This window comes from uncultured Sphingosinicella sp. (assembly GCF_963974575.1).
In the GTDB taxonomy this organism is placed as follows: Bacteria; Pseudomonadota; Alphaproteobacteria; order Sphingomonadales; family Sphingomonadaceae; genus Sphingosinicella.
Genome location: NZ_CAXBBQ010000002.1, coordinates 167,889 through 223,639, shown reverse-complemented (window position 1 = coordinate 223,639; position 55,751 = coordinate 167,889). Strand labels below are relative to the sequence as shown.

The 55,751-nt window shown below is 66.2% G+C and carries 54 protein-coding genes (2 of these 54 cut by a window edge); 24 read left to right on the top strand and 30 right to left on the bottom strand.

The window, feature by feature from the left end; all coding sequences use genetic code 11:
* From AAC014_RS04170 to AAC014_RS04140, 7 genes are all read right to left on the bottom strand, one after another.
* On the bottom strand, window positions 1-271 hold the beginning of the coding sequence (locus tag AAC014_RS04170; protein ID WP_339704429.1) for a 2-isopropylmalate synthase. The gene continues 1,286 nt to the left of window position 1, outside the view; 271 of the gene's 1,557 nt are visible here — the first part of the coding sequence; its start codon is at window positions 269-271; its stop codon lies off the left edge, out of view.
* Between the two features lie 233 nt (window positions 272-504).
* A complete protein-coding gene (locus tag AAC014_RS04165) occupies window positions 505-783 on the bottom strand; it encodes a hypothetical protein (protein WP_339704426.1) in 279 nt (92 codons plus the stop codon).
* 201 nt (window positions 784-984) lie between these two features.
* Window positions 985-1,653, bottom strand: a complete 669-nt coding sequence (locus AAC014_RS04160; protein WP_339704423.1) for a PEP-CTERM sorting domain-containing protein — start codon at window positions 1,651-1,653, stop codon at window positions 985-987.
* 148 nt (window positions 1,654-1,801) lie between these two features.
* Window positions 1,802-2,407 carry a YceI family protein gene (locus AAC014_RS04155; RefSeq protein ID WP_339704420.1) on the bottom strand — a complete coding sequence of 202 codons (606 nt, stop codon included), beginning with the start codon at window positions 2,405-2,407 and terminating at the stop codon, window positions 1,802-1,804.
* 88 nt (window positions 2,408-2,495) lie between these two features.
* Complete coding sequence (ilvC, locus tag AAC014_RS04150; protein WP_293780935.1) at window positions 2,496-3,515, bottom strand: ketol-acid reductoisomerase; 1,020 nt, start codon at window positions 3,513-3,515, stop codon at window positions 2,496-2,498.
* A gap of 49 nt (window positions 3,516-3,564) precedes the next feature.
* Window positions 3,565-4,077, bottom strand: coding sequence for an acetolactate synthase small subunit (gene ilvN / locus AAC014_RS04145; RefSeq protein ID WP_339704412.1), 513 nt, complete (start codon window positions 4,075-4,077; stop codon window positions 3,565-3,567).
* Window positions 4,077-5,828, bottom strand: a complete 1,752-nt coding sequence (locus tag AAC014_RS04140; protein ID WP_339704409.1) for an acetolactate synthase 3 large subunit — start codon at window positions 5,826-5,828, stop codon at window positions 4,077-4,079. The genes ilvN and AAC014_RS04140 overlap by 1 nt, the downstream gene beginning before the upstream one ends.
* A gap of 123 nt (window positions 5,829-5,951) precedes the next feature.
* On the opposite strand from AAC014_RS04140, the gene AAC014_RS04135 reads away from it, so the two are divergent.
* Window positions 5,952-8,021 (top strand): CHASE3 domain-containing protein, encoded by a 2,070-nt coding sequence (locus AAC014_RS04135; protein WP_339704406.1) that lies wholly within the window; start codon window positions 5,952-5,954, stop codon window positions 8,019-8,021.
* Here AAC014_RS04135 and miaA read toward each other — a convergent pair.
* The gene (gene miaA, locus AAC014_RS04130) at window positions 7,981-8,856 is read right to left on the bottom strand and encodes a tRNA (adenosine(37)-N6)-dimethylallyltransferase MiaA (protein ID WP_339704403.1); all 876 of its coding nucleotides are present in this window, start codon (window positions 8,854-8,856) and stop codon (window positions 7,981-7,983) included. The genes AAC014_RS04135 and miaA overlap by 41 nt on opposite strands.
* On the opposite strand from miaA, the gene serB reads away from it, so the two are divergent.
* Window positions 8,855-9,736, top strand: a complete 882-nt coding sequence (serB, locus tag AAC014_RS04125) for a phosphoserine phosphatase SerB (protein WP_339704397.1) — start codon at window positions 8,855-8,857, stop codon at window positions 9,734-9,736. The two genes, miaA and serB, sit on opposite strands and share 2 nt — an antisense overlap.
* Here the strand turns inward: serB and AAC014_RS04120 are convergent.
* The 3 genes from AAC014_RS04120 to AAC014_RS04110 form a co-directional block, all read right to left on the bottom strand.
* Window positions 9,733-10,656 carry a hypothetical protein gene (locus AAC014_RS04120; RefSeq protein WP_339704394.1) on the bottom strand — a complete coding sequence of 308 codons (924 nt, stop codon included), beginning with the start codon at window positions 10,654-10,656 and terminating at the stop codon, window positions 9,733-9,735. The two genes, serB and AAC014_RS04120, sit on opposite strands and share 4 nt — an antisense overlap.
* Window positions 10,657-10,666: 10 nt before the next feature.
* On the bottom strand, window positions 10,667-11,002 hold the full coding sequence (locus AAC014_RS04115) for a PilZ domain-containing protein (protein ID WP_339704391.1): 336 nt from the start codon (window positions 11,000-11,002) through the stop codon (window positions 10,667-10,669).
* An 86-nt stretch (window positions 11,003-11,088) separates the two neighbouring features.
* Window positions 11,089-12,084: an SPOR domain-containing protein gene (locus AAC014_RS04110; protein WP_339704388.1), complete on the bottom strand. Its 996-nt coding sequence runs from the start codon at window positions 12,082-12,084 to the stop codon at window positions 11,089-11,091.
* A 200-nt stretch (window positions 12,085-12,284) separates the two neighbouring features.
* Here AAC014_RS04110 and AAC014_RS04105 point away from each other — a divergent pair, with 200 nt between their 5' ends.
* Genes AAC014_RS04105 through AAC014_RS04095 form a run of 3 tightly spaced genes read left to right on the top strand, consistent with a single transcriptional unit; the run spans window position 12,285 to window position 15,000 of the window.
* Window positions 12,285-12,998, top strand: a complete 714-nt coding sequence (locus AAC014_RS04105) for a ParA family protein (protein WP_339704385.1) — start codon at window positions 12,285-12,287, stop codon at window positions 12,996-12,998.
* Between the two features lie 39 nt (window positions 12,999-13,037).
* Window positions 13,038-13,640: a hypothetical protein gene (locus AAC014_RS04100; protein ID WP_339704382.1), complete on the top strand. Its 603-nt coding sequence runs from the start codon at window positions 13,038-13,040 to the stop codon at window positions 13,638-13,640.
* A 31-nt stretch (window positions 13,641-13,671) separates the two neighbouring features.
* Window positions 13,672-15,000, top strand: a complete 1,329-nt coding sequence (locus AAC014_RS04095; protein WP_339704379.1) for a tetratricopeptide repeat protein — start codon at window positions 13,672-13,674, stop codon at window positions 14,998-15,000.
* Here the strand turns inward: AAC014_RS04095 and AAC014_RS04090 are convergent, their stop codons facing one another.
* Together AAC014_RS04090 and AAC014_RS04085 are read right to left on the bottom strand one after the other, a co-directional pair.
* Window positions 15,001-16,233 (bottom strand): dihydroorotase, encoded by a 1,233-nt coding sequence (locus AAC014_RS04090; protein ID WP_339704376.1) that lies wholly within the window; start codon window positions 16,231-16,233, stop codon window positions 15,001-15,003.
* Window positions 16,230-17,234 carry an aspartate carbamoyltransferase catalytic subunit gene (locus AAC014_RS04085; RefSeq protein ID WP_339704373.1) on the bottom strand — a complete coding sequence of 335 codons (1,005 nt, stop codon included), beginning with the start codon at window positions 17,232-17,234 and terminating at the stop codon, window positions 16,230-16,232. Before AAC014_RS04085 ends, AAC014_RS04090 begins: the two co-directional genes overlap by 4 nt.
* Before the next feature lie 125 nt (window positions 17,235-17,359).
* Here AAC014_RS04085 and AAC014_RS04080 point away from each other — a divergent pair, with 125 nt between their 5' ends.
* Entirely contained in the window at window positions 17,360-18,688 is a 1,329-nt protein-coding gene (locus AAC014_RS04080; RefSeq protein ID WP_339704370.1) for an MFS transporter, read from the top strand.
* On the opposite strand, the gene ruvX is transcribed toward AAC014_RS04080, so the two are convergent.
* Both ruvX and AAC014_RS04070 read right to left on the bottom strand, forming a co-directional pair.
* The gene (gene ruvX, locus AAC014_RS04075) at window positions 18,685-19,152 is read right to left on the bottom strand and encodes a Holliday junction resolvase RuvX (protein WP_339704367.1); all 468 of its coding nucleotides are present in this window, start codon (window positions 19,150-19,152) and stop codon (window positions 18,685-18,687) included. The two genes, AAC014_RS04080 and ruvX, sit on opposite strands and share 4 nt — an antisense overlap.
* Window positions 19,149-20,414 (bottom strand): DUF3089 domain-containing protein, encoded by a 1,266-nt coding sequence (locus AAC014_RS04070; protein WP_339704364.1) that lies wholly within the window; start codon window positions 20,412-20,414, stop codon window positions 19,149-19,151. Before AAC014_RS04070 ends, ruvX begins: the two co-directional genes overlap by 4 nt.
* A gap of 68 nt (window positions 20,415-20,482) precedes the next feature.
* Here AAC014_RS04070 and AAC014_RS04065 point away from each other — a divergent pair, with 68 nt between their 5' ends.
* The 6 genes from AAC014_RS04065 (at window position 20,483) to gatB (ending at window position 27,565) form a co-directional block, all read left to right on the top strand.
* Window positions 20,483-22,177, top strand: coding sequence for a D-aminoacylase (locus AAC014_RS04065; protein WP_339704361.1), 1,695 nt, complete (start codon window positions 20,483-20,485; stop codon window positions 22,175-22,177).
* 19 nt (window positions 22,178-22,196) lie between these two features.
* On the top strand, window positions 22,197-23,987 hold the full coding sequence (locus tag AAC014_RS04060; protein WP_339704358.1) for a DUF4153 domain-containing protein: 1,791 nt from the start codon (window positions 22,197-22,199) through the stop codon (window positions 23,985-23,987).
* A gap of 90 nt (window positions 23,988-24,077) precedes the next feature.
* On the top strand, window positions 24,078-24,365 hold the full coding sequence (gatC, locus tag AAC014_RS04055) for an Asp-tRNA(Asn)/Glu-tRNA(Gln) amidotransferase subunit GatC (protein WP_339704355.1): 288 nt from the start codon (window positions 24,078-24,080) through the stop codon (window positions 24,363-24,365).
* Window positions 24,365-25,840, top strand: a complete 1,476-nt coding sequence (gene gatA, locus AAC014_RS04050) for an Asp-tRNA(Asn)/Glu-tRNA(Gln) amidotransferase subunit GatA (protein WP_339704352.1) — start codon at window positions 24,365-24,367, stop codon at window positions 25,838-25,840. Before gatC ends, gatA begins: the two co-directional genes overlap by 1 nt.
* A 1-nt stretch (window position 25,841) precedes the next feature.
* Window positions 25,842-26,081 (top strand): hypothetical protein, encoded by a 240-nt coding sequence (locus AAC014_RS04045; RefSeq protein WP_126494731.1) that lies wholly within the window; start codon window positions 25,842-25,844, stop codon window positions 26,079-26,081.
* Window positions 26,078-27,565 carry an Asp-tRNA(Asn)/Glu-tRNA(Gln) amidotransferase subunit GatB gene (gatB, locus tag AAC014_RS04040; protein WP_339704348.1) on the top strand — a complete coding sequence of 496 codons (1,488 nt, stop codon included), beginning with the start codon at window positions 26,078-26,080 and terminating at the stop codon, window positions 27,563-27,565. Before AAC014_RS04045 ends, gatB begins: the two co-directional genes overlap by 4 nt.
* Window positions 27,566-27,612: 47 nt before the next feature.
* Here the strand turns inward: gatB and AAC014_RS04035 are convergent, their stop codons facing one another.
* The 8 genes from AAC014_RS04035 to mutY all read right to left on the bottom strand — a co-directional run bounded on the left by AAC014_RS04035 (window position 27,613) and on the right by mutY (window position 35,811).
* Window positions 27,613-28,323: a hypothetical protein gene (locus AAC014_RS04035; RefSeq protein ID WP_339704345.1), complete on the bottom strand. Its 711-nt coding sequence runs from the start codon at window positions 28,321-28,323 to the stop codon at window positions 27,613-27,615.
* The gene (locus AAC014_RS04030) at window positions 28,304-28,984 is read right to left on the bottom strand and encodes a hypothetical protein (RefSeq protein WP_339704342.1); all 681 of its coding nucleotides are present in this window, start codon (window positions 28,982-28,984) and stop codon (window positions 28,304-28,306) included. The genes AAC014_RS04035 and AAC014_RS04030 overlap by 20 nt, the downstream gene beginning before the upstream one ends.
* A gap of 84 nt (window positions 28,985-29,068) precedes the next feature.
* Entirely contained in the window at window positions 29,069-29,560 is a 492-nt protein-coding gene (locus AAC014_RS04025) for a YbjN domain-containing protein (RefSeq protein WP_293779099.1), read from the bottom strand.
* A 121-nt stretch (window positions 29,561-29,681) separates the two neighbouring features.
* Window positions 29,682-29,996, bottom strand: coding sequence for an accessory factor UbiK family protein (locus AAC014_RS04020; protein ID WP_339704340.1), 315 nt, complete (start codon window positions 29,994-29,996; stop codon window positions 29,682-29,684).
* Window positions 29,997-30,023: 27 nt separating this feature from the next.
* A complete protein-coding gene (locus tag AAC014_RS04015) occupies window positions 30,024-30,524 on the bottom strand; it encodes a TspO/MBR family protein (protein WP_339704337.1) in 501 nt (166 codons plus the stop codon).
* 5 nt (window positions 30,525-30,529) lie between these two features.
* Window positions 30,530-33,637, bottom strand: a complete 3,108-nt coding sequence (locus AAC014_RS04010; RefSeq protein ID WP_339704335.1) for an efflux RND transporter permease subunit — start codon at window positions 33,635-33,637, stop codon at window positions 30,530-30,532.
* Entirely contained in the window at window positions 33,634-34,722 is a 1,089-nt protein-coding gene (locus tag AAC014_RS04005) for an efflux RND transporter periplasmic adaptor subunit (protein WP_339704332.1), read from the bottom strand. The genes AAC014_RS04010 and AAC014_RS04005 overlap by 4 nt, the downstream gene beginning before the upstream one ends.
* Window positions 34,723-34,758: 36 nt before the next feature.
* Window positions 34,759-35,811 (bottom strand): A/G-specific adenine glycosylase, encoded by a 1,053-nt coding sequence (gene mutY, locus AAC014_RS04000; RefSeq protein WP_339704329.1) that lies wholly within the window; start codon window positions 35,809-35,811, stop codon window positions 34,759-34,761.
* Between the two features lie 65 nt (window positions 35,812-35,876).
* On the opposite strand from mutY, the gene AAC014_RS03995 reads away from it, so the two are divergent.
* From AAC014_RS03995 to AAC014_RS03960, 8 genes are all read left to right on the top strand, one after another.
* Window positions 35,877-36,332 carry a DciA family protein gene (locus AAC014_RS03995; protein WP_339704326.1) on the top strand — a complete coding sequence of 152 codons (456 nt, stop codon included), beginning with the start codon at window positions 35,877-35,879 and terminating at the stop codon, window positions 36,330-36,332.
* 136 nt (window positions 36,333-36,468) lie between these two features.
* Window positions 36,469-37,197, top strand: a complete 729-nt coding sequence (locus tag AAC014_RS03990; RefSeq protein ID WP_339704323.1) for a DsbA family protein — start codon at window positions 36,469-36,471, stop codon at window positions 37,195-37,197.
* 35 nt (window positions 37,198-37,232) lie between these two features.
* Window positions 37,233-40,688, top strand: a complete 3,456-nt coding sequence (locus AAC014_RS03985) for an AAA family ATPase (protein ID WP_339704320.1) — start codon at window positions 37,233-37,235, stop codon at window positions 40,686-40,688.
* 179 nt (window positions 40,689-40,867) lie between these two features.
* Entirely contained in the window at window positions 40,868-41,167 is a 300-nt protein-coding gene (locus tag AAC014_RS03980; protein WP_293779045.1) for an AtpZ/AtpI family protein, read from the top strand.
* Window positions 41,168-41,189: 22 nt separating this feature from the next.
* Window positions 41,190-41,918, top strand: a complete 729-nt coding sequence (locus AAC014_RS03975) for a F0F1 ATP synthase subunit A (RefSeq protein ID WP_339704313.1) — start codon at window positions 41,190-41,192, stop codon at window positions 41,916-41,918.
* Window positions 41,919-41,963: 45 nt separating this feature from the next.
* Window positions 41,964-42,188, top strand: a complete 225-nt coding sequence (locus AAC014_RS03970; protein ID WP_121048099.1) for a F0F1 ATP synthase subunit C — start codon at window positions 41,964-41,966, stop codon at window positions 42,186-42,188.
* 84 nt (window positions 42,189-42,272) lie between these two features.
* Window positions 42,273-42,755, top strand: a complete 483-nt coding sequence (locus tag AAC014_RS03965; protein WP_339704310.1) for an ATPase — start codon at window positions 42,273-42,275, stop codon at window positions 42,753-42,755.
* A gap of 9 nt (window positions 42,756-42,764) precedes the next feature.
* On the top strand, window positions 42,765-43,370 hold the full coding sequence (locus AAC014_RS03960; RefSeq protein ID WP_339704308.1) for a hypothetical protein: 606 nt from the start codon (window positions 42,765-42,767) through the stop codon (window positions 43,368-43,370).
* A gap of 63 nt (window positions 43,371-43,433) precedes the next feature.
* On the opposite strand, the gene AAC014_RS03955 is transcribed toward AAC014_RS03960, so the two are convergent.
* The gene (locus AAC014_RS03955) at window positions 43,434-44,069 is read right to left on the bottom strand and encodes a glutathione S-transferase family protein (protein WP_339704306.1); all 636 of its coding nucleotides are present in this window, start codon (window positions 44,067-44,069) and stop codon (window positions 43,434-43,436) included.
* 202 nt (window positions 44,070-44,271) lie between these two features.
* Here AAC014_RS03955 and AAC014_RS03950 point away from each other — a divergent pair, with 202 nt between their 5' ends.
* A complete protein-coding gene (locus AAC014_RS03950) occupies window positions 44,272-44,832 on the top strand; it encodes an N-acetyltransferase (protein WP_339704304.1) in 561 nt (186 codons plus the stop codon).
* Here AAC014_RS03950 and AAC014_RS03945 read toward each other — a convergent pair.
* The 4 genes from AAC014_RS03945 to AAC014_RS03930 are packed head-to-tail and all read right to left on the bottom strand — an operon-like array spanning window position 44,762 to window position 51,133.
* Window positions 44,762-46,795 carry a hypothetical protein gene (locus tag AAC014_RS03945; RefSeq protein ID WP_339704302.1) on the bottom strand — a complete coding sequence of 678 codons (2,034 nt, stop codon included), beginning with the start codon at window positions 46,793-46,795 and terminating at the stop codon, window positions 44,762-44,764. The genes AAC014_RS03950 and AAC014_RS03945 overlap by 71 nt on opposite strands.
* Complete coding sequence (locus AAC014_RS03940; RefSeq protein WP_339704300.1) at window positions 46,792-49,320, bottom strand: DUF4159 domain-containing protein; 2,529 nt, start codon at window positions 49,318-49,320, stop codon at window positions 46,792-46,794. The genes AAC014_RS03945 and AAC014_RS03940 overlap by 4 nt, the downstream gene beginning before the upstream one ends.
* Entirely contained in the window at window positions 49,320-50,144 is an 825-nt protein-coding gene (locus tag AAC014_RS03935; protein WP_339704298.1) for a DUF58 domain-containing protein, read from the bottom strand. The genes AAC014_RS03940 and AAC014_RS03935 overlap by 1 nt, the downstream gene beginning before the upstream one ends.
* Window positions 50,141-51,133, bottom strand: a complete 993-nt coding sequence (locus AAC014_RS03930; RefSeq protein WP_339704296.1) for a MoxR family ATPase — start codon at window positions 51,131-51,133, stop codon at window positions 50,141-50,143. Before AAC014_RS03930 ends, AAC014_RS03935 begins: the two co-directional genes overlap by 4 nt.
* A gap of 65 nt (window positions 51,134-51,198) precedes the next feature.
* On the opposite strand from AAC014_RS03930, the gene AAC014_RS03925 reads away from it, so the two are divergent.
* Genes AAC014_RS03925 through AAC014_RS03915 form a run of 3 tightly spaced genes read left to right on the top strand, consistent with a single transcriptional unit; the run spans window position 51,199 to window position 53,539 of the window.
* Window positions 51,199-51,753, top strand: a complete 555-nt coding sequence (locus AAC014_RS03925; RefSeq protein WP_339704294.1) for a DUF1285 domain-containing protein — start codon at window positions 51,199-51,201, stop codon at window positions 51,751-51,753.
* Window positions 51,750-52,352 carry a CoA pyrophosphatase gene (locus AAC014_RS03920; RefSeq protein ID WP_339704292.1) on the top strand — a complete coding sequence of 201 codons (603 nt, stop codon included), beginning with the start codon at window positions 51,750-51,752 and terminating at the stop codon, window positions 52,350-52,352. The genes AAC014_RS03925 and AAC014_RS03920 overlap by 4 nt, the downstream gene beginning before the upstream one ends.
* Window positions 52,349-53,539, top strand: a complete 1,191-nt coding sequence (locus AAC014_RS03915) for a CCA tRNA nucleotidyltransferase (protein ID WP_339704290.1) — start codon at window positions 52,349-52,351, stop codon at window positions 53,537-53,539. The genes AAC014_RS03920 and AAC014_RS03915 overlap by 4 nt, the downstream gene beginning before the upstream one ends.
* On the opposite strand, the gene AAC014_RS03910 is transcribed toward AAC014_RS03915, so the two are convergent.
* Both AAC014_RS03910 and parC read right to left on the bottom strand, forming a co-directional pair.
* Entirely contained in the window at window positions 53,480-55,306 is a 1,827-nt protein-coding gene (locus tag AAC014_RS03910) for an EAL domain-containing protein (RefSeq protein ID WP_339704288.1), read from the bottom strand. The genes AAC014_RS03915 and AAC014_RS03910 overlap by 60 nt on opposite strands.
* Window positions 55,307-55,459: 153 nt before the next feature.
* A protein-coding gene (gene parC, locus AAC014_RS03905; RefSeq protein WP_339704286.1) for a DNA topoisomerase IV subunit A crosses the window boundary here: on the bottom strand, window positions 55,460-55,751 show its end. It continues 1,994 nt past the right edge of the window; 292 of the gene's 2,286 nt are visible here — the last part of the coding sequence; its start codon lies beyond the right edge, outside the window — the gene reads right to left on this strand; the stop codon is at window positions 55,460-55,462.

Sequence of the window (55,751 nt, the reverse complement as noted above, 5' to 3'; positions counted from 1 at the left end):
TGAGCGCGGCCCACGCACGGTCGATATCGCCGGTCGCGGCACGCGCGAGGCTGGCCACCGTGGCTCTCTTCGCCTGACGCGCGACAGCCTGCACGGCCTCGAAATCGCCTTCGGAAGCGATGGCGAAACCGGCCTCGATGATATCGACGCCAAGCGCTTCCAATTGTTCGGCAACGCGCAGCTTTTCGGCGAGGTTCATCGAACAGCCCGGAGACTGCTCGCCGTCACGCAGCGTGGTATCGAATATCTTCACATAGTTCTGACTGGACATGGCACACCTTCAAAATCTCGGGAAAACGGGTGCGAACCTTCGCGGTTCGGTTCGATCGAGACCCTTAGGCGGCGGCGCGTCCAGAGCGCCAGACAGCGTAACCCGCGCGCCTAAGGGCGCGTAAGTCGAAGGAGCGCGAGCAGGGCGCGCTGAGAAAGGGCGAGGCTGTTGTGCCGCATCATGGGCGGCAGTCTATGTGGCAAGCGGCCGGGTTTGTCCAGCCCCGAACGGCGTCAGATGACGTTCGCGGGCAGCGGCACCTTGTGGTTCGCACTGGCGGACGCGGGCTTGAGTTCACTCACCACGCATTCGAGTTCGATATCAATGGGCCCCTCGATTTGCGCCATCGCATCCGCATCGAGAATGGCGCCGTCGATGTCCACCGCCCAGCAGCGGCCGTCGAGATCGGAGAGAAGCGCCGCGACCTCCGATCCGTTTTCCACGGGTTCGGCAGCGAGGGGCGCGGCCGCCAGAAGGGTTGCCAAGGCTGCGATGCCATACCGAACGATCATTGCCGGTGTCCTCTCCATCATTTCACAGAAGATCAAATGCAAAAGTGGTGCCAGCGTTCCCACAGCCTACGCGATCAGAGGTTTCGATGGTTAAGGCGTGGAACGCCGATATCGAATTGTAAAAGCCAGCGACAATCGCTTGTGGAGAAAAAGAAAAAGGGCGGCCCGAAGACCGCCCTTTCCACCCGGTACGGAAGCTGTTCAGGCCTTGCGGCGACGCGCGGCAGCAAGGCCGATCGCGCCGAGACCGAAGAGGGCGAGCGCGCCCGGTTCCGGCACATCGGTGATCGGCTTGTAAGCCAGCGCAACGTTATCGAACTCGAACGAATAGCCCGAGCTGGAGGCGACCACCTTGTTGAAGGCCGTGTCCGAATTGATGTTCACATAATAGGTGCCGGTAGCGCCCTGATCGCCGTTTGCGGCCGCTGCGACGTCCGACCCCGAGTAGGTGAACAGCAGCGTATCGCCCGCATAGAAGGCGAGTGAGTTGTAGGCATCGACCGATCCCCACAGGATACCGAAATACTGGTGGTTATCACCAAGGTCGAGCGTGACGCTGCCGATGCCGGTCGTCAGATACTGGGTGACGTCCTGACCATCCGCCTGTGCGTTGCCGAACAGCGTGCCGTTGCCGCCCGAAACGTAGGGCGCCGCATATTTGCCGCCGACGTTCGGAAGCGCAGCCGTGCCCGCGGCCGTGCCGGCGAACGAGACGGTGATGCCGCTCGCGGTGGTTCCGCCGGGGCCGATCGCGTCGAAGCTCTCATAGACGTTGGCGCCGACGGGAACGCCGCCTACCGATGACGAAATCACAGCAGCCGACGCGCTGGTGGAAGCGAGCATGGCGGCAAAAGCGAAAGCATACTTCATGACATTATCCTCTGATCAAACCGTGTTCGGTCCATCAGATGCAGGGACGATGCCAGAATTGGTGAGTTCAGCTTTTGCAGGATAGACGATAGTTAACAGCGCGTTAGCTATAATCGTTATGTAAGTTTGCCCGACACGCCGCCCACGTTCAGGGGCGGCGTTCGAAAGCGGCGGTGATGTGCAGGCTGACCTCGTCGCCGAGCACGGGGAGCGCATAGGTGATGCCGTAGTCGCTGCGCTTGATGGTGGCGCTCGCCTCAAAGCCCACGGTTTCGATCTTGCTCATCGGATTGGGGCCGGCACCGGTGAAGCGCGCGTCGAGCACCACAGGCTTGGTGATGCCCTTGATCGTGAGGTCGCCGGTGATCTTCGCCTTGAGGCCATCGACGACGACCCCCGTCGATTTGAACGTGGCGGTCGGGAACTTCGCGGTGTCGAAAAAGTCGGCGCTCTTGAGGTGCGCGTTCAGTTTTTCGCTCGTCGTCGTCACCTTGTCGACGGGGATGGTCAGCGAAACGCTCGCGGACGCCGGTTTCGCGGGGTCCAGTGTCAACGTGCCGGTCGTGCCCCCGAAGATGCCGTAATAGACATTGAAGCCGAGGTGGTTGATGCCCCACGCGATCTGCGTGTGATCGGTATCGACGGTGTAGGTGCCGGCGGCGACCTTCGCGGCGGCCTCCGTGCCCGGCTGGCCCTGTGCGAGCGCTGGGGCGGCAAGGCCGAGAAGGGCAAGGGCGACGAACTGGGCTTTCATGGCGAGGGCTCCTGAAACGGGAAACGGCGCCCGCAGCCTGTGCCGCGCGCGCCGTTCCTGTCAACCGAAGCTCTTATGACGGAGCGTGTTAGTTCACCGCTTTGTCGACGAGCTTGTTCTTGCCGATCCACGGCATCATCGCGCGCAGGCGACCGCCGACCTCTTCGATCTGGTGCGCGTTCTGGTTCTTGCGGGCAGCCTTGAGTTCCGGGTTGCCGGCGCGATTGTCGAGGATGAAATCCTTGACGAAGCGGCCCTGCTGGATGTCGGCGAGCACGCGCTTCATTTCCGCCTTGGTCTCTTCGGTGACGATGCGCGGGCCGGTCTTGTAGTCGCCGTATTCGGCGGTGTTCGAGATCGAATAGCGCATGTTGGCGATGCCGCCCTCGTACATGAGGTCGACGATCAGCTTCACTTCGTGGAGGCACTCGAAATACGCCATTTCGGGCGCGTAGCCGGCTTCCACCAGCGTTTCGAAGCCCGCCATGATGAGGCTGGAAAGGCCGCCGCAGAGCACGGCCTGTTCGCCGAAGAGGTCGGTTTCGCACTCTTCCTTGAAGGTCGTCTCGATGATGCCCGAGCGGCCGCCGCCGACGGCGGACGCATAGGAGAGGGCGACATCGTGCGCGTTGCCGGTCGCGTCCTGCGCGATGGCGATCAGGCAGGGCACGCCGCCGCCGCGCTGATATTCGCTGCGCACTGTGTGGCCGGGGCCCTTCGGCGCGATCATGAACACGTCGATGTCGGCGCGCGGCTCGATGAGGCCGAAGTGGACGTTGAGGCCGTGCGCGAAGGCGAGCGCGGCGCCTTCCTTCATGTTCGGCGCGAGGTCGTTCGCATAGATCGCGGCCTGATGCTCATCGGGTGCCAGCACCATGATGACATCGGCCCACTTGGCGGCATCGGCATTCGAGAACACCTTGAAGCCGGCGGCTTCGGCCTTCTTCGCGGTGGCCGAGCCTTCGCGGAGCGCCACGCCGACTTCGGCGACGCCGCTGTCGCGCAGGTTCTGCGCATGGGCGTGGCCCTGGCTGCCATAGCCGACGATCGCGACCTTCTTGCCCTTGATGAGGCCCAAATCGGCATCGGCATCATAATAAACGCGCATGATTTCAGGACTTTCTCTGTTCGAATTGGGAGGAGATACGAAGAAAAATTCAGCTTGGGTCCTTGCCGCGCGAGATGGCGACGACGCCGCCGCGCGCGACCTCGACAAGGCCGACCTCGCGCATCAGCGCGATGAACGTGTTGACCTTCTCGGTGGACCCGGTGATTTCGAAGATGAAGCTCTCGATCGTCGCGTCGACGACGCGTGCGCGATAAATGTCGGCAAGGCGCATCGCCTCGAGGCGCTTGTCGCCGCCGCCCGTGACCTTGAGCAGCGCCATTTCGCGTTCGACGTGCGGCCCAAGCTCGGTGAGGTCGCTCACCTTGTGGACGGTCACGAGCCGATCGAGCTGCGCTTCGATCTGATCGATTACCTCCTGGGAGCCGGAGGTGACGATCGTGATGCGGCTGACATCGTGCAGTTCCGTGATGTCCGCCACGGTCAGGCTCTCGATGTTGTAGCCGCGCGCGGAGAACAGGCCGACGATCTTCGCAAGAACGCCGGACTCGTTATCGACGGTGATGGCGAGCGTATGCCGCCGGATGGGGCCGAGATCGCGCATCAAACGAGCGCCTGCGCGTCTTCGTCGAGTTCACCCTTCACGTCGGACGAATTCAGAAGCATTTCCGTATGGGCGGCACCGGACGGGATCATCGGGAAACAGTTCTCCAGCTTTGCAACGCGGCAATCGACGAACACGGGGCCGTCATACGCCAGCATCTCGGCGATACCGGCGTCGAGACCGTCGACATCGTCGATGCGGATGCCCTTCCAGCCGTACGCCTCCGCGAGCTTCACGAAATCCGGAAGCGCCTCGCTATAGCTTTCGGAATAGCGGCTCTCGTAAGTGAGCTGCTGCCACTGGCGGACCATGCCCATATACTCGTTGTTGAGTACGAACACCTTCACCGGCAGACGGTATTGAATCGCCGTGGACATCTCCTGAATGTTCATCAGGATCGAGGCCTCGCCCGCGATGTCGATGACGAGCGCCCTGGGGTTGCCCATCTGCGCACCGATTGCGGCGGGTAGCCCGTAGCCCATCGTGCCGAGCCCGCCCGACGTCAGCCACTTGCGCGGCGATTCGAAGTGGAAGTGCTGCGCGGCCCACATCTGGTGCTGGCCGACCTCTGTGGTGATGATCGGTGCCTTCGCCTTCGTCGCCTCGTAAAGGCGCTCAATCGCGTATTGCGGCAGGATTTCCTTGCCTGTCTGCCGGAAGCCGAGGCTGTCCTTCGTCCGCCACGCGTCGATCTTCGCGAACCACGCCTTCTGGTCGACGGCCTTGTGGGCGCGCGCCTTCCAGATCTTCAGCATGTCTTCAAGGACATGGCCGACATCGCCGACGATGCCGAGGTCCGCTTTCACGTTCTTGTTGATCGAGGAGCGGTCGATATCGATGTGGATCTTCTTCGAATTCGGCGAGAAGGCGTCGAGGCGCCCGGTGACGCGGTCGTCGAAGCGAGCGCCGATGCACAGCATCAGGTCGCATTCGTTCATCGCCATGTTGGCTTCGTATGTGCCGTGCATACCAAGCATACCGAGCCACTGCGGCGAGGCGGCGGGGAAGGCGCCGAGGCCCATCAGCGTCGAGGTGACGGGTGCACCCGTGACACGGGCCAGTTCACGCAGCAGCTGCGCGGCGCCGTTGCCGGAATTGATGACACCGCCGCCCGTGTAGAGGATCGGACGCTCGGCCTTCGCCAGCATTTCGACGGCGGCTTCGATGTCCTTCAGTTCACCCTTCAGCTGCAGCTTGTAGCCGTTATGCAGCGCCGAGCGCTTGCGGTAGCCCGCGCGCGCGACCTGAACGTCCTTCGGGATATCGATGACGACGGGGCCGGGGCGGCCCGAGGTGGCGATGTGGAACGCCTCGTGGACGATGTCCGCAAGCCGCTCCGGGTCTTTCACCAGGTAGTTGTGCTTGGAGCAGTGGCGCGTGATGCCGACCGTGTCGCACTCCTGAAAGGCATCCGACCCGATGAGGTGCGTGGCGACCTGTCCGGTGAGCACAACGACCGGGATGGAATCGAGCAGCGCGTCCGTGATGCCCGTGACGGCATTGGTCGCGCCGGGGCCGGAGGTGACGAGCACGACGCCGGGCTTGCCGGTCGAGCGTGCATAGCCCTCGGCCGCATGGACCGCGGCCTGCTCGTGGCGGACGAGGACGTGCTTGATCACCGTCTGTTGGAACAGTGCATCATAGATCGGCAGCACGGCGCCGCCCGGATAGCCGAAAACGGTATCGACGCCGAGCTCGGTCAGCGCTTGGATGAGATTTTCCGCTCCGGTTTTCTGTTCGTTCACAGCCATGGTTTCCTTGATTCGGCCCGCGCATGTACGAGATTAAAACGTTCAGGGCAACCCCACCTCTTGTAATATTCGTACAATTTGAATTTTATTAACGCATGATAGATGCAAAAACGAGATTGTGCTTTGAGGGTCTCGCGTTCGATCGCCAAGTTCGGCAAGATGGTCCAGATGGAAGACGCTAACGTTTCCACCGGGTTCGAGGATAGCCGTGCCGGGACCAGGACCTGGCATTTCGTTGTCGGAGTCTTTGCGCTGCTTGCCGCGCTCATCGGCATCGGTGCGATTTCGTTCGCCGCGTTCCAGCGCGCGGTCGACATCGAACGCACGCGCACCGAAGCCGTGGCCCGCACCAGCGAGGGTTTCGAGAGCCTTGTCGCGGCAGAGCGGGTGATCAACGCGCTGCAGGAGGCGGAACGCAGCCAGCGCGGTTTTGTGCTCACAGAGAACCCGGTGTTCCTTGAACCCTACGAAGCCGCGATCGCGCGCAGTTCGTCGGTTCTCGACGAGCTGCAGCGACGGATCGGTGAGGGCGACGAGCGGCAGACGGCGCGCTTCGTCGTCTTGCGCCGCCTCATCACGCTCAAGCTGGAGGAGATGGCGCGCTCGGTCGAAATGACCCGACGGGGCCGCATGGAGGCGGCGCGGATCGATGTCGCCTCGGGGTATGGCCGTCGCCTGATGGACGAAATTCAGGCGATGATGAACGAGATTGTCGAGGAGCAGCGGGCTGTCCTCGACCGGCGGCAACAGGAGGTCGTGAAGCGCGACCAGCTTGGCGCGCAGTCGCTCTACCGGCTCGCGGCGCTCGGCGTCGCGCTGCTGGTGGCGGCGCTCATCTCCATGATCGCGCTCGCCTACATGGTCTATCGCACCAAGCTGGCGTTGGAGCGCGAGGAGGCGGGCGAGATCCGGCGCAACGTGCTGGAGGCGGCGGTCGCGGCGCGCACGCACGAACTGACCCAGGCGAACGTTGCGCTGCGCGCCGAGATCGCCTCGCGCGAGGCGGCGGAAAACCGTTTGCGGCAGGCGCAGCGGATGGAGGCCGTCGGCCAGCTCACCGGCGGTATCGCGCATGACTTCAACAATATGCTCGCGGTCATCATCAGCAGCCTCGACCTCCTGAAACGGCGGATCAGCGCGGATGATGCACGCGTCGTGAAGCTGATCGACAATGCGCGCGAAGGTGCGAACCGCGCTGCGTCGCTTACCGCGCGGCTGCTCGCGTTCTCGCGGCGCCAATCGCTCAACCCGCAGACGGTCGACGTGAACACGCTGATGACGGGCGTTGTCGAACTGATCGGCCGCACGCTCGGCGAGCGGATCAGCGTCGAAACCAAATTCGGAGACAATATTCCCCCGGTATTCGTCGATCCCGGCGAACTCGAGAACGTGATCATCAACCTCGCCGCCAATGCGCGTGATGCGATGCCCGATGGCGGCGCACTCATGATCGAAACGAAGCGCTACGTGCCGGATGGCGAACCACTTTCCGAGGGCGAGGCGGCGAGCGCCTATGCGCTGATCAGCGTTACCGATACGGGGCAGGGTATGCCGCCGGAGGTCGCCGAGCGCGTATTCGAACCCTTCTTCACGACAAAGGCGGTCGGCAAGGGCACCGGCCTCGGGCTCAGCCAGGTCCATGGCTTCGTGCATCAGTCCGGCGGTCATATCTCGCTCGAATCCACACCGGGTGAAGGCACACGCGTCGATATTTATCTGCCGGTGCAGATCATCGGGCGGGTTGTTGCGTCTGCCCCGCGCGCTGAAGGGCCGCTTGCGCGCGGCAGCGCGGACGAAACCATCCTCGTGGTGGAGGACGAGGACCAGCTCCGCATGGTGACGGTCGAGAATCTGCGCGAGCTCGGTTACACGGTGCGCCATGCCGAGAACGGCAAGGAAGCGCTTGAAATCCTTGACGAGCATCCCGGCATCCGGTTGCTGTTCACCGATATCGTGATGCCCGGAATGTATGGCGACGAGCTTGCGCGCGAGGCGCTCTCGCGCTGGCCCGACCTCGGCCTGCTCTACACCAGCGGTTTCGCCCGCACGGGCGTTGACGGCGAGCCACTCGATCCGCCGGCCGAGACCGTGCGCAAGCCTTATACGATGGAGGGCCTCGCCCAGAAGGTGCGCGAAAGCCTCGATCAGGCGTCTAGGGCCGAAGCCGCGGCCAGTCGGGCGTCTGGTTCCTGAACCACGTGCGCTGGCGCTTGGCGTAACGCCGCGTATCGAGCTTTGCGCGCAGGATCGCGGCTTCCAGCGCACACTCACCCCTGAGATGCGCGATGAGCGGCGGGACGCCGATCGCCTTCATTACCGGGAGCGCCGGGTCGAGGTGCCTGGCGAGTAGCCGGGCCGCCTCGTCGAGGCCGCCGTCTGCCAGCATCGTATCGAAGCGCGCGTCGCAGCGACGGCCGAGTTCATCCCGGTCGATCTCGACGACAGCGGGCTCAAGCGCCACCGTGCTAAGCAGCCCGCCCGAAAGTTGCGCTTGATGATCGCCGAGCGAAACGCCCGTGCTGCGCATCACCTCCAGCGCCCGCGCCATGCGCTGTGTGTCGTTGGGATGGAGGCGCGCGGCCATCGCCGGATCTTCGCGTGCAAGCGCCTGCGCGAGTGCGGTGGTATCGAGCGCACGGACCACGGCGCGGACGTCTGGGTCGATCTCGGGCACCGGCGCGATGCCGTGGAGCAGCGTGCGCAGATAAAGGCCGGTGCCGCCGACGAGAATCGGCAGCAAGCCCTGTTCGTGCGCGCGTGCGATTTCGCGCCGCGCCAGATCGGCCCACCCGGCGGCACCGAGCGGAGATTCGGCCTCCAGGAATCCATAGAGCCGGTGCGGCGCGCGTGCCGTCTCAGCAGAGGAAGGGCGGGCGGAAAGAACGCTGAGGTCGCTGTAACACTGGCTCGCGTCCGCATTGATGATGACACCGCGCCGCGTTTCCGCCATGCGCAGCGCGAACGCTGACTTGCCGCTGGCAGTCGGTCCTGCAATGACCGCCAGCGGCGGCAAGGAAGGCGAGGTCATGAAGCTTGTTACAATCGTCGGATCGGAGCGTCTATCCGCGGGCGATGTGAGCGCGGCGCGCGATGCCGCTGCCGCTGCCGGCATGGACGCAGGGGCAGCGCGCTGGACGGAAGCCGAAGCTGTCGCCGAGTTTTCGGGCACGGGCCCTGCCGCGGCTGTACGCGACGCCGTGGAGGCCGCGGTTCCGCACGCTGACGTTATCGTTCAGGCGGCAGCGGAGCGCAGGCGGCGGCTTTTCATTGCCGACATGGATTCCACGATGATCACGGTCGAGTGCATTGACGAGCTTGCGGATTATGCGGGCCTCAAGGCCGAGATCAGCGCCGTTACCGAGGCGGCGATGCGTGGAGAGATCGACTTTATCGGCGCGCTCGAAGGCCGCGTTGCACTGCTTGCCCAGCTTCCGGTGGTTGCCATAGACGACTGCCTGCGCGACCGTGTGCGCCTCTCGCCGGGCGCGCAGACGCTGGTGCGAACGCTGCGCCTACACGGCGTGTACACGCTGCTCGTCTCAGGCGGCTTCACGCGCTTTACAGGTCCGGTCGCGGAGATGATCGGGTTCGACGAGGCGCGCGCCAACGTGCTCGAAACGCACGGTGACGTGCTGACGGGCAAGGTCGTGCCGCCGATCGTGGACGCGAACGCCAAGCGCGACGCGCTGACCGGTGCGGCGCAGGAGAGAGGCATCGCACTCGCCGAGACGATCGCGATCGGCGACGGCGCCAACGATCTGCTGATGGTGGAAACAGCGGGCCTCGGCGTCGCCTATCACGCGAAGCCCAAGCTTGCTGATGCGGCGGACATGCGGATTCGGCGCGGCGATCTCACGGTGCTTCTGCACGCGCTCGGCATTCCCCGCGCTGACTGGATCTCCGCCTAGCGCCTTGCGTGGTCCCGCCGCGTGGCGATCAGCACACGGGCGCCGATCGCGCCTTCGCGGATGAGTTCGATGCGGTTCAGCCAGCGTTCGCCTTCGGCAAGGAGTTGCGGGATCAACGCTTGACCTGCGGCCGTGCGGTGCATCGCCCGAATCCGGTCGATAGCGCCGCCCCAGCTGTATTCCACCTCTGCGGCATAGTCCGTGGAAATGTCGCTGACCGCGACGACGGAGAGCCGTGCATCTTCCATCAATCGGGAAAGCGTCTCCACGGAGCGCAGGCGCGGCCGCACGGGTTCGGCGTCTGCCCATTCGCGGTACCGCGGCGATGTCGTCTGGCGTTCGTCGGTAAGGACGAGGCTGCGCACCGCCACCTGGCCGCCGGGTACCAGCGTTTCGCACTGGCTGCGCAGCAGCGTCGTCAACGGCTCGCCGCGCTCGGCGAGTCCGTCGACGAGGACGAAGTCTGCGTCTGAAAGCAAAGCGCTGTCGGCGGCGCGGAGCAGTCTCACGCGCCCATCCGAAGCGTCGGCGAGCGGCTTCTGCGTTTCGGCGGCGAGCACGGTGCAGCCGATCGCCGATTGGAGTTCGCTTGCAACGCCGCCGAGTTCCGCGCCGAGATGCAGAATGCGGCTGCGCTGCCCCAGCCCGGCACGCGCGGACAGCGCCCTCAGCTGCGACGTACCCCGGGGTGTCAGTGAGCCGTGACCCCACACGATCTGTGCGGCGGCCAGCCGCTCAGGCGTCCAGTTCGTGGCTTCGGAAGGCTGCGAGGGGACCGCTTGCGCACGGGCCAGCGGCGATGGACGGGGGGAGGGTGCCGCATCCTCGTTGGCGACACGGGCGGCGAGGCGGCGTTTCAGCTCGGCAAGGTCATAGCCTTCCCACCACGCGCGCAGGCGTTGCCGCAAAGGTCCTCGCATCGGGATGCTGTCAGGCATTCAGGGCGTGATCGGCGGCCGACGTCATTCCGGCGCAGAGCGAGGCGAGCGCGAAGGTCGCCGCATCCTCGCCCGCAAGAAAGCGCAGCGCCGCGCCATCCCGGCCGACGCGGACGACCTGCGCGCGAATCGCCCCGGCGAGCGGGTGGGAGAGCACGACCGCTTCATCAATGTGGAGCGCGTGATCGGTTTCGATGAAGGCGCCCGCGGCGGATACATCGCGGAGCGCGGCGCTGACGCCCACGCCCGCGGCGTGGAGTGTGCAAAACCTGCCGCTGCGGACCGCAGCATGTCGCCGTGGGAATTCGCTGATGTTGTTGCTGATCATTCGCCGTCTGTCCCGCACCAAAGCAACTCTCGGGACATACGGGTCCCGCGGGTATCCAGAGCTAGCGCAAAGCCGTCGATGAAAGGTTAATTGGTGTGGACCGCGAAGCACGGCCTGCCGGAATCGCGTAGGCGCTGGCAGACGGCGTTGGCATCGCCGGGGTTTGCAAAGCGCCCGGCCTGCAGGCGAACCATGGCGCCGCTGGCCGCATAAGCCGGTTCCAGACCCGATACGATCGCCGGATACTCGCGGCGCAGCGTCGTCCAGGCCTCGCGGGCGCGGGCTTCCTGGGAGAACGCGCCGAGCTGAATGCGCCATTCGCCGCCGCTCGCGGTGTTCGGAGCCGGTGCGGCAGCGCGCGGCTGCGGAATATCGGCGTTGGCAACCACCGAGCGGCCCGGCACAGTAGCCAGCTGCGCGGGTTTGGGCGGGGCGGCTTGCGGCTTGTCCAGAGCAACGGTGTTGGCGAGCTTACGCGGGGCAGGAGCAAGCACGGGCTTGCCGCTTGATGCTAGCTTGTCCCCCGCCGTCATCGCCGCGGCCATCTCGCTGCCGGCGGCCCGGTCGGCGGGCGACAGGCTTGCCGTCATGGTGGCAAGCGCGCGCCCGGCCTGCGGAAGGCCGGCGTTGTTTGCCTGTGTCATGTAAGCATAGGCCAGCGGCCAGTTCTTCGGCAGTGTATCGCCATTGAAGTGGAGCACGCCGAGCATGTATTGCGCGCGGGCATCACGCTTTGCGGCCGCATTCTGCCAGAGTTCCGCTGCCCGCGCCTTCTCGCCGCGCTGGGCGAGCAGGATGCCGAGGTTGGACTGGGCGGGCGCGTGGCCCTTGTCCGCAGCGCGGCGGTAGAAGTCTTCCGCCTTCGCCTTGTCGAGCGGGACGCCGCGGCCGAGCTTATAGGCCTGCCCCATATTGAAGAGCGCGTCCGGGTCGCCCTTTGCCGCGAACGGCATCCATTCGACGACCGCGCCCTTGTAGTCGCTCGCCTGCCATTTGACGACGCCTTCCTTGACGCCGCCAAGTGCCGGAACCGAAACGAAAAGGGCAAGAAACGCAGTCGCGGTGATGAGGCCGTGTCGCATGGTGGCGTTCTCTAGAGCAGTCTTTGAGGTAAGGGAATCCCCGACAGTGGTTACGATGCCGCGCATGGAAATTCCCCGCGGCATTTTTCGCACGCAATCATCAGAGAGTTTTCAAGAAATAACCCCAAGGCTTTACCGAAAATTAGCTTTGTGCGTGCGATCCATGCCCTGCAATTCGCAGAGTCTATGGGGAAAAGCCAATGCGCGTTCTCGCGTTAGCTTCACAAAAGGGCGGTTCGGGCAAGACCACGCTCAGCGGCCATCTCGCTGTTCAGGCGCAGAGGGCCGGTGCGGGGCCCGTCGTTCTCATCGATATCGATCCCCAGGGCTCGCTTGCGGACTGGTGGAACGAGCGTGAGGCCGAAATGCCCGCATTTGCGCAGACGACCGTCGCGCGTCTCGTTACCGATCTTGAAATGCTGCGGCAGAAGGGCTTCAAGCTCGCCGTGATCGACACGCCGCCGGCGATCACCGTCGCCATTCAGAGCGTGCTTTCGGTTGCCGAACTCGTCGTCATCCCGACCCGCCCGAGCCCGCACGACCTGCGCGCCGCGGGCGCTACGGTCGAGCTGTGCGAACGGGCGGGCAAACCGCTGATCTTCGTCGTGAACGCGGCGACGCCGCGCGCCAAGATCACCTACGAGGCCGCCGTCGCGCTTTCGCAGCACGGCACGGTCGCGCCGGTGACGCTGCACCACCGCACCGACTACGCGGCATCGATGATCGATGGCCGCACGGTCATGGAAATCGAGCCTGAAGGCAAGTCCGCTCAGGAAATCGTGGAACTGTGGACGTACATCGCGGACCGCCTTGAAAAGAATTTCCGCCGGACGGTGTTCAACGCGCCGGGCCAGCATGTGCCGACTCCTGCCGTGCGGGCCGCCGGCGGGTTCGGTCGGAAAGCCGCAGGGTAACAATAAGACGCAAGGGGCCGTTCCGGGGAAAGGTAAGTTATGAACGAGGCCAACTATGCTTCTTTGACCGCCGGTCTGCTCGCGCGGAAGGGACAAGCGCGTCCGGCGATGCGGCCGCAAGGCTACGGCTTTGCGTCCGACGACGATCTCGGTTGGAACGATATGGGCGGCACTGACATGCTGACCGCCGAACAGCGCGCTGCGCTGATGCCGGCACAACCGATGCATTTCCAGCCGCGTCCGGTGGTGGATTTCGAAGAGTCCGTGCCGTCTCCGGTTGCCGCGCAGCAGCAGGCGATCGCCGACGAGTTCGCGGCCGCAGCGGCGGCTGTCGTTCCCGCGTCGGAACCGGAAACGGTCGAGCTTCCCGAGGTTCCCGTGTCTGCGCCGGTCGCGGCGCCGATCCCTTCGATCAACGTGGCGCCTGCGCAACCCGTGCATCGCCCGCGTGCGGCGGCCGGCTCCAAGGCGAAGGCCGCGTTCACGCTGCGACTCGATCCGGAGCGTCACATGAATCTGCGCCTCGCGTGCGTCTATGCGCACCAGTCCGCGCAGCAACTCGTGACCGCGGCGCTCGACGAATATCTGTCCACGCATTTTCCGGACGCGTTGAAAGACGTGAGGAAGACCGCCGCCAACTAGGGGCGAACGACGGGGTGAAGGGGCCAAGACCATGCAGACTCAGCGCAATACGGTGCTCAAGCTGGCCGCGAGTGCATTCACGCTCGGGGTCTCTCTGACGGCGTGCCAATCTTCAAGCAGCCCTGTGGCGCACGTGAACACGGCGATCGGTTCGGTCGATGCCCCGCAACCCTCGGTCGTTCTCATCAAGCAGGCGGAAGCCGCGCGGCTGGCCGGCAATCCGGTGGCGGCAATCAGCTTCGCCGAGCTTGCCGTTACCGCTGATCCGCAGAACGCCGACGCACGCTTCGCGCTTGCAAAGGCCTATACGGCGGCGGGGCGTTATCGGTCTGCCGCGGAAGCCTATGGCGACCTGTCGGCGATGAACCCTGCCGATCCGAGCGTCCGCTTCCGCGCGGCGCTTTCGTCGCTTGCGGCGGGCAACCGTTACACGGCGCTGTCCTCGCTCGATGCGCTCGCGTCCGAGCCCTCGCTTGCCGCCGACGTCGGTCTCGCGCTCGCGCTTTCGGGCGAGACGCACAAAGCGATCAGCCTGCTTGAGACGTCGGTTCGCGCCGGCAATTCGACCCCGCGCCTACGCCAGAATCTTGCGCTTGCTCAGGCGCTTGCCGGCGAATGGGCCGCCGCGCGCACGACCGCTTCGATGGACCTGTCGCCCGATGCGGTCGATGCCCGCGTTGCCGAATGGGCCGCGATCGCTTCCAATACGGATAGCTCGTGGCGCACGGCTTCGGTGCTGGGCGTGGAGATGGCTGCGAATGATGCCGGCCGCCCGGTGGCGCTCGCCTGGGCGAAGCCGCAGGCCGAAGTCATGGTGGCGGCTGTTGAGGCGCCTGTCGTGGAAAGCGCGCCGGAGCCTGTGGTTGTTGCCGCTGTCGCGGAACCCGCGCCGGCGGTCATCGCCGAGGCCGCGCCGGTCGTTCGGGCCGAGCCTGTCGCCATCGCGCGGGCCGAGGTACCGGTTGCGGCCGAGCCTGCGCAGCCGATCGTGAAGATCCGGGCGGTTCAGCCTGGGTTCGAGACACCGAAAGCTGTGTCCGCCGTGAAGCGGGAGATCCGTGCGCTGCAGAAGCCGACGCACGGCGCGTGGGTCGTCCAGCTCGGTTCCTACGCGAAGCCCGAGTTTCTGAACGCCGGATGGAAGGCACTGACCCGCAAAAACAGCGCGCTTGGTGAATTCGATCCGATCCGGAGCCAGATCGCGGTCAACGGGGCGACATATCATCGCCTCGCTATCGGCTCGTTCGCGAACGTCACCGAAGCCGTCGACCTCTGCCGGAATCTGAAGTCGGAAGGCTACAGCTGCTTCGTCCGCAAGGGCGCGGGCGCCCCCGAAGCGACCTCGGCCAAGAAGGCCTGATCAGCCCGCGAAGGCGATTTCCCCGCCTTTCACGGTCCATTTCACACGGCCCTGCACGGGAAGCCCGTCGAACGGCGTGTTGTCGCCGGGCGACACGAATTTCGACGCATTGATCCGCCAGGGCGCGCCTGCATCGAACAGCACGATGTCGGCTGGTGCCCCCGCTTCAAGCGTCCCGCCCGGAACCCCGAAGATCGCCGCGGGTGTCGCGCTCATCATCGCGACGAGGCGGGCCAGCGGCACGCCTGCGTTCTCTCCGGCCGAAATCGCGAGCGCGAGCAGCGTTTCCGCGCCCGACATGCCCGGCGTCGCCTGCGCGAAAGGCAGCCGCTTTTCGTCCTGACCGCGCGGATCGTGCGCGGATGTGAGGCAATCGATCGTGCCGTCCGCCAGCCCTGCGAGCAAAGCGCGGCGGTCGTCCTCGCTGCGCAGCGGCGGGGAGAGGCGCGTGAAGGTGCGGTAGCCGGTGACGGCCTCGTCATTCAGCAGCAGATAGGCGGGCGCCGTGCCGCACGTGACGCGCGCGCCGCGCGCACGGGCCGTGCGGATGACGTCCAGCCCTTCGGCGGTGGTGACCTTGTGAACGTGGAGACGCGCACCGGCCGCTTCGGCGAGCCGCACATCACGGGCGATAGCGATGGCTTCGGCGATCGCCGGGGCGGACGCAAGACCGAGACGGGTCGCGGTTTCCCCCGTGGTCGCCTCGGCACCTTCGGTGAGCGCGGCGTCTTCGGCATGAACCACGGTGACGAGATCGAAAGCGGCGGCGTATTGCAGAAGCCGGAACATGACCGCTGACGACGCGATCTGGCGACGGCCGGTCGCGATGCCGACCGCGCCCGCCAGCTTCATCAGGGCGACCTCGGCAAGCTCGGTTCCGGCAAGGCCGCGCGTCGCGGCGGCGAGCGGATGCACCCAGACATGCGGCTTGCCGATGCGCTGCGCGCGTTCGGCGAGCGCCGGATCGTCGATCACCGGCGACTGATCGGGCATCAGCAGCGTGCAGGTAATGCCGCCCGCGAGGAACGCGGCGGGTTCCGACTTGAACACGCCCGCATCGACGAAGCCGGGCGCCGCAACGAGCCCCGAGGCGTCGATGCGCTGCGCGTCCGAGGGGATATCGGGTTTGCCGACGGCCGCGATGGTGCGGTCGGTGACAAGAATGTCCGCAGCAGCGTCCGTTCCGTTCGCAGGGTCGATGACGCGGGCGCCCGTGATTGCAAGCGGCCTCATGCGCGTGTCTCCCATCCCGCAGCGCCCCTTCGGGTGCGGGTCAGGACGTCGAGGCACGCCATGCGGACGGCGACGCCCATCTCGACCTGCTCGGTGATCGCGGAGCGGGCAATATCGTCTGCGACCTGCGATTCGATCTCGACGCCCCGGTTCATCGGGCCGGGATGCATGACGAGCACGTTGTCGCCCGCCGTCGCGAGGCGCTTCGCTGTGAGGCCGTAGAAGTGGAAATACTCGCGCTCCGAGGGAAGATAGGCGCCCGCCATGCGCTCCCGCTGAAGCCGGAGCATCATGATGACGTCGGCGCCTTCGAGGCCCGCATCCATGTCCGTGAAGGCGGTGACGCCGAAACGCTCGATCCCCGCGGGCATCAGCGTCGGTGGCGCGACCGCGCGCACCTCGGCACCGAGCGCGGCGAGCAGATGGAAGTTCGAGCGGGCCACGCGGCTGTGGAGAATGTCGCCGCAGATCGCGACCTTCAGCCCTTCGATCCGGCCCTTGCGGCGGCGGATGGTGAGCGCATCGAGCAGCGCCTGCGTCGGATGCTCGTGGCGTCCATCGCCCGCGTTCAGCACCGGACAATCGACCTTGGACGCAATGAGTGCGACCGCGCCCGAGGCATCGTGGCGGATGACGATCACGTCGGGATGCATGGCGTTCAGCGTAAGCGCCGTGTCGAGCAGGGTTTCGCCCTTCTTCATCGAGGAGGACTGGACGGACATGTTGACGACGTCGGCGCCCAGGCGTTTGCCCGCGATCTCGAACGACAGCAGCGTGCGCGTCGAGTTTTCGAAGAAGGCGTTGATCTGGGTGAGGCTCGCCAGCCGCTCATCACGTTTGTGCGCGCTGCGGCTGAGTTCCACCCAGTGTTCGGCCTCGTTCAGAAGGAAGCCGATTTCCCAGGGCTTCAGGCCTTCGATTCCAAGCAAATGTGCGTGCGGGAAGGGATGCACGCCCGGCGGCACGGCCGGTAGCGGAGCGGGTTGGGCTGCTGATGTCATTAAAGCCAAGCCTTTAGTCTTGCATACGGCAACGGGCAAGGGGCGAAACCGGCCGCCTGTCACATCATCTTGCGGGCTTGACGCTGCGGCCGGTGCGGGGCACGCCCTCGACCAAGGGGAGCGCCATGAAGCACGAAGAAACCGCCGATCTGCCGTATCTGAAGAAGGTGGTTGCCGCCTCGATGGCCGGAACGGTCGTCGAATGGTACGAATTCTTCCTCTACGGCACCGTCGCGACGCTGGTGTTCGGCAAGCTGTTTTTCCCCGATACCGGCAACGAGCTCGACGGCATCATCGCCGCGTTCGCAACCTACGCGGTGGGCTTCCTCGCGCGGCCGCTCGGCGGGATCGTCTTCGGGCATTTCGGGGACAAGGTCGGGCGCAAGTCGCTGCTGCAGTTCAGCCTGATTCTGATCGGCGTTTCCACCTTCCTGATGGGTTGCCTGCCTTCGTTCCACCAGATCGGTTACTGGGCGCCGCTGCTGCTGGTGACGCTGCGCTTCATCCAGGGCTTCGCGCTCGGCGGCGAATGGGGCGGCGCGGTGCTGCTCGTCACCGAACACAGCCCGAACCACAGCCGTGGCTTCTGGGGCAGCTTTCCGCACGCCGCCGTACCGCTCGGCAACCTTGCCGCGACGGTGGTGCTGCTCGTGCTGTCGGCCACGCTTTCGGAAGAGGCGTTCCTGTCGTGGGGCTGGCGCGTCGGCTTCTGGCTGTCGGTCGTGATCGTCGGCATCGGCTATTACATCCGCACGCAGGTGTCGGATTCGCCGATCTTCAAGGCCGCCAAGGCCGAAATGGAAGAGAAGGCGCACGCCGGCTACGGCCTCAAGGAGGTCTTCCGCCTCTATCCGCGCCGCGTGTTCACGGCGATGGGCCTGCGCTTTGCCGAGAACATCCTTTACTACATGGTGGTGACGTTCTCGATCACGTACCTCTCGCACCGTGGCGGCGACACCACGGGTATCCTGACGCTGCTGTTCTTCGCGCACATCATCCATGCCTTCATCATCCCCGCCGTGGGGCACGCCACCGACCGGTTCGGGCGGCGGCCGCTCTATATCGCTGGCGCGGCGCTGACGATGGTGTGGCCGTTTGCGGCGTTTCCGATGCTGGATACCGGGGCGACGGGGATCGTGCTCGCGGCGATCATCACCGGCATGATGGTCCATTCGCTGATGTACGCCGCGCAGCCCGCGATCATGACCGAGATGTTCCCCACGCGGATGCGCTATTCGGGCGTTTCTCTCGGCTACCAGCTGACCGCGATCGTCGCGGGCTCGTGGGCGCCGCTGATCGGCACGGCGCTGCTGCGCGAATATGAAACGTGGTGGCCGATCGCCGTTTACATCATGTTCGCAGGCGCGGTGAGTTTGATCGCGGCGATCGTGATGCGCGAGACGAAAGGTGTTTCGCTGGTCGCCATCGACCGGGAGGATGCGGCGCGAAGCTAGGCCGTGAGCGCCAGCGCGTCGATGGCGGCTTGCAGGATGTGCGCGGCGGCGAGGGCGTCGACGCGTTCGGCGCGTTTGGCGCGGCTCATGTCCGCAGCGATCATCTCCCGCGTGACGGCGACGGTGGAGAGGCGCTCGTCCCACAGGAGGACGGGGAGGGTGAATTCGGCCTCAAGCGACCGGGCGAAGGCGCGCGTCGCCTGTGCGCGCGGGCCATCGGAGCCGTCCATGTTCACGGGATAACCGAGCACGAAACCGGCGAGCGCGCGGCTCCCGATGAGGCGGCGAAGCTCGGCGAAATCCTGCGTCTGCTTGCGGCGGACGATCGTTTCCGCAGCGGTCGCGAAGCGCCATTCGGCGTCGCAGAACGCGACGCCGATCGTCTTCGTGCCGAGATCGAGCCCGGCGAGAACGCCGCCCGAAGGCAATTGCGCGGCGAACTCCGAGGCTGAATGTGTGCTCACTTCTTCCGCCCGGCGGCCGCGACGGGCGCGGTGAGCGCCGCCTGCGTGCGACGCTCCGCATCCGTACGCAGGTTCGCCCAGAACAGGGGGTAATCGTAAACATGGTAGTTGTTGCCTGGCAGCACGTAGGAACGCAGCTCAGATGGCGGCTTCTCGCCGATGCTGAGATAGCCCTTCTCCATGCATTTTGCGCCGACGACGCCGGGTTCGAGGCGGGCATCGGAATAGGTCTCGTCGAAGGGGATCAGCGTGCCGAGATTGCGCGCCGCGCCGTAGGGATCATCCTCCGCCGCGGCGGCGGTTTCGGCGGTGGTATCTGCCGCCTCGCTTTCGGTGCTTTCGGCTTCGGCGGTTTCGGGCTGCGCCTCCGCCGCGGGGTCTGCGCCTTCTAGCGGCGTTTCCGGCCCTGCCAGCGGATCAGTACAGACGAGGTGCGTGTCCTTGCGCGGCGCACCCGTCAGCCCTGCCGTCGTGTAGAACGGATCGAAGATCGATTCCGGCTGCGCCGGCTCCGCATAGCTCTGGAACGCGATGATGCAGCGGGTCTGCTCCGGCGTCTCGCACGGCTTGAGGCCGAGCGCGGGGAGGTCCGCCTCGATCGAGATCGGCCAGCCGATCAGATAGGCCGCGACGATCCGGTCCGCCACGGGCGTGTCGGCGATCTTCTGCGCGAGCAGCGAGACGAGATGCAGCGATCCCTGGCTGTGACCGGCAAGGATGATTTTCCGGTCGGCCGGAATTTCGCGCAGGAACAGTTCGAACGCCTTTTCGATGTCGCTGTAGGCGACGGCGAACGCCTTCGCCGAATCCGGCTCGCCGAGCGAGAGGAACGCACCGAAGGTTGCCTGGCGATATTTTGGCGCCCAGATTTCTCCAATGCCGTTGAACACGCTCGCCTGGCTTTTCAGGAACACGGTCTGCCGGAAGCGCGGATCGCCGGTGAGCGCGATGGGTGCATTCCAGCGGTCGCCGCGCAAATAGGTTGTCGGATGCACGTAGAACACCGCGACGGCGGGCTTCGGCGCCGGGGTATAGCCCTCGGGCGTCCAGCGCACCATGTCGGCCGGAAGGCCCGGGCGGGTGAGCCACGCATCCGCGCGATCATAGAACGTGGGCGGCGGTTTCGGGCTTTCGGCGAAACTCACATCCGGCACGAATGCCGCGCGCATCAGGTAGGGCGCGAACAGCCGGTACGCGACCGTGCCTACGATCGCGAGGAATATGAGTGCGGCGATGATGGCGAGAAACCGACGTGCGGCCAAGTTGCTGGACTCCTTTGTCCGGGCGCTTAGCATGGTGTCCATGCAACGAGAATACAGGGGTTAACACCATGCGTATCACCAAGGTTCCTTTCGCCATTTGCATCACGCTGCCGCTGGCCGCCTGCGCTGCGGGGGCCTCTACGCCCGCGCTTCACGACCTCGTGATTCGAGGCGGCACCATCTACGACGGCTCGGGCGGTGCGGCGCAGATCGGCGATGTCGCCATCGACGGCGACAAGGTGGTTTCGGTCGGTCCCGCCGCGCGCGGGCGCACCGAGATCGACGCAACAGGCCTCGCCGTGGCGCCGGGCTTCATCAACACGCATAGCTGGGCGACCGAATCGCTGATCGTCGATCCGCGCGGTGTCGCCGACCTCAAGCAGGGCGTAACGCTGGAGGTGATGGGCGAAGGCTGGTCGATGGGGCCGCTGAACGACGAGATGAAGCGCCTGTCGGCAAGCCGCATGGGCGACGTGAAGTACGATATCGAGTGGACGAGCATTGGCGACTATCTCTCGTATCTCGAAAAGCGCGGCATTTCCCCGAACGTCGCGAGCTTCGTGGGCGCGGCGACGGTGCGCATCCATGAACTCGGTGAAGGCGATGTCGACCCGAACCCGCAGCAGCTCGCGCGGATGCAGGGGCTGGTGAAATCCGCGATGAACGAAGGCGCGCTCGGCGTTGGCTCGGCGCTCATCTACGCGCCCGGATCGTTCGCGGAGAAGCCGGAACTCCTCGCGCTCATGCAAGCGGCCGCGCCGTGCGGCGGGCGCTACATCAGCCACATGCGTTCCGAGGGTGACAACATCCTCGAAGCGGTGGACGAACTGATCGACATCTCGCGGCAATCGAAGGCGCCCGCGATCATCTATCACCTGAAATTGGCGGGCAAGGACAACTGGAGCAAGCTCGACACCGTCATCGCGAAGGTGGAGGCCGCACAGAAGGAAGGCCTCGACATCACCTCCACCATGTACACCTACCCGGCGGGCGGCACCGGCCTCGACGCCTCGATGCCGCTGTGGGTGCAGGAAGGCGGGGAGGAGGCCTGGTTCAAGCGACTGCAGGATCCCGCCGTGCGCGCCAAGGTCGCCGCGGAAATGAAGACGCGCGGCGACGGCTGGGAGAACCTTTACTATCAGGCGGGCTCGCCTGAGCGGCTCGTTCTCGTGGGATTCAAGAACGACAAGTTGAAGCCGCTAGCGGGCAAGACGCTCGGCGAAGTGGCGCGGGAACGCGGCAAGAGCCCCGAGGAAACCGCGATGGACCTCGTGGTGGAAGACGGCAGCCGTGTCGGCACCATCTACTTCCTGATGGACGAGAAGAACGTCGCGAAGCAGACGGCGCTGCCGTGGATGAGCTTCGGTTCGGATGCGGAAGCGCCCGCCACGGAAGGCGTTTTCGTGAAATCGCCGACGCACCCGCGCGCCTACGGCAACATCCCGCGTTTCCTCGGCAAATACGTTCGCGATGAGAAGACGACCACCCTCTCGAACGCCGTGCGTCAGCTCACGTCATTCTCGGCCGAGCAGATGGGCATCGAGGGACGCGGACGTCTGGCACCCGGCTACTTCGCCGACGTGGTGGTGTTCGACCCCGCGACGATCGCCGACAAGGCGACCTTCGAGAAGCCGCACCAGTATTCGGTGGGCGTGCGCGACGTGTTCGTGAACGGCGCGCAGGTGCTGAAGGACGGCGAGCCCACGGGCGCGCGACCGGGCCGCTTCGTGAAGGGGCCGGGCACGGGGAAGTGTCCGGCGTAACGCCGGGCTTGGGGGCGTCATGGTCGGTCTGGAGAACAGCCAGCGGCGTCATCTCGTGCTGACGGCGGCTGGGGCGCTGTGCGGGCTCGTTGTGTGGCTGCTGACGCGCGGGAGCGGACCCGTCGGGGATATCCGGACGGCGACGGCGACCGGAGTCTGCATCGCCGGGGCGGCGTTGGCGTTTACGCTTTCGGGAGTTCGACCGCTGTGGTCCACCGGTTTCTCCGCTGGCTGCGGCGCGGTGGCGGCCGGTGTCGTGTACTGGAACCTCGTGGCCGGCCCGCAGGCGGATAGCAGCGGTGGTTATGATCCCGGGTTCGCCTGGCAATATCTGTGTCTTGCGGCCGCGCTCGGTATCGCCCTGCCGGTGTTCCAGACCGTGCGCGATGAGGGCGGCTGGCGCCTGCCCTATGCAGGGCTTCATGCGCGTAGCTGGGAGAATATCGTGGTCGCCATCGGCGCGGGTGGCTTCCAGCTCGCGGTGACGCTGCTGTTCGCGCTCTGGGCCGGCCTTTTCGAGCTGATCGGCGTAGAGTTCTTCGCTGACCTGTTCGAAGAGCCCGCGTTCACCACCGTGGTCGGCGGCGCTAGCATCGCGCTCGGCATCTCGCTGGTGCGCGACTGGCCGAGCGTAATTGCAACGATGCAGAAGGCGTTAATGGCGGTGCTTTCGGTGCTCGCGCCGCTGCTCGCGCTCGTGCTGTTGTTGTTCCTCGCGTTCCTGCCGGTGACGGGCTTGTCGAAGCTGTGGGAGTCGACCCGGCACGCAACGCCGCTGATGCTCGGCGCGGTGCTGTTTGCGCTGCTGCTTGTGAACACGGTCATCAAGGATGCGAACGATCAGCTCTCATCCGCGCGCGTGGTGAGGTTCGGCGCTGTGGGACTCGCGCTCGCGATGCTCCCGCTCGCTATCATCGCCGCGGTTTCGACCGGCATTCGCATCGACGCTTACGGGCTGATGCCGGAGCGCATCTGGGCAATGATCTTCACCGGCTTCGCGATTGCTTACGGGCTTTCCTACCTTTGGCCGCTTGCCCGCCGTTTCGAAGGCTGGGCAGACACGGTGCGCACCGCGAATGTCCGCCTTGCGCTCGCCTTGGGGACGATGTTCCTGCTGCTCGCCACGCCGCTGATCGATTTCCGTGCGATCTCGGCGAAAAATCAGGTGGCGAGATTGCTGAGCGGCAAGGCCGCGCCCAATACCTTCGATTTCGCCGCGCTGAAGTTCGATTTGGGCGCGCCGGGCCGGGACGCCCTGACCGACCTGCGAGGCATGGGGGGCAGCGTGCGCGCTGACGCCATCGCGGCGGAGGTAGCCCGTATCGACAAGACCCGCTCGCGCTGGGATGCCCGCACCGGTAGCGAGGCGAAGGCGGCCGGCGCGCGCGTGCGAGAGGCGCTGTCCCGGATCAGGATATATCCTGCCGGCAAGACGTTGCCCGCGAACCTGGCTGGCTACCTGACCGAAGAGGCTGTCCAGTTCCCGGGCCCGGTCGTGGACTGCGGCGAGGAAAAAGTCCTGCGCTGCGCGGCCGTGGTGGCCGACCTGACGGGTGACGGGCTGGACGATGTGGTTTTCTTCCGCGAGACCTGCCCCAAGGTGAATGGCAGTCCGCGATGCATGAACAGCAGCTATGGCTATCGCCAGACGGCGACGGGGTGGACGGAGGGGCTGCGCGGCGAGGGCGTGTTTTTCTCTAACGCGGATGGATCGCTGCTCGATGCGCTGGCTGAGGGCAACATGACCATGGTGCCCCGCCAAGGCCTGGACCTGCGAGTGAAGGGGAAACGCGTAGGGGGGCTTGACTGAGCGACACGGTTGGTGGGGCGGACAGACGCTTGCCCGCGCACGAAGCCGCGTGCTAACGGCTCGGGCTCAATCAATCCGGGGTGTTTTTGCATGTCCGTTGACGCCGCAACCGTCAAACGCGTCGCGCATCTTGCGCGTATCAAGATCGACGATGACAGGTCCGCCGTGATGGCCGAGGAGCTTTCGAAGATTCTCGGCTGGGTGGAGATGCTGGGCGAGGTGAATACGGACGGCGTGGAGCCGCTCGCGGCCGTGATCCCCAATACGCTGCGCTGGCGCGAGGATGTCGTTACCGATGGCGGCATTCAGGACAAGGTGCTGTCGAACGCGCCGAAGTCCGAATACGGCTTCTTCGCCGTGCCGAAGGTGATTGAATAATGACGGCGCTGACTGACCTGACGCTTGGCCAGATGCGCGACGGACTGCGCGCAAAGGACTTCTCCGCGAAGGACCTTGCCGAGGCGCATGTGAAGGCGGTGGAAGCCGCGCGCGTGCTGAATGCGTTCACGGTGGAAACCCCGGAACTGGCGCTGAAAGCGGCAGAGGCGGCGGATGCAGCGCTCGCGAAGGGCGAGGCGAAGCCGCTGTCGGGTATTCCGCTCGGTATCAAGGACCTGTTCGCGACCGAAGGCGTGCAGAGCGCGGCGGCTTCGAACATCCTGAAGGGCTTCAAGCCGCCCTATGAATCGACCGTGAGCGGCAAGCTCTTCGCGGACGGCGCGGGGATGCTCGGCAAGCTCAACATGGACGAGTTCGCGATGGGTTCGTCGAACGAGACGAGCGCATTCGGCACGGTCATCAATCCGTGGCGCGGCAAAGGCAACGAAAGCCTCGTGCCGGGCGGCAGCTCGGGCGGTTCGTCGGCGGCGGTCGCGGCGCGGCTGGTCGCGGGGGCGACGGGCACCGATACCGGCGGCTCGATCCGTCAGCCGGCGGCGTTCACGGGGATTTCGGGCATCAAGCCGACCTACGGCCGCTGCTCGCGCTGGGGCATCGTGGCGTTCGCAAGCTCGCTCGATCAGGCCGGGCCGATGGCGCGCGACGTGCGCGACTGCGCGATTTTGCTCAAATCCATGTGCGGGTTTGATCCGAAGGATTCGACAAGCCTCGACCTGCCGGTGCCGGACTTCGAGGCGGCGCTGACGGGTGATCTCAAAGGCAAGCGCGTCGGCATTCCGAAGGAATATACGGTCGAGGGCATCCCGACCGAGATCGAGGCGCTGTGGAAGAAGGGCGCGGACATGCTGCGCGACGCGGGCGCGGAGATCGTCGACATCTCGCTGCCGCACACCAAGTACGCGCTGCCGACCTATTACATCATCGCGCCTGCTGAGGCTTCGTCCAACCTCGCGCGCTATGACGGCGTGCGCTACGGCCTGCGCGAAACGCCCGAGGGCGGCAGCCTCATCGACATGTACGAGGCGACGCGCTCGGCGGGGTTCGGCGCCGAGGTGCAGCGGCGCATCCTGATCGGCACCTATGTGCTCTCGGCGGGTTATTACGACGCTTATTATCTGAAGGCGCAGAAGGTGCGCGCGCTCATCCAGCGCGATTTCATGCAGGCGTTCGAACGCTGCGACGTGATCCTCGCGCCCACCGCGCCGAGCGCGGCGTTCGGTATCGGTGCGAACGTCGACGACCCGATCGCCATGTACCTCAATGACGTGTTCTGCGTGCCCGCGAGCCTTGCGGGGCTGCCGGCGATGTCCGTGCCCGGCGGGCTTTCGGATGACGGTCTGCCGCTCGGCCTCCAGATCATCGGGCGTCCGCTCGACGAAGAGGGCGTGCTGAACGCGGGCTATGCGATCGAACAGGCTGCGGGGTTCACCGCACGACCGGAAGCGTGGTGGTAAGATGAGCGACCACAGCTTTCCGTTGGCAATGGCTGCAATCCATATGTCGCTTCATTCTCTCAGAATTTTAGCTCAACGGGGATTGGTCTCTCCTGAAGATGCGGATGAATCGCTGGATGGCGTGTTCGAAACCTTAGAAAATCTCGAACCAGAACGGCTTGTTGTCGTTCAGCGGCACCTCGATCCGCTATTTGCAGAGATTAAGCAGATCGCCAGTGCGAAATGGAAGCCTGCAGAATGACTGATTATCGCATCAAAGGCGAAACCGGCGAATGGGAGGTCGTGATCGGCCTCGAAGTGCACGCGCAGGTCACGTCGAACGCCAAGCTGTTCTCGGGTGCCGCGACCGAGTTTGGGGCGGAGCCGAACACACAGGTGAGCCTTGTCGACGCGGCGATGCCGGGGATGTTGCCGGTGATCAACGGCGAGTGCGTGAAGCAGGCCGTGCGGACCGGCCTTGCGCTCGAAGCGCAGATCAACACGTGGTCGCGGTTCGACCGGAAAAACTATTTCTACGCCGACCTGCCGCAGGGCTACCAGATCAGCCAGTTCCAGCACCCCATCGTGGGCGAGGGCACGGTGCAGATCGAGCTCGGCGAGGGGCGCAGCAAGACGGTGGGGCTGGAGCGCATCCATCTGGAGCAGGACGCGGGCAAGTCGATGCACGACCAGTCGCCGCGCTATTCCTACGTTGACCTAAACCGGTCGGGCGTCGCGCTGATGGAGATCGTCTCGCGTCCCGACATGCGCTCGCCCGAAGAGGCGGGGGCGTATGTGAAGAAGCTGCGCTCGATCCTGCGTTACGTTGGCAGCTGCGACGGCAACATGGAGGAAGGCTCCATGCGCGCGGACGTGAACGTCAGCGTGCGGAAGCCCGGCGACCCGCTCGGCACGCGCTGCGAAGTGAAGAACGTGAACAGCGTTCGCTTCGTACAGGCGGCGATCGAGTATGAGGCGCAGCGGCAGGTGGAGATCATCGAAGGCGGCGGCAGCATCGTGCAGGAAACGCGGCTGTTCGACCCGAGCCGGATGGAAACGCGCGCGCTGCGTTCCAAGGAAGACGCGCACGATTACCGCTATTTCCCGGATCCCGACCTGCCGCCGCTGGTGTTCGACGATGCCTTCGTCGAAGCACTGCGCGCCGAGCTGCCGGAGCTGCCCGATCCGAAGCGCGCGCGCTATGTGCGCGACCTTGGCATCAGCGATTATAACGCGAGCGTGCTGACTGCCGAGAAGGAGGCCGCCGACTGGTTCGAGCGGATGCTGGCGCTGAGTGCGGCGAAACAGGGCAAGCCACTCACCGAAGTCGCGCGCGCCGCCTCCAACTGGGTGATCTCCGACCTGTTCGGCGCGCTGAATGCGCTCGGCAAGGACATCATCGACAGTCCGATCAGCCCCGAACACGCCGCAACGCTGCTCGCGCTGATCGGCGACGGGACGCTTTCAGGGCGGCTCGGCAAGGACGTGTTCCAGATCATGCTGGAAACCGGCGACGATCCAGAGAAGATCGTGGAGGAGCGGGGCCTGAAGCAGGTGTCCGACACCGGTGCGCTCGACGCGGCGATCGCCGAGGTGCTGGCGAAGAACGCCGACAAGGTCGCGCAGTACAAGGCCGGTAAGGAAGCGCTGTTCGGTTTCTTCGTGGGCCAGACGATGAAGGCGACCGGCGGCAAGGCGAACCCGCAGGTGGTAAACGAACTGCTGAAGGCGGCGCTGGCGGGGTGAGGTATGGGTGCGAGGCGTCGGTTTGCCTCGTTGGACGGCGACGCCTCTTAATCCTGCGGTATGGAGGCTGGGCTTTCAGCGGCCACGGGCTGTGTCCCGGGGGCGCTTTCCAGTTCCAGCGCCCCGGATAGACGGGTGGCCTCGGCAAGAAACGCGATTCCGGCCTCGCGACTTACAATCCCGGTGTAGCGCCCCAGATTGCCGCAGAACATGCCTACACGGCCGGTGCGTTCGACCTGAACAGCGATCGGCGCACTCTGTAGAGATCCGTCCTTCGTCCGGAACGCGACATGGCCGGACAGTGAGGTGCGATTCTTGCAGAAGCCCTTGAAATCGCTTTCACCAAGGCACCGGTGAAGGCTCAAGGCCTTGGTCAGATGAACGGTCAGATCGGCGTCGGTTGCATCAGCCTCGGCCAGAACGCCGTCGTCGTCATACGCCGTGACCAGTTTCCGCATCAGGACGCTGATCGGATTATCCACCTTGTAGGCTTCGCAGTAGATGCTGACATTTTTCATGACATGATCGACGCCGGGGGTAACGACGAGTCCGATGTTACGAATGCCACGCGAAGGGTCCGGAGAGAACGGGCCCTCAATGCCCTGATCGTTAGCGGCGGCCTGAATCGCCTGCAGGTCGATACTGTAGTCAATGCTGCGTGCCGAAGCCGGAGCAGCCAGTAAGGCGAGAGCCACTCCGGCAATCAGGGCGCCCGCCGAGCAGGCGTTCATGGCTGTGTCAGTCGGTCGAAGCGACATTGCTCGCCTTCTGCGCTTTCTGCTTTTCCTTGAGCCGCTTCTTCCAGTCCTTCTTCGTGCTGCCGGTCAGGACGCGGGCGCTTTCAAGTGCGAATTCCTCGGCCAGCCTCTCCCGAATGCCGCCGCCGCGAATGAGCATGCCTCCCCATCCCGAATGCGCGTTGAGCACGTGCACATAAAACGAGCCAATGTTCGCGCCCGTTGCGGGATCCACCACATCGATAAGTCCGGCAAGTTCATCGGCGCTGCCGATCAGCATGGCGACTGCGGCGTTGGCGGTGCGGATGGTTTCGATGGTGATCTTCAGATCGACGGCCTTGCCTTTGGACTCGTCGAGGCCCCATTCGCGCGTCACGTCGCGCATCACGAGCGGCAGCATGGCGGAGAACGGCAGGGTATCGTATGTGTCGGCGGCCGGCTGGACATCGGACGGGTTGGCGGGGTCGTAAGGCGTAAGACCCGCTTCAGCGCGTTTGGCCAGCGCCTTTTCCTCGATCTTGTCGAACTTTTCGCGCGCGGAATCGGCAATCGTGACAGTCACGGCGGCAACATAATTGTTGTCCACGATGTCCGCAGGCAGTTCTTCTATGACTTTTCGCTGTTTTGCCTCTGCGGCAGGGGCGGCAATCAAGAACAACGCAAGAAAAATGTAACGAATCATGACGCCCCCTAAGCAATGCTACGGCGCCAGTAATGCAAAGCGGAATTATTTCGGAAAGATAATAATATGGATACCGGAAAGCCGTCAGGCTTCGCCCACTGTGTCGATCAATGCGGCGTCGAGCGCTTCGCGCGGGGTTTTTCCGGCCCAGAGGATGAACTGGAAGACGGGGTAGTAGCGTTCGCACTCGTCGACGGCGGCTTCGACGAGCGTTTCGGCCTGCGCGAGCGAGAGGCCGCTGTCGTCATCCGCGGCATCAAGCATGGAGGCGTGGCGGAAAAGAAGCGTGCCGTCTGCCGACCACATTTCGAAATGGCCGAGCCAGAGCTGCTCGTTGATGAGGCTGAGCACTTCCCACACAGCGGCGCGGCGGTTTTCCGGCACGCGGATGTCGGGCATGGCGATGAACTGGAGGACGCGTTCTTCTTCGCGCCAGAGCGCGCGGAGCTGATAGGTCGTCCAGCTGCCCTCTACTCGGGCGATGAGTTCCTCGTCGCTGGCACGCTCAAAAGACCAGCCGTGCGCGCCGAAATAATGCTCGAGCATGTCGAGCGGCGCTGCCGTGGCTTGGGCCATTTCAAGTTCGAGTTCGGTCAATAGCGGGTCCAGTAGAAGTCATCCGGCACCACATATGGTGCGACGTCAGCCGTCGGCACGCAAGCCGCTGTGCGCCTGTGTTCCGAATTTGCTGTGGATATCAGGCGGTGGGCGCTGATTTTCCGGCCTTCTTCGCTGCGGGCTTGCGCGCCGCGGTTTTCGCGGGCGCGGTTCCCGCTGCAGCTTCAAGCTTTGCGATTCGCGCTTTCAGCTCTTCGTTTTCCGCGCGGGCGTTCGCCGCCATCTGCTTCACGGCCTCGAATTCCTCGCGCTTCACGAGATCGAGGCCGCCCACGAACTCCTCCATACGCGCGCGGAATCCCGCCTCCATTTCTCGGCCCATGCCGGCGAGCGAGCCCATGGCGCCGGTCGCCATGCGCGAGAAATCGTCGAAGAAGCGGTTTTTGGACTGCATGGACGGGGCCTTCGCTGTGTTGTGGGCCTAATATGGCGGCGCGGCGCCCGGATTCAACTGCCAGATGCGGAAGGCGAGCCCGGCGGCGAAGCAGAGCCACGCGAGATAGGGGACGAGCAGCCACGCGGCGATCCGGTCCAGCCGGGCGAAAGCGAACGTCGTGGCGAGCGCGGCGGCGAGGATGACGAGGATGAGCGCGAAGCTGGGGCCAAGCAGGTGCAGCTTGAAGAACAGCGTCGACCATATGAGGTTGAGCACGAGCTGGGCGGCGAACAGCAGGGCCGCGCGCTGCAGGTCCCGCCCCGGTGGACACGCGAGGACGCGGGCGATGGCGACGCCCATCAGCGCGTAGAGAAGCGTCCAGACAACGCCGAACACGAAACCGGGCGGATAGAGCGCAGGCTTTGCGAGGTCCGCGAACCAGGGATTGTCTTCGCCCGACCCCGCCACAACGCCGGACAGCGAACCGAGCAACACCACGCCCGGAACGGTCAGGATGGCGATACGCAAGGCTTTGGGCAGTGCCATGTTTCCTACTCCGCCGGTGCGGGGGCTGCGCCGCGCTCCTCATCCAGCTTCCGCGAAACCGCGAGCGGCGAGCCTGTACCCCGGGCAAGGCGCCGATAGAAGACGGGGATGACGAACAGCGTCAGCAATGTCGCGAGGCTGACGCCCCAGACGATGACGGTGCCGATCGCCTGACGCGAGGCGGCGCCCGCACCGCTCGCCAGCATCAGCGGCACCGCGCCCGCGACGGTCGCGATCGAGGTCATGATGACGGGACGCAGGCGGCGCACGGCGGCGCGGCGGATCGCATCGTCGAATGCGACGCCCTGATCGCGCAGCTGGTTCGCGAACTCGACGATGAGGATGCCGTTCTTCGCGGCAAGCCCGACGAGCATGACGATACCGATCTGGCTGTAGAGATTGAGCGATTGGCCCATGACAACAAGGCCGAGCAGGCCGCCGCCGACCGCGAGCGGCACTGTCAGCACGATGACGCCGGGATGCACCCAGCTTTCGAACTGCGCGGCGAGCACGAGGAAGACGAGCAGGATGGTAACGCCGAGCACGCCCCAGATCGCGCCCCCCGTCTGCTTGAACGCGCGGCTTTCGCCGTCGTAGCCGATCGCCGCGACTTCGGGCAGCGTCGAGGCTTCTGCTTCCAGCCAGTCGAGCGCCTCTCCGAGCGAGTGGCCCGGCGCGACCGTGCCTTCGAGCGTGATGGCGCGGAGCTTGTTGAAATGGCCAAGCTCGCCCGCGTCCGCGAAGCTACGCAGAGACACGAGGTTCGACAAAGGAATGACATCGCCCGTGCGCGAGCGGACATAGACGTTGGAGAGGTCTTGCGGTGTCAGCCGGTCCTTGCCCTCGGCTTGCACAATGACGCGGTATTCCTCGCCGCGATCAATGTAGGTGGTGACGCGGCGCGAGCCCATCATGGTTTCAAGCGTGCGGCCGATCTCGTTGACGGACACGCCAAGGTCGCCCGCGCGCGTCGTGTCGATATCGACAAGGAGCTGCGGCTTCGTTTCCTTGTAATCGGCTTCGAGGTTCTCGATGCCCGGATAGGACGCGGCCGCATCGATGATCGCGTCGCGGGCGCGGGCGAGTTCCTCGAACGTCGCGCCGGCGATGACGAAGCGGATCGGGCGGCCGCCACGGCTGCCGATGGTCTGGCCTCCCGAGGCGAAGCTGCGGACGCCCGGGTAATCCTCCAGCGTCTTTTGGATCATCTGCGCGGTTTCCGCGGTCGTTTCTTCCCGTTCGGACCAGGGCTTCAGGAAAATCACCATGCGGCCGGTGGAGAAATCCTCCGTCGTGCCCCAACTGCCGGGCGCGCGGACCATCAGGCGGCGGATGGGACCTTCGTTCACCATCGGCAGCACGCGCGCCTGCAAGTCCTCCATATAGCGGACCATCTGGTCGTAGCCGGTGCCTTCCGCTGCGGTGACACTCACTTGCAGGTTGCCGGTGTCTTCGGGCGGGGCGAGTTCGGATGGGAGTGTTGTCGCCAGCACAATGCAGCCGACGACCACGGCGGCCGAAACGCCGCCGATCAGCAGCGGCCGTGTGAGCAGCCGGCCGAGCATGCGGTCGTAGGCGGCGGACACGCGATCGAAACGCTGATCGACCCATTTCGTCATGCGGTTCGCGCCGGTTTCCGGCTTCAGCATCTTCGAGCAGAGCATCGGCGTCAGCGTCAGGGCGATGAAGCCCGAGAAGGCGACCGCGCCGATCATCGCGGCCGCGAGTTCGCGAAACAGCAGCCCGGTGTTGCCGGCAAGGAACATGATCGGCACGAACACGGAACAGACAACTGCCGTTGTCGCGACCACGGCGAAGGCGACCTGGCGCGCGCCCTCATACGCGGCGACGAGCGGGGTTTCGCCGTGTTCGATACGGTAATAGATGTTTTCGAGCACAACGATCGCGTCATCGACGACAAGGCCGATCGCAAGCACGAGCGCGAGCAGCGTGAGCAGGTTGATCGAAAGTCCGAGCGCCCAGAGCACGGCGAAGGTCGCGATCAGACAGATCGGCACCGTGACGGCGGGAATCAGCGTGGCGCGCGCCGAGCCCAGAAAAATATAGATCACGAGAATAACGAGAACGGACGCTTCGGCGAGCGTCTTCCACACGTTTTCGATGGCGGCTGAAATGAATACCGAGCTGTCGTTCGAAATGTCGATGCTGAGGCCGGCCGGCAGCATCTTGCGCGTATCGTCTATCCGCGCCCTGACCTCTTCGGCGACGGCCAGCGTGTTTGCGCCGGATTGGCGGACAATGCCAATGCCGACGCCGGGTTTGCCGTTCGATCGGAAGAAGCTGTAAGGATTTTCAGGCCCGATTTCGATGCGCGCGACATCGCCGAGCCGAACCAGATGGCCGTCTGCGCCGCGTGAAATGACGAGATTGTTGAAGTCTTCCACCTTGCTGTAGGCGCGGGCGACGCGAACCGTGAGATTCTGCGATTCCGCCTCCACACGTCCCGCGGGCAATTCGATGTTCTGGGCACGAAGCGCAGTCTCGATGTCACCCGGCGTAAGTTGGTAGGCGGCGAGTTTCGCCCGATCGAGCCATATACGCATCGCGGGGCGCGAGAGGCCGCCAACCATGACGCGCGCGACGCCGTCGATCGACGAGAAGCGGTCGACGAGGATGCGGTCGGCATAGTCGGCGAGCCAGAGCGGGTCGCGCTCCTCGCCGGAGAGGTGCATCCAGAGGATCGGCTGCGAATCGACGTCCACCTTGCGAATCTCCGGCGGAATCACCTCGTCGGGGAGATCGTCTGCAAGGCCGCTGACACGGTCGCGGATGTCGTTCGCCGCATCGTCCACATCGCGCGTCGCGGAGAATTCGATGGAGACGTCGGACACGCCGTCACGCGAACGCGAACGGATCATGTCGATGCCTTCGATGCCGGCGATCCGGTCTTCGATAAGCTGGGTTATGCGCGATTCGACGACGCTGGCAGCCGCACCGGGATACACCACCTCGACCGAGACGATCGGCGGCTCGATGGCCGGATATTCGCGCACCGGCAGCGAGAAGAAGGCGATAACGCCGGCGAGCACGATGATGAGGCTGATAACAGCCGCGAACACCGGGCGTTTAACGGAGACATCAGAGAGGATCACCGAGACTTCCCTGCGCCCGCTGCGGCGCCGGAGAGGGCTCCGGTGGTGGATTTTTCAGGCTCCCCCGGAAACACGGGCCGCACCTCCGCATCGTCGCGCACCTTCACGACGCCGTCGGCAACGATGCGGTCGCCGCGATTGAGGCCGCCGGTAACTTCCACCATGCCGCCTGACCGCATCCCGACCTCGACCGGAACGCGGTTCGCGACGTTCTTCTGATCAAGCCGGAACACGAATTGGCGATCGCCCTGCGCGACAAGCGCAAGTTCGGGAACGGCGAGCGCTTCGCGCGGATTGGTGACGATGGATACGGTGAGCAACATGCCGGGGTGCAGGCGCCGGTCAGGGTTCGGGAGCAGCGCACGAACGGCAACCGAGCGGGTGATGGGGTCGACCTGCGACTCGATACCCTCCACGGTGCCGCGAAACACTTCGCCTGGCCAAGCCTGCGCGCGCGCCTCGATATTTTGGCCGGCCTTGACTGCCGAGATGAAACGCTCGGGCACGGTGAAATCGAGCTTGATCGAGCTGATGTCGTTGATGGTCGCGATCTCGGTGCCCGCCGTAACGACGCTGCCCGGCGAGATGCGGCGCAGGCCGATGACGCCCGCGAAGGGCGCACGGATGATACGGTCACCGATCTGGGCACGGATCGCGCCTGCCTCGGCCCGCGCCTGATCGCGCGCGGCGGTCTGTGCGTCGATGCTGGCATTGGTGGCGAAGCCGCGCTGCTGGAGTTCGCGAAGGCGGGCGAGTTGCTGCTGCGCTTCGCGCGAGCGCGCCTCGGCGCTGGCAAGGTCCGCATTCTGCTCGACCGTGCGCAGCACGGCGATCACGGTGCCGGCCTGTACATAGGCGCCATCGGTGAAACGCAAGGATTCAACACGTTCGGTGACGGTGGAGGTCAGGGTCGTGGATTCGCGCGCAAAGGCCGTGCCGACGGCATCGATGCTGTCGACGAAGCGCATGGGTTCAACAACGCCGCCGACCACGGTCGGCGCGCGGTCTTCACCGCTGCCTTTCTGTCCGCCGCAAGCGGCCAGCGAAAGGGCGAGCGCGAACGCAACGTGCCTTGATATCGACAATTCAAACTCCGATCAGGCGTACGCCGCTCACTACGGCTAAAAATCGCCTATACAGGCCGCAAAGTCCAATGCTTTACGAAACAGCGTCGGCAAATCCCGCGCGGCGGATGCATCCGCTGCTCGCCAATCCCCCGCTGGTTTCGTTATTCCTGACAGATCGCCCGAAAATACGGTCAGATGCAACTCGAAATGCGTGAAAACATGGGTAACGCGCCCGTCGCCACGCGACCAGCGCGCGGGGGCAGGGGCGCCGGGATGCGCGCCGTTGGCCACTGGGGCGTCGGCGATGTCGCTCATCGGTAGCCCGAGCATCCCGCCGAGAAGCCCACGCGGCGGGCGGCGCACCAGCAGGATCTCGCCGCGGTCGCGCAGCACATAGACGTTGGCGTAGCGCACCGGGCGCGGCGCTTTCTGCGCCTTTTTCGGGAGTTGGTCGGCGATGCCGCGCCGCGCGGCGTCGCAGGAGGTTGCAACGGGGCAGACGAGGCAATCGGGAGAGCGGGGACGGCAGACCGTGGCGCCGAGGTCCATCATCGCCTGCGCGAAATCGCCGGCGCGCACTTCGGGCGTGATCGTGTCCGCAAGCGCGCGAAGCGTCGGCTTCGCGCCGGGCAGCGGCTCCTCAACCGCGAACAGCCGCGCGACGACGCGCTCGACGTTGCCGTCCACAACGACCGCCCTTTCGCCGAAGGCGATCGCCGTGATCGCGGCCGCCGTATAAGCGCCGATGCCGGGAAGGCCGAGCAGCGCGTCTTCGGTGGATGGGAAGCTGCCGCCATGATCGTTCGCCACGACGCGCGCGCAGGCGAGGAGATTGCGGGCGCGGGCGTAGTAGCCGAGGCCCGCCCATGCCGCGAGCACGTCTCCGTCTTCGGCGGCGGCGAGCGCTTCCACGCTCGGCCAGCGTGTCGTGAAATGTTCGAAATAGGGGATGACGGCCGCAACGGTCGTCTGCTGGAGCATGATCTCCGAAAGCCACACCCGATAAGGATCAGCCGCATTGGCCCCGGGCGATGCGCGCCACGGCAGGCGTCGGTGCGAGCGGTCGTACCAGGCGAGCAGCGGTGCGGCGATTTCCTTGGCGGGCATGGCGCGCCTATGGCATGGGTTTCACCATGAGGAAACCGGGTGACAGAAGGGGCGGGAGCCGGTCGGTGGCCGAGCTTGTGCCGCTCGTGGGGCGCAAGGCGTTCCGCCGCTTCGGCTTCGTCGACAGTGCGGTCGTTGCGCGCTGGCCGGAGATCGTGGGGCCGGACTATGCGCGCCATTCGACACCCGAATCGCTGAGCTTCCCGCACGGCAAGCGCAGCGGCGGTACGCTCAACCTTTCCGCCACCGGCTCGCACGCGCTGATGATCCAGCATGTGGCGCCGCAGATCATCGAACGGGTGAACCGCTTTTTCGGCTACGATGCTGTCGCGCGCATCGCCATCCGGCAGGGACTTGCCGTGGAGCGCGCACCGGCAGGCGAGGGCGTGCATACCCCCGGCGAGGTGCCGGAAGACGTGGCGGGCAGCCTGAAAGCCATAGCCGACGACGGGCTTCGGCAGAGCCTTGAAGACCTTGCACGGCAGATGAGCGGGACGAAGGGTCTGCCCGTCATTCGATAGCTGCAAATGCGCTGATCGGCTTTGACTTGGGTTGCGGGCCTCGCCATAGTGCCCCACCCGCATCTGTGGCAGGTATTGGGCTTCTTTAAGGGTGGACTACCAGATGTTGAGAAAAGCGCGCTTCAAGGCCGTGTGTTTGTTCGGAGCCGTCGCAGTGCTTTCCGCCTGCGGCCAGGAATCATCGGAAGCCGCCGGCAACAAGGTTGCCAGCGCGACCAAGGCAGAAGCGCCCGCTGCGTCCGCCGGAAAAGGCAACTGGCTCGAAACCGTAAAGGCGACTCCCGAGGGCGGCTTCAGCATCGGCAATCCGGATGCGCCCGTGAAGCTCGTCGAATTCGCCTCGCTCACCTGCCCGCACTGCCGCGATTTCCACGAAATGGCGATGCCGACCATCAAGGGCCAGTATGTCGCGACAGGCAAGGTGCTCTACGAATTCCGCAACTTCGTTCTGAACCCTGCTGACTACGGCGCCACGATGCTCGCGCGCTGCCAGGGGCCAAGCGCGTTCTTCGGGCTGGCCGACGCCTTCTTCAAGAACCAGCAGGCGTGGATCGAGCCGTTCACGAAGCTGACCGAGGCGCAGACCGCGCCGTTGCAATCGATGTCGCCGGACGATCAGGTCGTCACCTACGCGAAGCTCGGCGGGCTCGACGGTTTCGTGCGCGCGCGCGGGATTCCCGAAGCGAAGTTCAAGGCCTGCCTCACCGACGAAAACCAGCGCACCCAGCTTGAGACGATCCGCAAGACGGCGGTCGAGCAGTACAAGGTGACGGGCACGCCCGCGTTCGTGCTGAACGACAAGACGCTTGAGGGCGTGCACAGCTGGGCGGATCTCGAACCGCTGCTGAAGGATGCCGTCAAGTAGCGTGAAGCGTTTGGGCGTGAGAGAGCGGGGGGCGCGTGCATTTCAGGCGGATTAGACTCGCCGGATTCAAATCCTTCGTCGATCCTGTGGACCTCAGGATCGAGGACGGGCTGACGGGCGTCGTCGGCCCGAACGGCTGCGGCAAGTCCAACCTCCTTGAAGCCATCCGCTGGGTGATGGGCGAATCGAGCGCCAAATCCATGCGCGGCGGCGGCATGGAGGACGTGATCTTTGCCGGAACCGACCGTCGCCCGGCGCGCGATGCCGCGCACGTCACGCTTCATCTCGACAACTCGAGCCGCCGCGCGCCAGCGCAGTTCAACGATTCGGACGATCTCGAGGTCGTTCGCCACATCGAACGCGGTCTAGGCTCGGCGTACCGGATCAACGGTCGCGACGTGCGCCAGAAGGACGTGCAGCTGCTGTTCGCGGATGCGGCGACCGGCGCGCATTCGCCCGCGCTCGTCAGCCAGGGCCGCATCGGCGCGATCATCGCCGCGAAGCCGCAGGACCGGCGCCTGCTGCTCGAAGAGGCGGCGGGGATTTCCGGTCTGCACGTGCGCCGCAAGGACGCCGAGCAGCGCCTGCGCGCTGCGGAAACCAACCTGACGCGCCTCGATGATGTGCTGCAGGGCCTATCCACGCAGGCCGCGAACCTGAAACGTCAGGCGCGGCAGGCGGAGCGCTACAAGAAGCTCTCCGAGCAGATCCGTATCGCCGAGGCGATGCTGCTCTACGCGAAGGCGGCCGAGGCGAACGCCGACGCTAATGCTGCGAAGGCCGAGGCCGAAGCGTTGCGAGGGAAGATCGAGGACGCGACGCGGCTTGGCGCCGCCATCTCGGCGCGGCAGGCGGATGCCGCGGCGAACCTGCCGCCGCTGCGCGAGGCGGAGGCCGAAGCCGCGGCGATCCTGCAGCGCCTCAAGCTTTCGCGTGATTCGCTGAACGCCGAACTCAACGAGGTCGAGCGCCGCCGCCGCGAGGCCGAAGCCCGGCGCGAGGCGGCCGAGCGCGACATTGCGCGCGAGGACGCGCTGCACCACGACGCGCACGCCGCGCTCGAGCGGCTTGCCGCGGAAGACGCGGCCATCGCCGCGCGGCTCGCCGAGGCGCAGGCTGCGCTTGGGCCGGCAGAAGCGCACATTACCGATCTTGAGGCGGTCGTGGAGGCCGATCAGCGCACGCTTGCCGATGCACTCGCCGCGCAGGCCGAGGCGCAGGGCCAGCGCCGGGCGATCGAAGCCGAACTTTCGGCGCTGCGCTCGCAGATCGCCCGCGCCGAATCCGAAAAGACCCGCACGCTCGCCGCGCAGGCCGCCGCCGCGCAGGGCGATGACGCGGGCGAACGCCTGATTGCCGCCGAAACGCGCGCGAAAGAGGCCGAGGCGGAAGCCGAGCGCGCGTCCGTCGCCATCGCGACCGGCGAGGAGCGACGAGCCGGGGCGGAGACTGCGCGCGATGCGGCGCAGGCGAAGCGGGGCGAGGCGCAGGCCGCGCTCTCCGCGCTCACCGGCGAGCGGCAGTCGCTCGAACGGTCGCTCGCGGCGAGCCGCGGCGGCGATGCCGAGCCGCTGATCGACTGTGTGCGGGTGACCAAGGGATTCGAGGCGGCGTTCGCGGCCTCGCTCGGCGACGACACGGCGGCGCCCGTGGGCGGCGAAAGCGGACGCCGGTGGGGCGGGGCGACCAAGGGCGAGTGGGATCCTGCGCTTCCGGCGGGCGCGCGTCCGCTCTCCGACGTGATCGAGGCGCCCGAGGAACTCGCACGCCGCGCCGCGCAGATCGGCGTCGTTGACGACGAGATGCTGGACCGGATGGCGGCGAAGCTTTCGGTCGGCCAGCGACTGGTGACCACCGAAGGCCGCATGGTCCGCTGGGACGGCTTCCGTACCGAGGCGGGTGACGGCAGCGCTGCGGCGGAAAAGCTGCGCCAGCGTAACCGGCTTGCCGAGGTGGTGGCGCTGCTGCCCGACGCCGAAGCAGCGGTGGAAGCGCTCGATACCGAACTTGCGGCCGCGCGCGCGATCGTGGCTGAAACCGCGTCCGCGATCGACGGCGAGCGTCAGGCGCTCCGCCGGGCGGAAGCTGCGCGCGCGGATGCGGCGAAGACGATGTCGCAGCTCGCGGGCGAAGTGGAGCGCCGCGCCGCGCAGCTCGAAGCGTTCGCGGCAGCCGTGACGCGCGCGAACGACCAGATCGCCGAAGCCGGTGAGAAGGTGCAGGGGCTTGAAGCCGCGCTGCTCGAAGTGCCGGGTGCCGAAGGGCTGACCGAGGCCGTGACGGCGGCGCGCAACACCGCGGACGCACACCGCTCCGATCTCGCCACCGCACGCGCCGAGCATGTGGCGCTCCAGCGCGGCCTGCAAAGCGATACCGCGCGCCGTGATGCGATCACCGCCGAGCGCGAAGCGTGGGAACGCCGCATTTCCGGCAGCACGGCACAGCGCGAAGAGCTTGCCGCGCGAATCGCCGCGGCGAACGCGACGATCGCCGAAATCGCCGACGTCCCGGCCGCCATCGCCGAACGGCAGGCGCGGCTTGCCGGTGATCTCGCCGATGCCGAGGCCGCGCGTCAGGCGGCGGCGGATCGGCTCGCCGAAGCCGAAGGCGGGCTCCGCACCATCGACGGCGAGGCGCGCGAGGCGACCGAAATTCTCTCCACGCTGCGCGAGGAGCGCGGGCGCATCGAGGTGCGCGTCGAAACCTGCGAGCATCGACGCACTGAACTCAATCGCCTGTCGGTGGAGCGTTTCCAGTGCTCGCCGCAGATGCTGCCCCAGCGCTTCGAGTTCAGCGACGAGAATATGGAGGACGCGGAAACGCTGACCTCCGGGCTCGACCGCCTGACCGGCGAGCGCGAGCGTATGGGGCCGGTGAACCTGCGCGCCGACGTCGAACTCGAAGAGATTGAGACGACGCTCACAACGTCGACCTCCGAGCGCGAGGAGCTGGAAACCGCGATCGCCCGCCTGCGCGGCAGCATCGGCTCGCTAAACCGCGAAGGTCGCGCGCGGCTGCTTACGGCGTTCGAGGAGGTGAACCGCCACTTCGGCGACCTTTTCACCAGCCTGTTCGGTGGTGGCGAAGCGCGGCTCGAACTCATCGAATCGGATGATCCGCTTGAAGCGGGTCTTGAGATCATGGCGCAGCCGCCGGGCAAGAAGCTGCAATCGCTGACGCTGCTTTCGGGCGGTGAGCAGGCGCTGACGGCCGTGGCGCTGATCTTCGGCCTGTTCCTGACGAATCCGGCGCCGATCTGCGTGCTCGACGAGGTCGACGCGCCGCTCGACGACGCGAATATCGAGCGTTTCTGCGATCTTCTCGACCGTATGACGACGCTCACCGACACGCGCTTCCTCATTGTGACGCACAATGCCGTCACGATGAGCCGGATGCATCGCCTCTACGGCGTCACCATGGGTGAGAAGGGCGTCAGCCAGCTTGTTTCTGTTGACCTCGGGCGCGCCGAAACGCTGCTCGCGGCGGAGTAGACGTGCCGTTGCGGACACCATGCCGCAGTGCGGCACGGCGAGCGTTGACTTGGCGAAAACCCGCCACTAAACGTGCGCTCGCGTTCGGGGTTTCGGCTCCGGCGTCTCGTCGCTTGCCGGAAACGGCATGTGTTTCGGGTGGACCGTTCAAACTGTCCTCAAAGGCATGGAGATGATCGTTGGCTGATGACCGGCGCATCGAACCCGACGACCTCGGTCGCCGGCTTGCCGAGGCCAAGGAGCGTGCCAGTCCGAAGCGTGACGGGCTTAAACGGGAAGAGAACAGGGGCTGGTCGATCGCCATCGAGTTCATCGGTGCGATCCTCGTGGGTGCCTTCTTCGGCTGGCTGATCGATGGCTGGTTCGGAACGGGGCCTTACGGAATGATCCTGTTCTTTTTGCTCGGCTTTGGGGCCGGTCTGCGCACGGTGATGCGCAAGAGCGGCGACTTCGACGGCAACCCGGACGACAACAACTAAGGTTCAGGAGCGCGGGCTTTCAATGGCGAACCCGATGGAACAGTTCGAGATCAAGACGCTGAGCCCGATCGCGCTTGGCGGTTACGACGTCTCGTTCACGAACTCATCGCTGTGGATGATGATCGCGCTCGTCACGGTCGCGGGTTTCCTCTTCATCGGCACGGCAGCCCCGAAGCTCGTTCCTGGGCGCTGGCAGGCTTCCGTCGAGTATCTTGAGGAATTCATCCGCAACATGCTGGCGGAAAACGTCGGGCCGGAAGGCCGCAGATACGTGCCGCTGGTCTTCGCGCTCTTTATTTTCGTGCTCGGCTGCAACCTGCTTGGCCTGCTGCCCTTCGTGGGCGCCTTCACGCCGACCAGCCATATCGCGGTGACCTTCGGCCTTGCCGCGCTGGTTTTCATCGTCGTGCTCGGCGTCGGCTTCGCGCGCCACGGTCTGCACTTCTTCTCGCTTTTCATTCCCAAGGATTGCCCGATCGTGCTGCTGCCGCTGGTGACGGCGATCGAGTTCGTCTCGTTCCTGTCGCGGCCGTTCACGCTGGCGATCCGGCTTTTCGCGAACATGACCGCGGGCCACGTGCTCCTGAAGGTGTTCGGCGGCTTCGTCGTCAGCCTCGGTGTGTTCGGCCTGCTGCCGCTCGGCGTCAACGTCGCGCTCACCGCGCTTGAAGTGATGATCGCCGTTGTGCAGGCCTATGTGTTCGCGCTGCTGACGTCGATCTACCTGAACGACGCGGTCAATCTTCACTAGTTTCAACGTAATCCCAACAGCTTAGTTAAACGGAAGGGTTTCAACATGGATATCGCATCAGCCAAGCTCATCGGTGCCGGTCTCGCTGCTGTCGGCGCGGGCATTGCCGCCATCGGCGTGGGCACGATTTTCGGCCAGTTCCTCCAGGGCGCGCTGCGCAATCCGGCCGCTGCCGACAAGCTCGGCGGCCGTCTGATCTTCGGCTTCGCCGTGACGGAAGCGCTCGGCCTGATCGCCGCCGTCGTCGCGCTCGCACTCGCGTTCGGTTGATCCGCAAGGGCTTTGCACCGGCGCGACATTCGTGCCGGTGCGCGCCCTTCTGATCGTTCAGCCGGATTCGCATCGGGGTAAGTCATGCCACAGTTCGACCCGTCCAATTTTCTGCCGCAGATGTTCTGGCTGGCGATTGCATTCGCCATCCTTTACTTCGGCGTCGTCCGCTTGACGCTGCCGAAAATCGGCAAGGTCGTCGACGAACGGGCCAGCCTCATCGCGGCCGATCTTGCGGCGGCGGAAGTGGCGCACACGGCTGCCACGAACACGGGCGAGGCTTATAATGCCGTGCTCGCCAAATCCCGTGAAGCCGCGACAGGCGTCGTGGGCGAAGCGAAGGCGATCACGGTTCGCGAAAACGAAGCGAAGCTCGCAGCGCTCGATGCCGAACTGAATGCGCGTCTCGCATCGGCGGAAGCCCGCATTTCCGATGCGCGCGCCAAGGCGCTGGGCGAGATCGACGCCGCGGCGAGCGAAGCGGCGGCCGATGTTGTCGAACGTTTGACGGGTGTTCGGCCCGGCGCGTTGGAAGCCAGGGCCGCGGTCGACGCGAGCATTTCGTAGGAAAACGCCATGCAAGTTCCCGCCGGTGATGTGACCCCTGTTGATGTGCCGCCGAGCGCGGGCGAGGTCGATCAGACGACCGCGACCGTTGCTCACGAGGCCGCGCACGACGAGCATCCGGTCATGCTCGGGCTCGATGCCGAGGGCTGGGTTTACGTCAGCATCACGATCTTCTTCCTGCTCGCGATCTTCGTGATGAAGGCGCCGAAGCTGATCGCGCAGGGCCTCGATGCCCGCATCGCGCTGGTGAAGGCACAGCTTGCCGAGGCGAAGACGCTGCGCGAGGAAGCCGAGAAGCTTCTCGCTGAAGCGAAGGCGCGTGAGGCGCAGGGCGAAAAGGACGCCGCTGCGATCATCGCCCATGCGAAGCAGGAAGCCGAGCAGATCACCGCCGCCGCGCAGAAGAGCGCCGAGACGATGGTCGCGCGCCGTACCGCGATGGCCGAAGCCAAGATCGGCGCCGCCGAGCGCGCCGCCGAAGCCGAACTCCGCGCCCGCGCTGCAACGCTTGCAACCGCCGCCGCATCGCGCATCATCGCCGAAACGACCGACAAGGCTACGAAGACCAAGCTCACCGACGCTGCGATCAGCGAACTGGACCGGCGCCTCCACTAGAGCGCGGTTTCAGAGGAATATCGAAAGGCCGGGGCGCGAACGCTCCGGCCTTTTTTCGTTCTGCTATCCGGCTGCGTAACTCGGGCGCTCCGTGACCTCGGCGTGCCAGCGTAGCGTGTTCGTGTGATCCTCCGGGACGCGCGCCTTGATCCAGCGGGCGAAATCGAGCGCGACCGTCGCGGTGATGTCGGCGATCGTATAGCGGTCGCCGGCGATGTAGGGGCTTTCGCCGAGGCGGGTGTTCAGCATCGCGAAGAAGCCGGGGAGCAGCAGCCGCCCGCGTTCGGCAAGATCGGGGATCTGCGCCGTGTCCGGCCCGCCGCCGGGCTGCGCGCGGTTCGCGAACAGCGGCTGCGTGTTGCGGTAGACCGACGCAATGGTCGCCAGCCCGTCGAACTCCATGCGGCGCTGCCAGCATTCGATGACGGCGGCTTCCTTCGCGTCGCGGCCCATCAGGTTGGGCTCGGGGTGCAGCGTCTCGAAATAGCGGCAGATGGCGATCGATTCGTCGATCACCGTGCCGTCGTCCAGCACCAGCGCGGGGATGAGGCCGCGCGGGTTGACCGCGAGATATTCAGGCGTGCGGTTTCCGCCCTCGGCGACGTTCACCTCTTCGATTTCGATCGGGATGCCTTTTTCGGCGAGGAAGATGGTGACGCGGCGCGGATTGGGTGCGCGGTTCATGCCGTAGAGCTTCATGGTCGATTCCCCTGTTTCGTAAACCTGATTGCACGAGGCCACGTTCTCGTCTATGCGCGCTACCCGCAACAAGGAACAGGGTTCCCGATGACTTTCGAGGTTCGAGGACTACGACGAGGATAGACGCCGCTGGGAAAGCGGCGCGGATGGCGCGTGGCCATTCTTCATCCTCCTGTCACTCGAATGCTTGAAAGTTCCGCACATGATTATCGTGCCCGCCAGCGCCCGGTACGGCGCTGCCATTGAAGCGCTTCTCGACGACGTTTTCGGCTCCGACCGGCACGGCCGCACGGCCTATCGCCTGCGCGAAGGCGTGCGCGCGTTGGATGGTCTCAGCTTTGTGGCGCTGAATGCGGATGGCGCGCTTGTGGGCTCGATCCAGCTCTGGCCGATCGAACTCGCGACAACGAACGGCGTTCATGCCCTGACGCTGCTCGGCCCTGTTGCGGTCGCGAAGAGCCTGCAGGGCACGGGCATAGGCGCCGCACTCATGGAAACCGCGATCGCGGCGGCCGATGCGATGGGGCGGAGCGCGATCGTGCTGATCGGCGATCCCGAATATTACGGCCGCTTCGGCTTTACGGCGGAGGTGACGGCGGGCTGGGCGGTGCCGGGTCCGGTGGAGCGGCACCGGCTGCTTGCGCGGGGGTTCGCGCTGAACACGGCGGGCACGCTACGCCCCGCCAAGGCGCTCAGCGCCGCTCGCGCCACCACGCCAGCACGAAAAGGCCCGCGGCGAGCAGCAGCGCCAGCGGCGGCATGAGCAGCGGCTTTTCGTCGACGGCGACGAGTGATCCGCTGCGGTTCTCGACGAGGCCGAGCCAGCCGGTGCCCGCAGCCGTATCGCCTGGGCTGACGCGGCGGACCTTCGGCATGCCGTCCCGCAGCCAGTAGCTGCCGCCGCCCGAGGCTTTCACGGGAGCGGCGAGCGGGGCCTCGCGGGGGCGCACCTCCGCGAACTCGGCGGTGTCGCCCGCGAGGACGTAGCGGATGCGGTCTCCGGCAGCGACGCGGTAGAGCCCGTCCGTGCCGACCGAGACGCTTGCGCCGGTGATGCCTTCGCCGCGCGGTTCGAGCGGAACGCCGCGATCGTTGTCGCCGGGATCAGTGAGGATCGCGGCTTCGGGCGGGGTGAGGCCGCGCGCGGTGATATCGATGCGGCGTCCCTTCGCGGCAACGTCGAGGCGGTTCTCGTCGAGATCGGGCTCCTGCATCAGCCAGTGCGCGATGCGGCGCAGAAGCTCCGCGTGCGGCCCCGCGCCATCGACCCCGCGCGACCACCACCAGACGTTCGTGGAGGCGATGAGCCCCACGCGCCCGCGCCCGACACGGTCGAGCATGACGAGCGGCTTGTCCCGCGCGCCCGACATCAGCACCTCGCCAGAGGTGGGCGCCATGTCGCTCTGCGAGGCCCAGCGGCCCCACGCATCGCTGCCCCACAGCCTAGGCAGTTCGGCGGTGACGGGATGGCGGCGGCCGACGGACGTGAGCGCCGGACGGAACGGCATCTCGATGCCCGGCCCCGCAGTGCGCGCCGGAAGCACGGGCCCAAGCTCTGTCGCGGCGAGGCCGCCTTCGGCCGCGAACTCCTCGCCCGTGACGACGAGCAGCCCGCCGCCCGCCTTCACGCGCGCGCCGAGATCCTGGAAATAGATCGGCGAAAGCAGCTCGGAGAGGCTGAAGCGGTCGAAGATGATGAGATCGAAGTCGCCGAGATGCTGCTCGAACAGTTCCTCCACGGGGAAGGGGATCAGCGACATTTCATCAGGCGGCGTCGTGTCGAAACTCGTCGGCAGACGCAGGATCGTGAAATGCACGAGATCGATGTTCGAATCGCTCTTCAAAATGTCGCGCCACACGCGCCCGCCGGGGTAGGGCACGCCCGAGACGAGCAGCACGCGCAGCCGGTCGGTGACGCCATTCAGGCGGACGAGCGCGCGGTTGTTGACGAGCGTCGCCTCGCCGCCCGCAAGCGCCGCGACCGACAGCGCCATCTCGATGGTGCCGCGCCGCGTGACGGGCACGGAGAGGCGCACCGGCTCGCCGGTCGGCACAGTGCGCTCGGTGGTGCGCCCGCCCGCGATGGATTGCGTAAGCGTCGCCGTGCCGCGCGGCGCATTCGGGCCGTCGTCGATGCGGATCACGACCTCGGCGGGCTGGCCGACGACGCTGTAGCTCGGCACGCGCTCGACGATGAGGCGGCGGTCGGGCGTATCGGGATCGCCCGCGATCAGGTGATGCAGCGGCACGTTCGCGGGGAGCAGGCGCGGGTCCGGCGCATCCGCCGAAATGCCGTCGCTGAGGACGACGACGCCCGCGAGGCGCCCCGACGGCGCGTCCGACGCGGCGCGCTCGATGGCGGCGGCGAGGCGCGTCGGTTCGCCGGGCACCTGCGGCACGGTGACGACGCGCCATTCGACACCGGGCGCCTGTCGGCGAAGCGCGGCGAGCGCTGCGTCCGCCTCGCGCGTGCGGTCCGCGATGCCCATGCTTGCCGAACGGTCGACGACGGCGAGCGCAACATCGGGGCGCACGGCGCGGCGTTCCTGCAGCCATACCGGGTTCGCGATCAGCAGGAGCAGGATCGCGGCGATCAGCGCGCGCGGCCAGAACAGGCGCGGCGCGCGCCACAGTACGAGCCCAAGCCCGGCTGCGAACAGCACGCCGATGAGAATGAGACCCCACCAGGGCACGAACGGCGCGAAGCTGATGACGCGCTCCGTCATCGCGGCTTTTCGCCCATGCGCTCAAGCAGCGCGCGCGTGTGCACCTGATCGGCTTTGTAGGTGCCGGTGAGCGCATACATCACGAGATTGATGCCGAAACGCATCGCCTGCTCGCGCTGCTGCGGGCTGACGGCGCGGTCGCCCGACCAGAGCGAGGCCCAGTCACCGCCGCCGATGACGACGCCGGAGACACGGCCGTCCGCGCCCTCGCTGCCCGCCTCTGCCCACACCGCGCCCCCTGCGTGGTTGTGCAGAAGGTAGAAGCTGCGCGAGAGCACATGCTCGCTGCCGACCTCGCTGAGCGCGGGCAGGCCGAGCGGTTCCAGGAGTTCGCGCGCGCCGCTGCCCGCGCCGAGCGGCCGCCCGAAATCGAAGAGAACGAGGCCGCCCGCGGCGATATAGGCACGCAGGCGGAGCGCGGTCGCGGGAGACATGCTGCGGACGTTCGCGGCGGGCCAGTACAGCACCGGATAGGCGCCGAGCGGATCGCGCGCGGGATCGACCGCGGCGGGCTTGCCGGGAGAGACGGAGGTGCGGCGCGTGAGCGTCTGCCCGAGCGTTTCGAGGCCGCGCGCGATGCCTGCGTCCGCTGCGGCGCTGCCCGTACGCACATAGGCGAGCTGAAGATCGGCGGCTTCGGCAGGCTTCGGCGCGAACATGAAGAGCAGGGTGGCCGCGACAGCCGCGAGCGCGCCGCGTAGGCGAAGCGCGACGAGGATGTCGACAAGCGCAAGCAGCATAGCGGCCAGGATCAGCCACGCGCCGATATCGACCGGCGGCGCGGCTTCGGCGGCGGGGCGAAGGCCCTCTGTGCCCAGCGGTTCGAAGCTGAAGCGCGGGCCGAGCGCACCCGCGAGGTTGATGACCCGGCGCGCGTCGCCGCTACGATAGAGGCCGGGCGGTGTCGCCGCGCTTGCCGTTGCGGCATCGAAGCGGTCGGCGGGGATCGTCGCGGGCCGCGCCGGTTCCTGCCATTCGCCGCGCGCACCGAGCATCCTCTCGAGCACCCAGGGTTTCGCGCCCGCGATATCGATCGAGGCCGGGTTGGTGCCGAGCGGCAGCAGGCGGCGCAGTATCGTTTCGAACAGACCGCTGAGCGGGAGTGTGGACCATGACGGATCGGCGGCGGTGTGGACGAGGATGAGGAGCCCCGCGCCGCGCCGCGCGGCGCTGACCATCGGTGTGCCGTCCGCAAGCCATGCCCAGCGCATCGCGTCAGCGTCGGACGCGGCAAGAAGCTGGCGGGAGATGCGCGCGTCTTCGGGCACCGGTAGGCCCGCGAGCGGCCCGGCGGCTTCGAATCCGCCGATCGCCTGCGGCTGTTGCCACGAGAGCACGCCGCCGAGCGCGCGGGCGCCTGCACGCAGCGGCACGGGCGAAAGCGCGCTGCCGTTCTCGGCGATGCGCGGCCCGGCGAAGAGGATCGCGACGGCGCCTTTCTCCACGCGCTCCAGCAGCGGCCTCGCCTGCGCGGGTTCGGCGGCAACGTCGGTGAGCACGAAGAGCGTGGCGGGGTCTTCAGCGGCGGTGGCGAGCGCTCCGGTCACGACCTCGGCGTGCGGTTCGAGCGCGCGGCGCACGTAATAGCCGCCCGATTCGAGCGGCGGGGCGTTCGAGGGGCCTTCGATGACGACGATGCGCGGGCGCGCTGCGCTGCCATCTGCAAGATAGATCGCCTGCGCGCTGGTGCCGACGGTGAGGCGGCTTACGTCCGCGCGCTCGGCGGCGTCGAGACGCACGCGGAAGGTCGCGACATCACTCTCGAACGTCAGCGGCTCGCGCGACAGAGTCTGGCCGCGTCGGCTGCGGAAAGCGAGCGCGGCCGATGGGAGACCGGAAGGCGCAATCACCTGTCCGCTCCAGCCATCGTTGGTGCGCCCGGCAACGCGGATCGCAGGCTCGGCGGGCGGTACGGCAAGACTCTCCCCGCCCGCAAGCGCGCGGCGAAGGGCAGGCGCGCCTGCATCTTCGATGCCGTCCGAAACCCAGAGGAACGCCGCGTCCTGCGGCAGCGCGGCGGCACGGCGCGCGCGGTCAGCGGGCCAGGGCAGCGGCGAGAGCGCGGCGAGCTGCGCCTTTGCGGTCGGCGCGTCGACCCAGTGCGTGTCGGAAGCCGGGCCATCGAAGGCCGTGGGCAGGATGGTGAAGCGCGTCGTCGGCGGAAGCGCCTCGATACGATCGGAGGCTGCCGTGACAAGCCGGTCCCACTGCGAGGCGGCGGACCAACCGTTGTCGATGACGATGGCGAGGCGTGCGGGCGGCGCTGTTGCGGGTGTCGGCTTCCAGACCGGCCCGGCGAGGCCGACGAGGAGCAGCGCGACAATGCCGATCCTGAGCAGCACCAGCCACCACGGCGGCGTCGCGGCGGGCGGCGGGGGGATTTCGGCGTCGCCGAGCAGCACGATCGAGGGAAGACGGACGCGGCGCACGGCGGGCGGCAGGCGGCGGAGCAGCAGCCAGAGGAACGGCAGCGCGAGACCGGCGGCCAGCAGCCACGGTACGGCGAAGCTGAACGCGCCGCCCATCAGACGGCGCGCAGCCAGCCGGCGATGCGCGCCGCGTGCGCGGCAGCATCCTCACCTGTCACAACGTCGACAAGCAGCCAGCCGGGGCGGTCGCAGGCGGCGGCAAGCCGGGCGCGGTGCGCTGTCCATGCGGCGGCGTAGGTCTCGCCGAGCGCTTCGGCACGGCCCGCCTCGAAGGGGCGGTCGCCGGGTTCGACGGCATCGAAATGCACGCGGCCCGAGAAAGGAAAGGCGATCTCGGCGGGGTCGGCGACGGCGATGACGACGCCCTGCGCGCCGGCGGCGGCGGCGGGCGCGATCCAGTCGAGGGACTGGCTCCCAAGGAAATCCCCCGCTGCGAGCACGATGTCGGCGGGGCCGGGGGCGGAAAGCCGGGGCGCATCGCCCGGCCCATGCGGCGCGAGCAAGGCGTCACCGCGCAAGGGGCGCGGGTCGGGCGGCGCGCAGCAGGTTTCGCCCGCCTCGTAGGCGGCGAGGCCGAGCGCGGCGACGAGCGTGTCAGCGAGCGTTTTCTTGTGCGGCAAGGCTTCATTGGAAGCGTAGTCCATCGAGGCGCTCGCATCCGACCAGAGCCAGAGACGCACGGGGTCTTCGCGTTCGCGTTCGCGCACATAAAGCTCGTCGCTGCGGCCCGATCGGCGCCAGTCCACCTTGTCGGCGGCCTCGCCGGGTGTGAGCATCCGGTACTGCCAGAATTCCGAGCCCGGACCCGCGACGCGGCGCGGGTGGGCGCCCGCCTGCCGCGCTACGCGGGCGCGGGCACGCGTCAGGCGCAGCGGGCCGAGCATGGCCGCGATGCGTTCGGCGTCAAGCGGCGTGCTCACTCCAGACCGGATTCGATCGTCCGGATGAGATCGGCGACGGTGCGGCCTTCGCTCCGCGCGGCAAAGCCGAGCTGGACCCGGTGTCCGAGCGCGGGCTGGAGCAGCGCCGCGACGTCCTCCAGTAGCGGCACGGCGCGTCCCTGCAGGAAGGCACGTGCGCGCGCGGCCGTGATGAGGGCCTGTCCGCCGCGCGGCCCCGGGCCCCAAAGCAGTCCGGGGTTCTCGGGGCCGGGACGCAGTGTCCTGACGGCGCGGAGGATCGCATCGACCACGCCTTCGGGCACCGGCATGTGCGTCAGCAGCATCTGTGCTTCGATCAGGTCGGCGGCCTTGAGGACAGGTTCAGGCGCTGGGTCTTCCGCGCCCGTGGTGGCGACGAGAACCCTGCGCTCGTCCGCCAGCGAGGGGAAATCGATGTCGATCTGCAGCAGGAAGCGGTCGAGCTGCGCTTCGGGCAGCGGGTAGGTGCCTTCCTGCTCGATCGGGTTCTGCGTGGCGAGCACGTGGAACGGGCGGGGCAGGGGCCGGGCGGCACCCGCGACGCTCACCTGCCGCTCCTGCATCGCCTCCAGCAGCGCGGACTGTGTGCGTGGGCTGGCGCGGTTGATCTCGTCCGCCATCAGAAGCTGCGTGAACACGGGGCCTTCGATGAACCGGAACGCGCGGTCGCCTTCGCGCGACTGTTCGAGCACTTCGGCGCCGAGAATGTCCGACGGGACGAGATCGGGCGTGAACTGGATGCGGCGCGTATCGAGGCCGAGAACCGTGCCGAGCGTCTTCACGAGGCGCGTTTTCGCAAGGCCGGGCAGGCCGACGACGAGCGCGTGGCCGCCCGCGAGCAGCGCGATGAGCGCTAGATCGATGACGCGCTCCTGCCCGATGATGGTGCGCGCAATCTCTGCGCGGGCGTCGGCGAAAGCAGCGGCAAGCGCATCGAAGCGCGCTTCGGCCTGCTTGACGTCGAGGGGAGGCTTGGGTTCGGTGTTCACGGCACTCTAATACGTCGGGGGATCAGGGTTACAATCATCGCTGCGCGCGATAAGGGTGGCAAGCCATGATCGACACACGTCCTACCCTCGACAGACCGGCGTCGCTCGCCGAAATCGCGCAGGCGGCGGCGGAGCTGAAGCTGCCGCCGGTGGAAAGCTGGCATCCGGAGCGCACGGGCGACAGCGAAATGCGGATCGCGCGGGATGGAACGTGGTTCCATCAGGACGCGCCGATCCCGCGCCCGGAGATGGTGCGGCTGTTCTCCACGATTCTCCGCCGCGAGGCCGATGGCCGTCATGTGCTCGTAACGCCCGCCGAAAAGCTCGACATCGCAGTGGAAGATGCGGCGTTCATCGCCGTCGCGGTGGCGAGCGAGGGCGAAGGCGAGGCGCGCCGCCTCGGTTTCACGCTTAATACCGGCGATCCGGTGGTCGCGGGGCCGCAGCATGGAATTTCGCTGCGGGACGGGGCGCCCTACCTCCACGTGCGCGGCGGGCTGGAGGCGCGGATCGCGCGGCCGGTCTATTATGAACTCGCCGAGATCGCGATCGCCGAGGGCGGCGATCCGCCCGGCGTGTGGAGCGAAGGCGTCTACTTCGCGCTGATGGATGCCGCATGAGCAGCGATCTCGACTGGATACGCGCGCGCCTGCGCCGCTACGAGCGCATCCCCGGCCATCTGCCGCAGTTCGGGGATGACATCGACAATTTCGACACGGAGCTTTTGGGCGCGCTGACGCCAGCGGCGGTGCTGGTGCCGGTGATCGCGCGCCGCGAGCCGACGCTGCTGTTCACCAAGCGCAATGCCAACATGCGCCGCCACGCCGGACAGGTCGCGTTTCCGGGCGGTCGGCTCGATCCCGGCGAGGATGCGGTGCGCGCGGCGCTGCGCGAGGCCGAGGAAGAAACGGCGCTGCCTCCGGTGCATGTCGAGGTCGTTGCCCCGATCGACGACTATGCGACCGGAACGGGTTTCCGCGTGACGCCGGTGGTCGGCATCATCCCACCGGACCTCGCGCTGATGCCGCACGAGGCGGAGGTCGAGAGCCTGTTCGAAGTGCCGCTAGATTATGTGCTCGACGCGTCGAAGCACGAACGGCGCACGGGCGAGTGGAAGGGTCGAGAGCGCACCTTCTACGTGATCCCCTGGCGCGACGGCGACATATGGGGCGCGACGGCGGGCATGGTCGTCAACCTCGCGCGAATCCTGACGCAATGAAGCTCCCGCCGCAGGCATGGGCGGAAACGCCGGGCGGCAGCACGGTGCTGCACGCGCTCGACGCCGAAAGCGGCACGACGCGGCTGGTCGGCGGCGCGGTGCGCGATGCACTGCTTGCGCTACCGGTGACGGACGTCGATCTCGCGACCGCGCTCTCACCCCAGGAGGTGACGCAGCGGCTGGAGGCAGCGGGCGTGCAGGTGGTGCCGACCGGCATCGCACACGGCACGGTGACAGCCGTAACCCCCGACCTCATCATGGAGGTCACGACACTGCGCCGCGACGTTTCCACCGACGGGCGCCGCGCGACCGTAAAGTATACAGCTGACTGGCGCGAGGACGCGGCCCGGCGCGATTTCACAATCAACGCGCTCTATGCCCGGCTCCCCTCGGGCGAGATCGACGACTGGTTCGGCGGACTAGTTGATCTACATGCAGGCCGCGTCCGCTTCATCGGGGAGCCGCTCCAGCGCATCGCCGAGGATCACCTGCGCATCCTGCGCTTCTTCCGCTTCCACAGCCGCTTCGGCCGCGGCGCGCCGGACGCGGCGGGGCTTGCCGCCTGTGCGGCGCGGGCGAACGACCTGATGGCGCTGTCGCGCGAACGCATCCGCGACGAACTGTTCCGTATCCTTGCGCTGCCCCGCGCGGCGGAGACGATCGGGCTGATGCTGTCGCTCGGCGTTCTGAAGCCAGTGCTCCCGGAAATCACGGCGGAGCGGGTTTCGAGTCTCGCAGCGCTGGCGGCGCGCGAGGCGGCGTGGGGCGTTGCGCCCGATCCGGTCCGACGCTTTGCCGCGCTGCTACCGCAGCGTCCCGGGCTGGGCACGGCGTTCGGCGCGCGGCTTCGGCTGTCGCGGCGTGATACGGCGCGGCTCGATGCACTTGGCCTTCCCGACCCGGCGCTCCCCGGTGATCCCTACGCCGCTGCCTATTTCAGCAGCGTGGAGACAGCGCGGGATCGCCTGCTGCTGCTCGGTGATGAGGGCCATGCGGCGTGGACCGCGCTCGAAGGCTGGGAGCGTCCCGCAATGCCGGTGAGCGGCAAGGATATCATCGCGCGCGGCGTTGCGCCCGGCCCGGAGGTGAGCCGCCGTCTTCAGCGCTTCGAACGCGATTGGGTGGCGTCAGGATGCCCGCTCGACGCTTTGCGCATCGATGCTCTGCTCGCCGCCGCTCTCTCCTGACGGACCGCAAACGCCCTTGTTGATGAACGCTTCGGCTTCCTTCGCCGCCATGGGCCGCGCGAAGTAAAAGCCCTGCGCGGAGTCGCAGCCGAGCGCGCGAAGACGTTCTGCCTGGCTATATTCCTCGACGCCTTCGGCCACGGTCGTCATGCCGAGATTGCGCGCGAGGGCAATGATCGTGGTGACGATCTTGTGGCTGTCGTCAGACTTCATCATTCCGGCGATGAACGACTGGTCGATTTTCAGAACGTCGATCGGCAGCTGCTGCAGGTAGCTGAGCGATGAATAGCCGGTGCCGAAATCATCCATCGCGATGCTGATATCGAACTGCTTGAGCTTGGTGAAAATCTGACGCGCCAGCTCCGGGTTCTCAACGATGGCGCTTTCGGTGAGCTCAACCTTGAGCGCACCGCCGGGAAGGCCGGATGCGACGAGTGCGGCTTCGACCGCGCCGACGATATCGTCCTGCGCGAGCTGTAGCCCCGAAACGTTGACGCCGACGTTGAGGTCCATCGCGCCCGGGCATCGCTTGCGCCAGTCTGCGAGCTGCATGCATGCGGTTTCGATCGCCCAGCGTCCGAGCGGGACGATGAGACCTGAATCCTCGGCAATAGGGATGAAGTCGGACGGGGAAATCATGCCGCGTTCGGGATGGTTCCAACGGGCGAGCGCCTCGAAACCGCCCAGGCGTCCCTCGGCGAGGTTCACATAGGGCTGGAAGGCGAGTTCAAGTTCCTTCCGGTCGATTGCCTTCCGAAGATCGGCTTCGATGCGGAACATGTCGCGCGCGACGCTGTGCGCATTCGACTGGTAGATGGCGATGCCGCCGCGCCCGCGCGATTTGGCGGTATGCAGCGCAAAATCGGCATCGCGGATCAGGTCTTCCGAATAGCGGCGGGACGAGAAGGTCGTTGCGATGCCGACACTCGCCGAGACGAAACACTCGCCGCCGGTAATGACGAAAGGCGATTTGAGCGTGCTCTGGATGCGCTCGACGACGCGGATCGTATCTTCGGGCGCGTCGATGTTCTTGACGAGCACGGCGAACTCGTCGCCGGAAAGGCGCGCGAGGCAATCGTTGGCACGAATACAGGGCAGCAAGCGACGCGCCATGGCAGCGAGAAGCTCGTCGCCGACGATATGGCCGAGATTCTCGTTCACGCGCTTGAAACGGTCGACGTTGATGACTGCGACGGCGAGGTGCGACTTCAAGCGACCTTCAAGAGCATCCTCTAGCTGTTCGATGAACAGAACGCGGTTGGGGAGGCCGGTGAGCGCATCGTTCAGCATCGTCTGCCGGAGATTGCGCTCGGCCTGGATCTCCGGCGTGCGGTCGCGTACCGCGATAACAACGCGGGCCGGGGCGTCGCCTGTGAGTGGCAGCGGCGAGATATGCGCGGAAAGGTGGCGCTGTCGCGGGCTTTCCGAAACGGTCCAGTCGATCTCCCGCTTGGCGCCGCGCGGATCCTGCAGCAGCGATTCTACGGCGACCCCGATACGCGGGTTCTCGTTCAGAAGGCGGATGCGCGGGAGGCCGAGCCCGATCACCTGATTGTGTGGATAGCGCGCCCAGCTTTCGAAGGTGGCGTTGGACGACAAGCACACGGGAATGCCGTCGCGGCCGGCCTGGAAGATGAGCACACCGACGGGCAGCGTATCGATGACACCTTGAAGTATCGCTTCGGCGGCGGCCTCGGCTGCGGGTTCAATGCCGCCGATATTATCTGCCGCCGAACCTGCCGCTCCTATCGCGCGTTTCGACTGCATCTTTCCCTTCACTCGCGACTCTGCCCGCTGTTTCCCGGCCTCAGATCACGCGAAGGCCGGCACCGGTTTTGAAAGGAATGGCACGCATGAAATTAAGGAGCCGTAAAGCGCAGTTATGCTTTGGAAATAAAGTTAACTTGCAAAACGGGATTATCAGTCGAAGCGATTGTTCCGCGGGAAACCCATCGGCGGCAGGCGGCCGACCTGTGCGCGTGCGCCGAGCCAGTTGGCGAGGTCGGTTTCGGTTCTGGTGCGGCCTTCCTTGCCGCCCATCGTCCACGAAAGCCCGTCCGCAAGGCGGAAGGGAAGGACGTCCGAAAGCCCGCCATCGCGGTATTTCTGCAGCGCGACACCCTGACCGCGTGCCATCACGGGGATTTCTCCTATCGGCACGATGAGCAGCTTGCGGTTCTCGCCGATGAGCGCGAGGTGGTCGTCCGTCGCT

Excerpts from the sequence above, each read along its gene's own strand:
- gatC (WP_339704355.1), top strand. The coding sequence starts at position 24,078 with ATGTCCGTTGACGCCGCAACCGTCAAACGCGTCGCGCATCTTGCGCGT.
- AAC014_RS04155 (WP_339704420.1), bottom strand. The coding sequence starts at position 2,407 with ATGAAAGCCCAGTTCGTCGCCCTTGCCCTTCTCGGCCTTGCCGCCCCA.
- AAC014_RS04080 (WP_339704370.1), top strand. The coding sequence starts at position 17,360 with ATGAAGCACGAAGAAACCGCCGATCTGCCGTATCTGAAGAAGGTGGTT.
- AAC014_RS03965 (WP_339704310.1), top strand. The coding sequence starts at position 42,273 with ATGCCACAGTTCGACCCGTCCAATTTTCTGCCGCAGATGTTCTGGCTG.
- AAC014_RS03960 (WP_339704308.1), top strand. The coding sequence starts at position 42,765 with ATGCAAGTTCCCGCCGGTGATGTGACCCCTGTTGATGTGCCGCCGAGC.
- AAC014_RS03945 (WP_339704302.1), bottom strand. The coding sequence starts at position 46,795 with ATGACGGAGCGCGTCATCAGCTTCGCGCCGTTCGTGCCCTGGTGGGGT.
- mutY (WP_339704329.1), bottom strand. The coding sequence starts at position 35,811 with ATGCCCGCCAAGGAAATCGCCGCACCGCTGCTCGCCTGGTACGACCGC.
- AAC014_RS04110 (WP_339704388.1), bottom strand. The coding sequence starts at position 12,084 with ATGCGACACGGCCTCATCACCGCGACTGCGTTTCTTGCCCTTTTCGTT.
- AAC014_RS03950 (WP_339704304.1), top strand. The coding sequence starts at position 44,272 with ATGATTATCGTGCCCGCCAGCGCCCGGTACGGCGCTGCCATTGAAGCG.
- AAC014_RS04060 (WP_339704358.1), top strand. The coding sequence starts at position 22,197 with ATGGTCGGTCTGGAGAACAGCCAGCGGCGTCATCTCGTGCTGACGGCG.
- AAC014_RS04035 (WP_339704345.1), bottom strand. The coding sequence starts at position 28,323 with ATGTCGCTTCGACCGACTGACACAGCCATGAACGCCTGCTCGGCGGGC.
- ilvN (WP_339704412.1), bottom strand. The coding sequence starts at position 4,077 with ATGCGCGATCTCGGCCCCATCCGGCGGCATACGCTCGCCATCACCGTC.
- AAC014_RS03975 (WP_339704313.1), top strand. The coding sequence starts at position 41,190 with ATGGCGAACCCGATGGAACAGTTCGAGATCAAGACGCTGAGCCCGATC.
- AAC014_RS03970 (WP_121048099.1), top strand. The coding sequence starts at position 41,964 with ATGGATATCGCATCAGCCAAGCTCATCGGTGCCGGTCTCGCTGCTGTC.
- ilvC (WP_293780935.1), bottom strand. The coding sequence starts at position 3,515 with ATGCGCGTTTATTATGATGCCGATGCCGATTTGGGCCTCATCAAGGGC.
- AAC014_RS04095 (WP_339704379.1), top strand. The coding sequence starts at position 13,672 with ATGCAGACTCAGCGCAATACGGTGCTCAAGCTGGCCGCGAGTGCATTC.
- miaA (WP_339704403.1), bottom strand. The coding sequence starts at position 8,856 with ATGACCTCGCCTTCCTTGCCGCCGCTGGCGGTCATTGCAGGACCGACT.
- AAC014_RS03915 (WP_339704290.1), top strand. The coding sequence starts at position 52,349 with ATGAAGCTCCCGCCGCAGGCATGGGCGGAAACGCCGGGCGGCAGCACG.
- AAC014_RS04025 (WP_293779099.1), bottom strand. The coding sequence starts at position 29,560 with ATGGCCCAAGCCACGGCAGCGCCGCTCGACATGCTCGAGCATTATTTC.
- gatB (WP_339704348.1), top strand. The coding sequence starts at position 26,078 with ATGACTGATTATCGCATCAAAGGCGAAACCGGCGAATGGGAGGTCGTG.
- AAC014_RS04090 (WP_339704376.1), bottom strand. The coding sequence starts at position 16,233 with ATGAGGCCGCTTGCAATCACGGGCGCCCGCGTCATCGACCCTGCGAAC.
- AAC014_RS04045 (WP_126494731.1), top strand. The coding sequence starts at position 25,842 with ATGAGCGACCACAGCTTTCCGTTGGCAATGGCTGCAATCCATATGTCG.
- AAC014_RS03955 (WP_339704306.1), bottom strand. The coding sequence starts at position 44,069 with ATGAAGCTCTACGGCATGAACCGCGCACCCAATCCGCGCCGCGTCACC.
- AAC014_RS03920 (WP_339704292.1), top strand. The coding sequence starts at position 51,750 with ATGAGCAGCGATCTCGACTGGATACGCGCGCGCCTGCGCCGCTACGAG.
- AAC014_RS04160 (WP_339704423.1), bottom strand. The coding sequence starts at position 1,653 with ATGAAGTATGCTTTCGCTTTTGCCGCCATGCTCGCTTCCACCAGCGCG.
- serB (WP_339704397.1), top strand. The coding sequence starts at position 8,855 with ATGAAGCTTGTTACAATCGTCGGATCGGAGCGTCTATCCGCGGGCGAT.
- AAC014_RS04015 (WP_339704337.1), bottom strand. The coding sequence starts at position 30,524 with ATGGCACTGCCCAAAGCCTTGCGTATCGCCATCCTGACCGTTCCGGGC.
- AAC014_RS04100 (WP_339704382.1), top strand. The coding sequence starts at position 13,038 with ATGAACGAGGCCAACTATGCTTCTTTGACCGCCGGTCTGCTCGCGCGG.
- AAC014_RS04165 (WP_339704426.1), bottom strand. The coding sequence starts at position 783 with ATGATCGTTCGGTATGGCATCGCAGCCTTGGCAACCCTTCTGGCGGCC.
- AAC014_RS04065 (WP_339704361.1), top strand. The coding sequence starts at position 20,483 with ATGCGTATCACCAAGGTTCCTTTCGCCATTTGCATCACGCTGCCGCTG.
- AAC014_RS04085 (WP_339704373.1), bottom strand. The coding sequence starts at position 17,234 with ATGACATCAGCAGCCCAACCCGCTCCGCTACCGGCCGTGCCGCCGGGC.
- AAC014_RS04115 (WP_339704391.1), bottom strand. The coding sequence starts at position 11,002 with ATGATCAGCAACAACATCAGCGAATTCCCACGGCGACATGCTGCGGTC.
- AAC014_RS04020 (WP_339704340.1), bottom strand. The coding sequence starts at position 29,996 with ATGCAGTCCAAAAACCGCTTCTTCGACGATTTCTCGCGCATGGCGACC.
- AAC014_RS03925 (WP_339704294.1), top strand. The coding sequence starts at position 51,199 with ATGATCGACACACGTCCTACCCTCGACAGACCGGCGTCGCTCGCCGAA.
- AAC014_RS03940 (WP_339704300.1), bottom strand. The coding sequence starts at position 49,320 with ATGGGCGGCGCGTTCAGCTTCGCCGTACCGTGGCTGCTGGCCGCCGGT.
- AAC014_RS04140 (WP_339704409.1), bottom strand. The coding sequence starts at position 5,828 with ATGGCTGTGAACGAACAGAAAACCGGAGCGGAAAATCTCATCCAAGCG.
- AAC014_RS04120 (WP_339704394.1), bottom strand. The coding sequence starts at position 10,656 with ATGCGAGGACCTTTGCGGCAACGCCTGCGCGCGTGGTGGGAAGGCTAT.
- AAC014_RS04105 (WP_339704385.1), top strand. The coding sequence starts at position 12,285 with ATGCGCGTTCTCGCGTTAGCTTCACAAAAGGGCGGTTCGGGCAAGACC.
- gatA (WP_339704352.1), top strand. The coding sequence starts at position 24,365 with ATGACGGCGCTGACTGACCTGACGCTTGGCCAGATGCGCGACGGACTG.
- AAC014_RS03910 (WP_339704288.1), bottom strand. The coding sequence starts at position 55,306 with ATGCAGTCGAAACGCGCGATAGGAGCGGCAGGTTCGGCGGCAGATAAT.
- AAC014_RS04030 (WP_339704342.1), bottom strand. The coding sequence starts at position 28,984 with ATGATTCGTTACATTTTTCTTGCGTTGTTCTTGATTGCCGCCCCTGCC.